Raw genomic sequence first — 54,764 nt, 5'->3', positions numbered from 1 at the left:
AGCCAGCGGCTGCGGGCGTCCGACCAACGTTCCTGCGGCAGGAGGATGACTCCGACGGCGACCATGGCCGTCACGCTAGCGCCCGAGGTCAGGCGTGCGCGTGCACCTCGGGGCGGCCGTCGAACGACGGCGGTTCGAGCTGGAACGTGCAGTGGTCGACGTCGAAGTGCCCGGCCAGGCAGCGCCGCAGGTCGCCGAGCACCCGTCCGGCCTCGCCGTGCTCCAGCAGCGCGTCGGGCACCTCGACGTGGGCCGAGAGCACCGGGACGCCCGAGGTGATGGTCCACGCGTGCAGGTCGTGCACGCCGAGCACGCCGGGCACCCCGCAGATGTGCGAGCGCACGGCGTCCAGGTCGACGCCCCGCGGGGTGGCCTCGAGCAGGACGGCGACGACCTCGCGCAGCAGCTGGGCGGCGCGCGGCAGGACCATGAGCCCGATGATCACCGAGGCGATCGCGTCGGCCCGCAGGTACCCGGTGGTCATCACCACCACCGCGGCAGCCACCACGGCGACGGAGCCGAGCAGGTCGCCGAGCACCTCCAGGTACGCACCGCGCACGTTGAGCGACTGCGCCTGGCCGCGGTGCAGCAGCGCGAGCCCGATCCCGTTGGCGACCAGGCCGACGAGCGCGACCGTGAGCATGAGCCCGGCCTCGACCTCGGCCGGGTCGAGCAGCCTCCGCACACCCCCGACGAGCACCGCGAGCCCGACTCCGGCGACGACCAGGCCGTTGACCAGCGCGGCGAGGATCTCGGCCCGCTGCCAGCCGAAGGTGCGGCGCGCCGTGGCAGGTCGGGCCGCGAGCGCGGTGGCCGCCAGCGCCAGCCCCACGCCGAGCGCGTCGGTGAGCATGTGCCCCGCGTCGGCGAGCAGCGCGAACGAGCCGGACAGCAGGCCGCCGACCACCTCGGCCAGCAGCACCGCCACGGTCAGTGCCAGCACGGCGACGAGCCGACCCCGATGCGCCTGCGCGGCGGTCGTGTGGCCGTGCGTGTGGCCGTGCGCCTGCCCGCTCACGCGTGGTCCTGCCCGCGGGCGCCGGCGCGGGCCACGACCCGTTCGGCCGCCCCGAGCAGGTCGTCCAGCTCGGGGTCGGCCAGCGTGTAGCGGGTGGCACGCCCCTCGGGCTGCGCACCGACCAGCCCGGCCGAGCGCAGCGTCGCCAGGTGCGCCGAGACGGTGGACTGCGCCAGGCCCAGTGCCGCGGTGAGCTCCACGACGCGTCGGGGGGCTTGCGCGAGCAGATGCACGATCGAGAGCCGCGTGGGGTCGGCCAGTGCGTGCAGCACGCGGACCACGTCGCCGTGGGCGTGCTCGCCCGCGGGGACCCCGGGGTGGTCGTGCAGACCCTGATTCATCGTCACCCAGCGATGTTATAGCCAGAAACCGATGAAGAGAACCTCAGTCCCACCCGAGCTCGTGCAGCCGCTCGTCGTCGATGCCGAAGTGGTGCGCGATCTCGTGCACCACGGTGATCGCGACCTCTTCGACGACCTCCTCGCGCGTGTCGCAGATCGCCAGGGTCGGCCGACGGAACACGGTGATCCGGTCGGGCAGCGCACCCGTCGCCCAGAACTCCCCCCGCTCCGTCAGCGGCACGCCCTCGTACAGCCCCAGCAGCTCGGGCTCGTCGGCAGGCGCGTCGTCCTCGACGAGCACCACCAGGTTGTCGGTCATCGAGGCCAGCTCGTCCGGGATCTCGTCCAGGGCGTCCCGGACGGCGTCCTCGAAGTCCTCACGCGACATGTCCACCACCCGGCCATCCTGCCTGGTCGCGGACCGGGGCACCCCTCGCCGACGAGCCTCGGACGCCTCGCTTTGGAGATCCGGCCATCCACCACGTATGCTCATCACCGGTCTTCCGACGCCTCGACGTCAGGGGCGGAAACGCCCTCATCGTCTAGCGGCCTAGGACCCCGCCCTTTCACGGCGGTAGCACGGGTTCGAATCCCGTTGGGGGTACGAGCAGTACAGCAGGTCTTGTTCCACAACAAGGCCCCGTAGCGCAGTTGGTTAGCGCGCCGCCCTGTCACGGCGGAGGTCGCGGGTTCAAGTCCCGTCGGGGTCGCTCGAGGTGAGATGCCCGGTCGAAAGACCGGGCTTTCGCACTCAGGGCTCTGTAGCTCAGTTGGTAGAGCGTTCGACTGAAAATCGAAAGGTCACCGGATCGACGCCGGTCGGAGCCACCTTCCACGAAACCCCCCGGGATCCCCGGGGGGTTTCGTCGTTCCCACCCTCCGCCGCGCCTCCGCTGGAACCGCGGGGCACCCGCCGTAGGCTGAGTGCACCGCAGGGGACATGCAGGCCGAGAGGACACGACCGTGACCAGCCCGTCCGGGGCCGACCGCCCACGCACGAGGTTCTTCGAGCGCTTCACCGAGCCCTTCGCCGACCGGGCCCGGGAGCGGATCGAGCACGCCGAGGACAAGGTCCGCGACGCCATCCAGGCCGAGATCGACGCCGTCAGCGCCAGCGTGCGGGCCCGGGCCGTGCGCATCCGGCCCAGCGCCATCGCGTTCGGCGTGGCAGCCCTGCTCACCGTCTTCGGGCTGGCGCTGATCATCACCGCCGCGGTGCTCGGCCTCAACGAGGTGCTCGAGCCGTGGCTGTCGGCGCTCCTCGTCGGCGTGGTGCTGATCGGCCTCGCCGCCGGCGCCGCGGCCTGGGGCCGCAACCACCTGCCGAGCGGTCCCCCCGTGTCGATCATGCACGCGCCGCAGATCCAGCACCCCGCCGAGGAGCAGGTCCACCCCTGGGCCGACTGACCCGGCGCTGCTCGTGCACCCAGGACCGCAGGTCGGCGCCCTGTCGCGTCCGACCTGCACGACCAGCACACTGGGACCGCGAGTCGTCGGCTCACCGGCGCGCTCGCACGACCGCAGGGAGGCACCATGACAGGCCCATCGGCCGCACCCGACCCCTCGTCGGCGACCGAACGCACCATCGGTGGACTGCTGAGCGACCTGAGCGAGCAGATCTCGCGGCTGGTGAAGGCCGAGATCGAGCTGGCGAAGGCCGAGATCGCCGGGCGGGCCAAGCACGCCGGGGTCGGCGCCGGGCTGCTCGTGGCCGCGGGCGTCTTGGCCCTCTACGTGCTCGCCGCGGTGATCGCCACGGCGATCCTGGGCCTGGCCACGGTGATGCCGGCATGGCTCGCCGCCCTGATCGTCACGCTGGTGCTGATCCTCGTCACGGCCGTGCTGGGCGGCGTGGGGGCCAAGCAGGTGCAGCGCGCGAACCCGCCGCAGCCCACACGCGCCGCGGAGCAGGCACGCACCACGGTGGAAGCCCTCAAGGGTGCGATCTCAGGAGGGGACCACTGATGGACCGGTCGCAGGCTCACGGGACGGACGAGGCCACGTCCGGGGCGTCGGCGGGTCAGCCGTTCTCGACACCGCAGATGGTCGAGCTGGAGGCGGAGATCGCACGGACACGTGCGCAGCTGGTCGCGACGGTCGAAGAGCTGCAGGGTCGCCTGGACCCACGGGTCCAGGCCGGCCGGGCGGCGGACAAGGGTCGCAAGATCGTGCAGGACGCCTTCTCGGCCCAGGCCTCGCACGCCGATCGTCGGCGTGCGCTCACCGTGCTCGGCTCGGTCGCCGCGGTGGTCGGGCTCGTCGTCCTCACGGCGGTCCGACGCCGGCACTGACACGTCATCCGGGCCCTCTCGACACCGACACCGTCGGGGTCGGAGGGGTTGGGTCGGGGGTCGGGTCAGACGTCGGCGTCGCGCTGCTGCGGGACACCGTTGAGCAGGTCACGCACCTCGGCCTCGCGGTACCGGCGGTGTCCGCCGAGCGTGCGGATCGAGGTGAGCTTGCCGGACTTGGCCCAGCGGGTGACGGTCTTGGGGTCGACCCGGAACAGCGTCGCGACCTCCGAGGGGGTCAGGAGCGTCTCAGGCTCGGGGTGCTGTGCGGTCATGCTGTCTCCTGGCGAGGTCTGGCGGGGGTGCCGAGGTACGGGGTGAGCCGCGTGCCACGACGAGGTCTGGTGCGGGCGGAGCGAGCCGAGGTGACTCGCGAGGGAACGACCGCCACTCAGAGACACTCTGTCTCGAAACCGCGAACCGTCCGTGTCCTCTAGCATGACCGAAGCCGACACATGGCGCATTCCAGGACACGTTTCTGTTACGGAACTCACGCGAACCGCCGCAAGACGGTCAGAGCCACCCGCGGGTATCACCCCAGCGCAGGCGGCCACACCCGGGCAGACGACACCGCCGGAACCGCCGGGACAGCCATCGACGAGCGCGCGATACTGGGACCGGGGACGGCGAGCGCTCACACGGCGTGTCGCTCCCGCACCGGCGTGTCGGTCCCGATCCGGTCGACGTCGCGGAGGTCACGTGGACGCAAGTGGTCGGAATAGATGCCGACCATGTACCGTTGCCCCACGAAGAGACGAAACAGCACCCCGGGGCCGCACGTGTGACACGGAGCCGCCCCGCTTCCACGTTAGAGGGGGTCGATGCCATGGGGCGCGGCCGTCAGAAGGCTAAGCAGACGAAGGTGGCCCGGGAGCTGAAGTACTTCAGCCCGGACACCAACTACAGGGCTCTCGAGCAGGAGCTCTCGTCGCACGGCCACAACGATCTCGTGACAGACACCCGGCGTACCCCGGTGGTCGACACGAACGACGACGACGTGGACGACTGGGGGCGCTGGTCCGACGACGACCGCTAGGTCGCCGGGGCACCTGCGCACGCACCGCGGTCATCAGCCCGGCCGCGGGTCCGCACGTCACGCACTCCGCAGAAGCCTGGTCGAGCCATCCCGGTCCGACCAGGCTTCTGCGCTGCCCCGGGCAGGACGACGACGAGACGGCGGGTGCAGGGTCCTCGCCGCGACCCCGCACCCCACGCCGACTCAGACCCGGTAGGAACCCGTCAGCCGCACGGCACCGCCGTCGACACCCTTGGTGCCGGCCACGAACCCCGCCGTGCCGAGCACGTCGGTCGCCGGGTCCAGGTCACGCACGCGACCCAGCTCCCAGGCAGGCAGACCCAGCTCGGCCGCATGCGCCAGCACCCCGTCGAGCGCCTCGGGCGCCACGATCGCGACCATGCCGACACCCAGGTTCAACGTGCCCTCCAGGTCCGTCCACGGCACCTGACCGAGGCCCTGGACCAGCGAGAACACCGGCGGCAGCTGCCACCCCGACCGGTCGACGTCGGCCACCAGCCCACGCGGCAGCACCCGCGCGACGTTGGCCGCCAGGCCACCGCCGGTCACGTGGCTGAACGCGTGCACACCGGCGACCCCGGCCCGCTCCACGAGCGCGAGGCAGTCGCCCGCGTAGACACGCGTCGGCTCGAGCAGCTCCTCGCCGAGCGTGCGACCCAGCTCGTCCACGTGCCGGTCCAGCGACCAGCCGGCCACCTGCACCACCCGGCGCACCAGCGAGTACCCGTTGGAGTGCAGCCCGCTCGAGGCGAGCGCCACCAGCACGTCACCGGCACGGACCCGGTCCGGTCCGAGCAGCTCGTCCGCCTCGACGACACCCGTCGCCGCGCCGGCCACGTCGTACTCGTCGGGGCCCAGCAGGCCCGGGTGCTCGGCAGTCTCGCCGCCGACCAGCGCGGTCCCCGCCACCGAGCAAGCGGCCGCGATGCCACGCACCACGTCGGCGATCCGCTCCGGCACGACCTTGCCGCACGCGATGTAGTCCGTCATGAACAGAGGCTTGGCACCGACCACGACGATGTCGTCGACGACCATGCCGACCAGGTCGAACCCGATCGTGTCGTGCACGTCCATCGCCTGGGCGATCGCGACCTTCGTGCCGACACCGTCCGTCGAGCTCGCCAGCAGGGGCCGGCGGTACCGGGTCAGGGCGCTCGCGTCGAACAGACCCGCGAACCCACCGACGCCACCGAGCACCTGCGGGCCGTGCGTCGCGCGCACCGCGTCCTTCATCAGCTCGACGGCCTTGTCACCGGCCTCCGTGTCCACCCCGGCAGCCGCGTACGTCACGCCCTGCGGCGTCGGGGCGCTCACGGGTGGTCCAGCGCGGACGCGCCACCGGTCGAGGGGACGATCGACAGCAGGCCGTCCTCCGGGGCACCGAGCGGCAGCTCGCTCTGCTCCAGCAGGTGCTTGCCGAGACGGTCGGCGGGCGGAAGCTCGATGGGGTACCTCCCGGTGAAGCAGGCGGCGCACAGCTGGGCAGCGGGCTGCTCGGTGGCCTCGATCATGCCCTCGGTCGAGATGTAGCCGAGGGAGTCGGCGCCCAGCGACGCCGCGATCTCGTCCGGGCTGAGCCCGTTCGCGATCAGCTCGGCGCGCGAGGCGAAGTCGATGCCGTAGAAGCACGGCCACTTCACCGGGGGCGAGCTGATCCGCACGTGCACCTCGGCCGCACCGGCCTCCCGGAGCATCCGGATCAGCGCACGCTGGGTGTTGCCACGCACGATCGAGTCGTCGACGACCACGAGCCGCTTGCCGCGGATCACGTCGCGCAGCGGGTTCAGCTTGAGCCGGATGCCGAGCTGGCGCAGGGTCTGCGACGGCTGGATGAACGTGCGGCCCACGTAGGCGTTCTTGGTCAGGCCCTGCCCGAACGGGATGCCCGACTCGGTCGCGTACCCCACGGCCGCCGGGGTGCCCGACTCGGGCACGGGGATGACCAGGTCCGCCTCGACGGGGTGCTCGACGGCCAGCCGACGGCCCATGGCCACGCGCGCGGCATGCACCGAACGTCCGGCGATCGTCGTGTCGGGGCGCGCCAGGTACACGTACTCGAACACGCAGCCGGCGCGGTCGGCGGGGGCGAACCGGGTGCTGCGCAGACCGTCCGCGTCGATCGCGATGAACTCCCCCGGCTCGACCTCGCGGACGAACGAGGCCCCCACGATGTCCAGCGCGGGCGTCTCCGAGGCCACGACCCAGCCGCGTTCGAGCCGACCCAGCACCAGCGGGCGCACGCCCTGCGGGTCGCGAGCGGCATACAGCGTGTGCTCGTCCATGAACACCAGGCTGAAGGCCCCGCGCAGCCGCGGCAGCACCTCGAGGGCGGTCGCCTCCAGCGTGTGGTCCGGGTCGCCGGCCAGCAGCGCCGTGACCACCGCGGTGTCGGTGGTGTTGCCGCGCGCGAGCTCGCCGCGCCGCTGGCTGCCGTACCGCTCGGCGACCAGGTCGACGAGCTCGGCGGTGTTGGTCAGGTTCCCGTTGTGGCCCAGTGCGACCGTGCCCGAGGCCGTCGCGCCGAGCGTGGGCTGGGCGTTCTCCCAGGTGGAGCCGCCGGTCGTCGAGTAGCGCGCGTGCCCGATGGCGATGTGCCCCTGCAGGGCGTTGAGCGCGGTCTCGTCGAAGACCTGGGAGACCAGCCCCATGTCCTTGTACACCAGCAGCTGCTGACCGTTGGAGGTCGCGATGCCCGCGGACTCCTGGCCGCGGTGCTGCAGCGCGTAGAGCCCGAAGTAGGCCAGCTTGGCGACCTCTTCGCCCGGAGCCCAGACACCGAAGACGCCGCACGCGTCCTGGGGGCCCTTCTCACCGGGGAGGAGCTCGTGGTTCAGTCGTCCGTCTGCGCGGGGGGCCACACGACAATGGTTGCACACGGACCCCGGTCGACGGGGTCGCCGGTCAACCCCGGGACGCCCTCCGGACGCTGCGCCGGTCGGCCAGGACCGCCAGCAGGCCACCGACCATCACACCGACCACGGCCCCCGCGACACCGAGCACGGTGCGCACCGCACCCTGGCCGTCGAGGAACGGGAGAAAGCCCCCGCCGGTCGACACGATGGGGCTGTCGGCGCTCGTCGCCAGCGCCGCGAGCACACCGACGACCAGGCCGACCAGGCCGCCCGTGACGAGGAACGCACCGAACCTGGGGGCCCGACGCACCGTGGCCGGCTCGGCGACCTGTGCCAGCTCGTCCTCGGTCAGCGGCTCGGGCTCCGCGGCGGCCAGCGGCGCCGCGGTCGGCGCGACGGACTCCTCGGTCGGCGGCACAGGCGCAGCGGGCTCGTGCGGCGCAGGCGCGTCAGGCGTCGGAGCTGGGGTCTCGGGCACGCGCCGATCGTAGGTCAGGGGGCTGCCCGTCGCGTCCGCCGCTCCTGACGCGGTCAACCCCGGCGGCGTGCGGCCTGCAGCGGGAGCCAGTCGCTCAGGTCCGCGCGCGAGCCCGAGGCGTGCACCCGGCCCGCCTCCACCGCGTCCGCCCACGCCAGGTCGCCCGTGGTCAGCGCCAGCCACGTGGACGGGTCCATCTCGACCACGTTCGGCGGGGTGCCGCGTGTGTGTCGCGGGCCCTCGACCGCCTGCACCGCACCGTCCGGGGGCACCCTGACCTCGACGGCGTTGCCGGGGGCCACGTCCGCCAGCTCCTCGAGCGTGAACCGGACCGCGGCGCGTCGGGCGGCGACGGGCGCCCCCGCCGGGTCGGCCTGCCAGGTGGCGAGGGCTGCCCGGCCCTCCGCCGGGTCCGTGCGTCGACGTGCCATGCGCCCATCCTCCCCCAGGGCCCGGCCCGCACCGGTCGCCCCGGGGTCGGGGCGGCCGGGTCACCAGTGCGCGTTGCGCGCCAGCTCGAGGGCGATGTCCTGCCACCAGGCGCCGGCCGACGGGCCGCCGTTGCACGTGCCGTCGGACTCGCCGGGGGCCTTGACCCAGAGCAGTGCGTCCAGGTGGGTGGCGTCGTCGACGAGCACCGGTCGGTCGCCGAGCGCGCGTCCACGCGGGTTGCACCACTCGCCGTTCGACCCGTTGCCGTTGCGCGAGGTGTCGACCACGAACCCCTTGCCGCCGACGAGTGCGGAGACCTGCTCGCCGTACGCGCGGGTGTCGGCCGTCGTCTGGTAGTTCGACGTGTTCAGCGCGAAGCCGGCCGCGTACTCGAAGCCGATCTGGTTGAGCCGGGCGGCAGCCGTCGAGGCGGACAGCCAGCCGGAGTGCCCGGCATCGATGTAGACCCGTCCACCGGCCTGCGTGAGCACCCGGGCGGCGTACTGCAGGTAGCCGACCCGGTCGCCCTGGCCGTCGCAGTCACCCAGCTGGGCCAGGGCGTCCGGCTCCAGCACGACGATCGGCGACCCCTCGATCGCAGCAGCCACCTGGTCGACCCAGTGCGCGTACTCGCTGGTGGCGACCCCTCCGCCGGAGTAGTTGCCGCAGTCACGCCCGGGGATCGCGTAGATCACCAGCGTGCCGGTGGCCCCGGCTGCGACCGCCGCGGTCGTGTAGTCGTGCACTCCCTCGGCGGCCTCGGCCGTCGGCGCCCAGTCGCCGACCCAGCGGGCCTGCGGGGTCTGGGCGATCTTCGCGAGCAGCGTCTTGTCCTGCCCGGAGGCGGCCTGCCAGGCGGTGAACGCCTGCGAGGCGGGGTCGACGTACAGCGCTGCGGCCGGGGTGGGCGTCGGGGTCGGGGTGGCCGTGGGTGTCGGGGTGGGCGTCGGGGTGGGCGTGGGCGTCGCGGAAGGCGTCGGGGTCGGGGTCGTCGTCGCCCCGGTGCACGCGGTGCCGTTGAGGCGGAACGAGGTCGGCACCGAGTTGGCACCCGTCCACGTGCCCGTGAACCCGACCGACGTGCGGGCACCCGTGGCCAGCGAGCCGTTCCAGCCGAGGCTGGCGACCGAGACGTCGGCGCCGCTGGTGGTCGCGGTGCCGTTCCACAGCTGCTGGACCTTCTGGCCGTCGGCGAACGTCCACTGCAGCGTCCACGACGTCACCGGGTCGCCGAGGTTCGTCACCGCGACGTCGGCGCCGAACCCGCCCGGCCACTGGCTCGTCACGGTGTACGCCACCGAGCAGCCCGCAGCGGCCTGGGCACCGGAGGCCAGGCCGGTGAGCCCGGCGCCGAGCACGGCAGCGGTCGCCACCGCGGTGGCCAGAAGTCGGGACCTGCGCATCAGCTGTTCTCCTCCACCTGTGACGACGACGTCCTCAGGGAGGGAACCCGATGGTGGCTGCACATGTCGAGAGTAGGGGCGGGGCTGAAGCGTTTCGTCGGGTCGACGCACCCGAGCTCGCGCCCGTCCCGCGCGTTACTCGCCGACCTGACCGTCGACGTGCTCGCGCAGCAGGTCGGCGTGGCCGTTGTGCCGCGCGTACTCCTCGATCATGTGCGTGAGGATCCAGCGCAGGCTCGGCCCGGTGCCGTCCTCGAAACGCCGGCGGGCGATCTGGTCGAGCCCACCGGTGCGCAGCGCATCGGCGACGAGCGCGCGGGAACGATCCACCTCACGCTGCCAGAGCGCCCGCAGCTGGTCCGGGGTGTCCGCCGCGGCCGAGTGCCAGTCCCAGTCCGGGTCGGCCGCCCAGTCGACCGCGTCCCACGGCGCCTGCCGGGGCCGGTCGTGCAGCGCCCGCGAGAACCAGTCGGACTCGACGTAGGCCAGGTGCTTGAGCAGGCCGCCGAGCGTCATGCTGGTCGGCGCGAGCCTGGCGCCGAGCCCGGCGGCGTCCAGCCCCGCGGTCTTCCACGCCAGCGTCGCGCGCTGGTAGTCCAGGAAGCCGAGCAGCGTGGCCGTCTCGTCCCCGGTCAGCGGGGGTTCCGGCCGGCCATGCTCGTCGATCTCCACGGGTGCGCTCGTGGGGGTGCTGTCGTCCATCGCTGCGGGCAGCCTCTCGTCGGTCATGGTCGGTTCCTTCCTGCGTCCCGGAAGTCGCGGTGGAAGCCACGGGTGCGGCTGCGCACCGCGGCGCGATCCTGCGCCGCCAGCCGTGCGTCGGCGCGCCGGGCCTGGTGCGCGGCCTCGCGGGCCAGCCGGTGCCAGCTCTCGAGCCGACGGGCCGAGAGCTCACCGCTCTCGACGGCCTCCGCCACGGCGCAGCCGGGCTCCCCCGCGTGCCGGCAGTCGGCGAACCGGCACCCCCGCGCCAGGTCGGCCACGTCGGCGAACGCCTCGTCGAGCGCGTCCGGGTCGGCCACCAGGCCGACGCCCCGCACCCCGGGCGTGTCGATCAGCAGCGCCCCGCCCTGCAGTGGCACCAGCTCACGGTGCGTGGTGGTGTGCCGCCCGCGGCCATCGGCGCGGCGTTCACCGGTGCCCATCACCTCGCGGCCCGCGAGCGCGTTGACGAGCGTCGACTTGCCGGCGCCGGACGGCCCGACCACGACGAAGGTGCGCCCGGGCTCCAGCAGCGCACGCACCCCGTCGAGCCCCGTCCCGTCCGTCGCGGACACCGTGTGCACGTCGACGCCCGGTGCGGAACCGGCGACATCGGCGGCCATGCCCGCCGGGTCGGGCACCAGGTCGGCCTTGGTGAGCACCACCACGGGCAGCGCACCCGAGCGCCAGGCGAGGGTCAGCAGCCGCTCGACCCGACCGAGCGCGGGCTCCGGGTCGAGGTGCTCCACGACGAGCACCACGTCGATGTTCGCGGCGAGCACCTGCACGGCCGAGGTGCTCCCGGCGCTGTCCCGCACGAGCGCGCTGCGGCGCGGCAACAGCTCGCGGACACGCAACGTACCGCTCGACGCGGACGCGGGGTCGGCGGTGGCGTCGGCGTCCTCCTCGACCAGCAGGAGATCCCCGACCGTGGGCACCAGTCGATCCCCGTCGGCGTCGGCGACGAGCCCGTCCCGGTCCAGCACCGCCCGTCTGGCGACGGCCTCCAGGTCGTGCTCGGGCAGCACGAGGAGCGCGCCCCTCTCGGCACGCGCCACGCGCACGACCTGCCCGGTCGACCCCGTCCTCGTCATGGCATCGACGGTAGGTCGCCGTACGGTGCGCGTTCCACGGGAATTCCTGCTGCGGGGCGACGGGCTGCGGTCAGGCGACCCGCGGGTTAGCCTCCCGCATGACCTCCAGCCCCATGCCGCGCGTCGTCCGTCACCGCCGGATCGAGGCGTCCGCACCGGACGTCTGGGCCGTGCTGGGCACCTTGACCAGGCACGATGCGCTCGTCCCGTGGACGCGCGTCGACGCCCCCGACCGTGAGCTGCAGGTCGGGGACCGGGTCACCGCCGTGACCGCCGAGGTGGTCGTGGACCGCATGGTGGTCACCGCCGTCCGCCGCCGCGGCGAGGACCCGGACGCCGACGACTGGGCCCGGTGGGCCACGCTGCACAAGGAGGGCCCGGTGCTCGTCGGCGACGCGCACCTCGTGGTCCGTGCCCGCGGCCGGCACGCCTGCGAGGTGCTGTGGGCCGAGGACGTGCACACCACGGTGGCGGGCGCGGCACTCGAACCGGTCGTCGACGTCGCCCTGGCCGTGATGAGCGACGTCGCGCTCGCCCGGCTGGACGCGGTGGTCACCGGGCCCTGAGCACGCCCGTCAGCCGAAGTAGCGCGGCAGCGTGGCGGTCCACGCCGCGCGGGCCTCGTCGAGACCGAGCGTGAACAGGCCACGCACCTCGACCGCGGGGCCGTGCACGTGGTCGACGTCCGCCACGGGTGCACCGGCACCGGGGCTGCACGACTCGGCCGTCTGGCCCAGGCGCACCACCGGCACGCCGCGAGCGGTGCACAGGTCGGCGAACCGGACCTCCTCCGACCGCGGGACAGCCACCAGCACACGGCCCGTCGACTCCGAGAACAGCGCCTCGAACGGGGTCACGTCGTCGCGCGCGCAGATCGGCTCGAGGTCCACCTGCACGCCGACGCCGAACCGCAGCGAGGACTCGACGAGCGCCTGCGCCAGACCACCCTCGGACAGGTCGTGCGCGGCGTCGACCAGGTCGTCACGTGAGGCGTGCGCCAGCACGGCGGCCAGGCGGCGCTCGGCTGCCAGGTCGACGACCGGGGCGGTCCCGCCCAGGTGGTCGTGCACCACGTCGGCCCACGCGGAGCCGTCGAGCTCGCCGCGCGTGGTGCCGAGCAGGTAGACGGCCTGGCCCGGGGTGGTCCAGCCGGACGGGGTGGCGTCGGCGACGTCGTCGAGCACGCCGAGCACACCCACGACGGGCGTGGGGTGGATGGCCGAGTCGATCTTGCCGGGCTCACCGGTGCCGTTGTAGAGCGAGACGTTGCCGCCGGTGACGGGCACCTCGAGCACCTGGCACGCGTCGGCCAGGCCACGGATGGCCTCGACGAGCTGCCACATCGAGTCGGGGTGCTCGGGGCTGCCGAAGTTCAGGCAGTCGGTCACGGCGAGCGGGCGCGCGCCGGTGGTCGCCACGTTGCGGTACGCCTCGGCCAGCGCCAGCTGGGCACCCGTGTACGGGTCGAGCTTGCTGTAGCGGCCGTTCGCGTCCGTGGCGAGGGCGACGCCCAGGCCGGTCTCCTCGTCGACGCGGACCACACCGGAGTCGTCCGGCTGCGCGAGGGCGGTGTTGCCCTGCACGAACCGGTCGTACTGGTCGACGACCCACGACTTGTCGGCCAGGTTCGGGCTCGCCAGCAGCCGCAGCACCGTGGCGCGCAGCTCCTCGGGGGTCGACGGGCGGGCGAACCGCGCCGCACCCTCAGGGCCGCTGATCGTGTCGGCGTTGAGCGCGTCCTGCCACGCCGGGCGCGCGTACGGGCGGTCGTACACCGGGCCGTCGTGCGCGACCGAGCGCGGCTCGACGTCCACGATGCGCTCACCGTGGTGGTCGATGGTCAGGCGGCCCGTGCCGGTGACCTCGCCGATCACCGCCGTCTCGACGTCCCACTTGCCGGTGATGGCAAGGAACGCCTCGAGCTTGTCGGGCGTGACGACCGCCATCATGCGCTCCTGCGACTCCGACATGAGGATCTCGCCGGCGGTCAGGGTGGGGTCGCGCAGCAGCACGTTCTCCAGGTCGACGTGCATGCCGCCGTCACCGTTGGAGGCGAGCTCGCTCGTCGCGCACGAGATGCCGGCGGCGCCCAGGTCCTGGATGCCCTCGACGACCTGGGCCGCGTACAGCTCCAGGCAGCACTCGATGAGCACCTTCTCCATGAACGGGTCGCCGACCTGCACCGACGGGCGCTTGGACGGCTTGGTGTCGTCGAAGGTCTCCGAGGCGAGGATCGAGGCCCCGCCGATGCCGTCGCCACCGGTGCGAGCACCGAACAGGACGATCTTGTTGCCGGTGCCCGAGGCGTTGGCCAGGTGGATGTCCTCGTGCCGCAGCACGCCGAGGCACAGCGCGTTGACCAGCGGGTTGCCCTGGTAGGAGGCGTCGAAGACCAGCTCGCCGCCGATGTTCGGCAGGCCGAGGGAGTTGCCGTAACCGCCGACACCGGCGACCACGCCGTGGACCACGCGGGCCGTGTCGGGGTGGTCGACCGCACCGAAGCGCAGCTGGTCCATCACGGCGACCGGGCGGGCACCCATCGAGATGATGTCGCGGACGATGCCGCCGACGCCGGTCGCGGCGCCCTGGTACGGCTCGACGTACGACGGGTGGTTGTGCGACTCGACCTTGAAGGTCACCGCCCAGCCGTCACCGATGTCGACGACACCCGCGTTCTCGCCGATGCCGACGAGCAGGTGCTCCTTCATGGCCGGCGTGGTCTTGTCGCCGAACTGACGCAGGTGGTTCTTGCTCGACTTGTACGAGCAGTGCTCGGACCACATGACCGAGTACATGGCCAGCTCGGCGGCCGTGGGGCGCCGCCCCAGCAGGTCACGGATGCGCTGGTACTCGTCCGGCTTGAGCCCGAGCTCGGCGAACGGCTGCTCGAGGTCGGGCGTCGCGGCGGCGTGCTCGACGGTGTCGGCGGTGTGGGCGGGGCGCGGGGCTGCGGTGGTCATCGGTTCCCTCGGTGGTGGCCCGGACGGCGGCGACCTGCGGTCGGCGGCACGTCCGCACCTGGCGTCGACAGACGGGGATCAGGTTACCGGCGCCGCGGGGCACCCGTGGCAGGTGACCGACCTGCGGCCCGTCGCCGCCGCTCGGCTACCGTCAGCACATGCGGCGGCACGAAGCAGGTCCGGGCCTGATCGGTGAGCCCGCGGGTCGGCGCGCACGCCGCGCCGGGGCACCTCGCGTCGCGCTCCTCACGGTCGCACTGCTGTCGAGCCTTGCCGCCTGCACCGCCACCGAGGCACCTCCTTCGCCGACCGTGGCGGCCCCGAGCACCTCGACGGCGACACCGGCAGCCGACGTCACCCTCGTCTCCGGCGATCTCACCCTGACCATGCAGCTGCACACAGGGACGGCCGTGGGGACGACCCCCGGCGAGGACGGCTCGGCGCAGGCCACGCTGGAACGCGTCGTCCCCGCCGCCGAGGACACTGCGGCCAGCAAGGCCACCGAGCCCCAGGAGGACAGCCCCCTGGTGACGCTCCAGCCCCCGCAGGGCACCACGGCCACGGTGCTCTCCGACCGCTCGGCGACGTTCACCGACGCCTCCGGCGCGCTCGTCGGGGCACTGGGCGCTCCGACCGGTCCGTACGGCGCAGCACTCGTGGCACGGAAGGACGGCGCGATCGACGTCGTCGCGCCGTCCGACCTGGACGAGCCCGTCGGTCTGTGGCTGGCGTCCGCGGCCCTGCTCGACGCGCAGTGGGGTGAGCAGGAGGGCGGCCGGTCGCTGTCGGTGACCCCGACCGCCTGGACCCGCGCCGGCAGCCTCGCCGCCCAGGAGCTCACCTGGGCCCAGCTGGTCGCGCGGGAACCCGAGGCGGACTCCCCCACGATGCACGACCAGCTCCTGTGCCACATGCTCGGCGCCCCCACCAAGGACACCTGGAACCTCGAGCCGTGGCGCCCGGAGGTCGACCTGGTGACGCTGGTGGCCACCAAGTGCAACCCGACGGAGACCGACGCCGGCTGATCGCGTCCACGGCGCCTCACCTGCACCACGACTCGATGAGAACGCACACATCTTCGGTCCGTTTTGGGCCGTTCTGACCGTTTCTTGGCCTAGGCTGCCCCCGACCTCGCCGCCGCTGCGACAGGTCGTCCCCCGCGTCGCCGTCGCCGAGAAGAGGTCCCATGAGCCGCCGTGCTCTCGCCGCCGCCACCCTCACCGCAGCCGTCGTGCTGACGGGCGCGACGAGCGCCAGCGCCGGGGGCTCCGACGACCCGACGCCGTACACGGTCGGGACCACCGCCCTCGAGCTGCCCGCGGGCGACACGTTCGGCGAGCACGACCACGTGAACGTCACCTACACGACCGCGCTCGGCACGGGATCCGCGCACCTGCACACGGGGATCGCCGGGTCGCCCGGGTCCGACGTCATCGGCGAGGCCCAGGTCAGCTGGTCGCGCGTGGGCGTACCCGCCGGGGCGTGCATCACCTGGGTGCAGGTCAGCGACTTCAACGAGCACTTCGGCGAGGGCGGCCAGGCGCCGGTGTGCACGAGCACCCCGACCCGACCGGTCACGCCGCCGACGCCCGTGACACCGCCGACCAGCCCGGCCGTCCCCGCACCGTCCGCCACCCCGACTCCGTCGTCGAGCCCCACGAGCCACCCGAGCGAGGCGCCCACCGCCTCTCCCTCGGCGACGCCGGTGACCGAGGTCCTGCCCTCGCCCGGGGCGACGACCGCACCCACCGCGTCACCGTCCGCCTCCAGCAGCCCGTCTGCGGTGGCGGCCACCCCGACGGCCACACCCGTCACGGAGGTGCTCGCGGCGCCCACCGGGCAGCAGGAGGTCGTCACGGAGGTCCTCGCCGCACCCGGTGGGAGCAACCTGGCCTCGACCGGGGCCGACGGTGCAGCCCGTGTGACGGCGCTCGCCGTGCTGCTGCTGGGGGCCGGCGCGGGGGCCCTGCTGCTGCGCCGCCGCGCACGGGCCGCGCGCCGGGGCTGACCCGGCGCGCACCGGCCACCGACCATCGCCTCACCGACGGGGCCCACCGGCCTGTCGGGTGCGACTCCCCACCGCGGGCGATGGTCACACGCCGGTGCCCCGCCTGCCGGGCTGACCGGCCGACAGGCGGGGGGCTGGGGCGCCTCGGCTCAGCGGCGCACGTGCTTCTCGGGGACCGGGGCGTCACCGGAGGCACGCTGGGCCTTGAACCAGGCGCGCGCCTCGTCCTGACGGACGGCCTCGGCACCTGAGGCGATGGGTGCCCGCAGGTGCGCCTGCTCGTACCCGAACGCGTCGACCAGCTCCTGCGCGTGGGGGCGCAGCCGGGCCAGCAGACGGTCGATGTACGAGGTCACGGTGCGCGCCCGCCCCGCGGACAGCCGCCCGTTGACCAGGTACCAGGACAGGTGCCGCTCGATGACGGTCAACCCGAACAGGTCACGCAGCCAGGTGACGACCTGCCGCGTGCCGGGGTCGTCGATCCGGGTGAGCGCCGCGGTGAACGACTCCCACTGCACGAGCTCGGCGTGCGCCTGCGCGGCCTCGACGAGCTGGTGCTGGTACTGGTTGAACAGCGCCGCGGCCTGCGTGGGCGAGGCCTTCTGCGCGGGCCGCAGACCCCCGGCGATCTCGGCGATCATCGTCTCGACACGGTCGGCGAGCAGCTCGCGCTGGGTGGCCGTGTCGCGCAGGTGCCCGACCGACCGACGGGGGTCACCCACGTCGGTGATGGTCTGCAGCGCCCGGACCAGCGGGGTGCGGTACCGGGCGGCGTCGGCGGCCCGCTCGGCGACGAGCCGGGCGACCTTCACGGCGTCCAGGTGCCGCATGTCCTTGGCGTAGTCGGCGAGCAGGCGCTTGCCGACCAGCTGCAGCAGCACGGTGTTGTCGCCCTCGAACGTGACGAACACGTCGAGGTCGGCACGCAGGCCGGTGAGCCGGTTCTCGGCCAGGAACCCTGCCCCGCCGCACGCCTCGCGGGCGGTCTGCAGGGTGCGCAGCGCCTGCCAGGTCGAGGATGCCTTGAGCGCGGCCGCCATCGTCTCGAGGTCCTCGCGCGTCTCCTCGGTGTCGTTGCGGCCGGAGAACACGTCGTCGAACAGGGCCAGCAGGTCCTCGTGCGCGAACCCGGAGGCGTACGCCTCGGCGACCAGCGGCAGCAGACGACGCTGGTGCTCGGCGTAGTCGAGCAGCACGGTCTCCTCGCCGGTGGCGCCCTGGAACTGGCGGCGCTGGTTGGCGTACGTGACGGCGATGGTCAGACCGATGCGTGCCGCGCCGACGGCCGCACCGTCGAGCGAGACCCGTCCCTGCACCAGCGTGCCGAGCATGGTGAAGAACCGGCGGCCGGGGCTGGCGATGGGCGAGGTGTACGTGCCGTCGGCGGCGACGTCGCCGTACCGGTTGAGCAGGTTCGTGCGGGGCACGCGCACACCGGTGAAGTGCAGGCGGCCGTTGTCGATGCCGTTGAGGCCACCCTTGAGCCCGTCGTCCTCGCCGCCGATGCCGGGCAGGAACGCGCCGTCGGCGTCCTTGAGCGGCACGTAGAGCGCGTGCACGCCGTGGTTGACCGGGCTCTCGCCGGGCGCGGCGGTGATGAGCTGGGCGAACACGACGGCGGCGGTGCCGTGCAGCGCGGCGTTGCCGAGGTAGTCCTTCCACGCGGCACGGAAGGGGGTGTCGATGACGAACTCCTGCGTGGCGGGGTCGTACGTGGCGGTGGTGCCGATCGCGGCGACGTCGGAGCCGTGGCCGGTCTCGGTCATCGCGAAGGCACCGGGGACCTCGAGCGAGAGAGCGCCGGCGAGGAACTCGTCGTGGTTGCGCTCGGTGCCCAGGTGCAGGATCGCCGAGGCGAACAGGCCCCACTGCACGCCGGACTTGATCTGCACGGACGGGTCGGCGGAGACGAGCTCCTCGAACCGGGACAGCGAGCCGCCGTGGTCGTCCTCACCGCCGAACCGAGCCGGGAACGCGCGGTTCATGCTGCCGGTCGCCGCCAGGGCGCGCAGCTGCGTGAGCACGCGCTCACGGTGCTCGGTCATCGACAGGCCGTTGACCTGGTGGAACTGCGGGTCGGCCATGAGCGCCCGGGCGGAGCGACGCAGCTCGGGGTAGTGGCCGAGCAGCACCTCCTGCAGGTGGGCGACGTCGACGCGGGCGGCGGCGTCGAGGCGGGGGTCGCCGGGCTCGACGGCGGTGCCGTGCGACCTGGTGGTGCGGTCGGGGCGGGGTGTGGTGGTGGTCATCGGATCTCCTCGTTGAGCGTGACCGTGGGGTGGGGGTGTGCGGTGCTGCTACGGGTCGGGCAGTGCAAGGGGTGCCGGGGTCGGGTCGGCGGCGGGCGTGCGGCCGCGGGCGAGCAGGCCGACCGGGCCGGCCCACAGCCAGGCGGCGACCTGCGCGGTCAAGGTCTGGCGGTCGGGCACGCCGGGCTCGTCACGGTGCGCCATCCACCACTCGCCCGAGCCGCGCACGAACCCGACGGCCCCGGCGGCCCACGGCTCGGCGAGCTGCAGGGCGAGGCGCTCGTCGGGGGTGCCGTCGTCGGAGGCGCCGTGCTCCTCGGCCATGGCGCGGGCGAACGGCGCGGCCACGAGTGCGGTGACCGAGTCGAGGAAGTGCCCGAGCGGTCCGCCGGACTCCACGGACCCGTCGCGGGTGACGAACGCGTACACGTGGGGGGACGACTCGATCATCTCCAGGTACACGGCGACCATGGCCCGCAGCCCGTCGCGCGGCGTGGGTGCGACGCGGAGCACGCCTTCGAGGGCGCCCTGGATCTGCAGCACGACGGCTTCGGCGACGGCGATCTGCAGCCCGGTCTTGTCGGCGAAGTACCGGTAGACGATCGACTTGGAGGTGCCGGCGGCGGCGGCGATCTCCTCCATGGAGACGTCGGGGCCGCGGTGGTGGACGGTCTTGCGGGCGATGCGGACGAGCTCGGCGCGGCGGGCCTCGCGGTGGTCGACCCAGCGGGTCGAGCGGCCGTCGGGCAGCTCGGGGTGCGCGGGCGTGGGGGTGCCCGTCGGCGTCCGGCTCGTCATCATCGACGAGCCCGGTGTGATGTGGCTCACGGAACCGAAGGTATCAGGTACTGTGGGTTTCGGACACCAAGCCGGGACTTTCGGCCCTCGACACCAGCGGGTGACAGGCCGCACGATCGCCCGGCGCGCGACATCACGACGACGTGAGAGGAACGCACCATGGCCAGCTCGACCGAGGGCCCCGCCTCCGGCACGAACCGGAGCACGACCCAGGGCACGACCCCGGCACCGTCCGGGACCACACGCCACGCGTACGTGCTCGGCGGCAACCGCATCCCGTTCGCCCGCGCCGGCGGCCCCTACGCGCACGCCTCCAACCAGGACATGCTCACCGCCGCGCTCGACGGCCTCGTCGCCCGGTACGGCCTGCAGGGCGAGCTGATCGGCGAGGTCGCCGCGGGTGCCGTGCTCAAGCACAGCCGCGACTTCAACCTCACCCGCGAGGCCGTGCTCGGCTCGGCGCTGTCCGCCGCGACCCCCGCCTACGACGTGCAGCAGGCCTGCGCGACCGGGCTCGAGACCGTCGTGTCGTTGAGCAACAAGATCCGCCTCGGACAGCTCGACTCGGCGATCGCCGGCGGCGTGGACACCACCTCCGACGCCCCCATCGCCGTCAGCGACCGCCTGCGCCGCGCGCTGCTCGACCTGTCCCGCGCCAAGACCGCCGGGCAGAAGCTCGCCGCCGCCGCGAAGATCCGCCCCAAGGACCTCGCCCCGTCCACCCCGCGCACCTCCGAACCGCGCACCGGGCTGTCGATGGGTGAGCACCAGGCGATCACCACCGCCCAGTGGGGCATCACGCGTGAGGCGCAGGACCAGCTCGCACTGGCCAGCCACCTCAAGCTCGCCGCCGCGTGGGACGCCGGGTTCTTCGACGAGCTCGTCACCCCGTACCGCGGCCTGACCCGCGACCAGAACCTGCGCGCCGACTCCTCCCTGGAGAAGCTGGCCGCCCTCAAGCCCACGTTCGGGCTCACGCTGGGCGCCCCCGCCACCATGACGGCCGGCAACTCCACGCCACTGACCGACGGCGCCTCCACCGTGCTGCTCGGCTCGCAGGAATGGGCCGACGCGCACGACCTGACACCGCTGGCTGCCGTGCTCGACGCCGAGGCCGCCGCCGTCGACTTCGTGCACGGCGACGACGGGCTGCTCATGGCGCCCGTGTTCGCCGTCCCGCGGCTGCTCGCGCGGAACGGGCTGACGCTCGACGACCTCGAGCTCATCGAGATCCACGAGGCGTTCGCCTCGACCGTGCTGTGCGCCCTGGCCGCGTGGGAGTCCGACGACTTCGGCCGCGAGCGCCTCGGCCTGGACGGCGCGTTCGGGAAGGTCGACCAGGACCGGCTCAACGTGCACGGCTCGTCGCTGGCCGCCGGGCACCCGTTCGCCGCGACCGGCGGGCGCATCATCGCGACGGTCTCCGCCGAGCTGCACCGCCGCCGGGTGGTCCGGCTGGCTGCCGGGGACGACCGACCGCTGCGGGCGCTGGTGTCCATCTGCGCCGCCGGCGGCCTGGGCTTGACCGCGCTGCTGGAGGCGGCGTGAGCACCGCCGGACCTTCCCCGAGCACAGCCCGACGCGCGAGCGGAGCCGAGATGAGCGACACGTACCTGCGACTGGTGAACAGCGGCGTCACCGCGAAGATCGCCAAGCAGCTCGGGCTGCCCCGACCCGCACCCCTGCGCCGGTACTCCGCAGGGAGCCCACTGGTCGACGGCCCAGTGCTGGTGCTCGGCACCGGCAAGGACACCGACGCGATCGCCGGTCTGCTGTCCGCACCGGCGGCCGACTTCGGCTGGGACCTCGACGTGCACCGCCACGCCACGCCCGACACCCGCTGGGCGGCCGTGGTGCTGGTGCTCAGCGAGGTCGTGCACCCCGACGACCTCACCGCCCCCGTGCTCGAGGCCGCCTCCGTGCTGCGCGGCCTGCGCAGCGGCGCGCGTGTCGTGACGATCTCCCGGCCCGCCGGTGACGACGACGCCCCCGCGATGTCCGCCGCCCGGCAGGGCGTCGACGGGTTCCTGCGGTCGTTGGCCAAGGAGCTGCGCGGCGGGGCGACCGGCAACGGCGTGGTCGTCGCCGACGGCGTACCGGTCACCGCCCCCGCGGCCGTCGGTGCGTTGCGGTTCTTCCTCTCGACGCGCTCGGCGTTCGTCGACGGGCAGCTGCTGACGGTCGACTCCGAGGCGGGGTCGCTGCCGGACGACTGGGAGCGACCGCTAGCCGGACGCGTCGCCGTCGTCACGGGTGCCGCGCGCGGCATCGGCGCGGCGATCGCCGACGTGCTCGCGCGCGACGGCGCCACCGTCGTGGCCGTCGACGTCCCCGCCGCCGGGGAGCAGCTGGCCGCCGTGGCCAACCGGGTGCGCGGCACCGCGCTGCAGGTCGACGTCACCGCCGAGGACGCCGGCCGACGCATCCTCGACCACGCCCTGGCCCGGCACGGACGGCTCGACATCGTGGTGCACAACGCCGGGATCACCCGCGACAAGCTGCTGGCCAACATGAAGCCCGACCAGTGGGGCTCGGTGCTGGCCGTCAACATCGCCGCCCAGCTGCGCATCAACGAGACGCTGCTGACCTCGGGCGACTTCACCGACGCCCCGCGGATCGTCTCGCTCGCCTCGACGTCCGGCATCGCCGGCAACCGCGGGCAGACCAACTACGCCACGTCCAAGGGCGGGGTCATCGGTATGGTGCGCGCCACGGCGCCGCTGCTCGCCCCGTTCGGCGGCACCGCCAACGCCGTCGCCCCCGGGTTCATCGAGACGGAGATGACCGCCCGGATCCCCGCGCTCACCCGGCAGGTCGCCCGGCGGCTCAACTCGCTGCAGCAGGGCGGGCAGCCGGTGGACGTCGCCGAGACAGTCGCGTTCCTCGCCTCACCGCAGGCCGGCGGGATCGTCGGGCGGGTGCTGCGGGTGTGCGGGCAGAACATGGTCGGTCAGTGACCGCCGACCTCGACCTGCCCGTCGGGACGCCCGGTCACGCACCGGTCGTCGTCGAGCTGCCCGGCGTCCCGGGCCTCGGCGGCACCTACGCGCGCGGGCTCGCGACGGGCGGTCGGTTGGCCCTCGCCCGACGGACCGGCTCCGCGCCCACCACGCTGGCGGACGTGCGGTACGTCGCCCGCGGGGTGCGCGCCGACGCCGACCACCTCACCGCGTACCAGCACCTGCTCGGCGAGTCGGGCAGCGACGCCCTGCCCGCCGGGTTCGTGCACGTGCTCGCGTTCCCCGTCGCCATCGCCCTCATGGCCCGCACCGACTTCCCGCTGCCGCTGCTCGGCGTGGTGCACCTGAGCAACCGCATCGAGCAGCACCGCCCGCTGCTGCTCGGCGAGACGTTCGACCTGCACGCCCACGCCGAAGGCCTCCGGCCGCACCGGGCGGGCACGCAGGTCGACCTGGTCACCGAGGCGCACGCCGACGGCGCCGTCGTCTGGCGGGGCGTGTCGACCTACCTGGCCAAGGGCGTCCGCCTCGCCGGGCGCGCCCCCGACGAGCCGCCCCGCGAGCCGTTCGAGCCACCCGTGCCGACCGGGCAGTGGCGGCTCGACGGCGACACCGGCCTGCGGTACGCCGCCGTGTCCGGGGACGTGAACCCGATCCACACCTCGACGCTCGGCGCCAAGGCCCTCGGGTTCCCGCGCCGGATCGCGCACGGCATGTACACCGCCGCCCGCGCCCTCGCCGACATCGGCGCCGCCCGCGGGGACGCGTTCGTGTGGACCGTCACCTTCGACAAGCCCGTGCTGCTGCCCGGCACCATCGCCGTACGGGTCGCCCGCGAGGGCGACGGGTTCACGTTCGTGGGGTGGCACCCCCGGAGCGGGAAGCCGCACTTGCGGGGGGCCGTGACGCCGCGCCGAGAGTAGCGCCGGTCGCCTGACTGGCGCCCGACCTCGTCTCCACGCGCCTGGTCAGGCCGCGCCCAGGCCCTGCTCGAGCCGCGCGAGCAACCCGTCGCGCACCGCCGGCCACTCCTCAGTCAGGATCGACAGGTACACCGAGTCGCTGCGGGTGCCGTCGGGCCGCAGCCGGTGGCTGCGCAGCACTCCCTCGCGCACAGCCCCGAGCCGTTCGATCGCGGCGACGGAGCGGGTGTTGAGCACGTCAGCGCGGAACGCGACGCGCACCAGGCCGAGGTCCTCGAACGCGTGCCGCAGCAGCAGGTACTTGCAGGCGGGGTTGTTCGTGGTGCCCCACCACACGGGTGCGTAGAACGTGTTGCCGATCTCGACGCGACCGATGTGCTCGTCGAGGTCGTAGTAGGAGGTGCTGCCGCGCAGCGCGCCGGTTTCCACGTCGAGCACCGCGAAGCTCAGGCGTCCGGGCTGGGCCACGGCGGCCGTGATCCAGTCGCGCATCGCGTCGACGCCGTGCGGGGTCGGGGTGGTCATCCCGGCCCAGATCCGGTCGTCGACGAAGGCGGCCAGGTCGGCGGCGTGCAACTCGTCAAGCGGGACCAGCCGGGTCCCGTACCCCTCGAGCGTCAGGTCGTGCAGCATGCGGTCGATCCTGTCAGGCGTCCGACCTGCGGTTTCGTGTGCGTCCGACGACAATGCGACCGAGCAGCCCGACGGCCACGACGCCCACACCGGCCAGGACCACGGCCGGCGGCAAGGATGCGACGAGCCCCAGGCAGCCGACCAGCCCGAGCACCTGCAGCGCGCGCGGGGTGGTGCGGTCGGTGCCGGTCTGGGTGAGGGCGGCGGCGTTCGCGACGGCGTAGTAGACGAGCACCCCGAACGAGGAGAAGCCGAGCACGCCGGTCAGGTCGACGGTGAGCACGAGCGCCACGACGACCAGCCCGAGGGCGACCTCCGCGCGCGCGGGGACCGAGTGCCGGGCGTCGACCGCCGTCAGCGCGGCGGGCAGGTCGCCGCCGCGGGCCATCGCCAGGGCGGTGCGCCCGAGGCCGGCGAGCAGCGCGAGCAACGCCCCGAGTGAAGCGGCGACGGCCGCGACCCGCACGAACGGCACGAGGGCGGGTGCGGTCTGCTCGGCGACGTCGACCAAAGGCACCACGGACGCGGCGAGCCCGTCGGGACCCAGGACGGCGAGCGCGGTCACGGCCACCAGCGCGTAGATGACGACGGCCCCGGCCAGGCTGGCGGCCACGGCGCGCGGGATCGTGCGGCGCGGGTCGCGGACCTCCTCACCGAGCGAGGCGACGCGGGCGTACCCGGCGAACGCGAAGAACAGCAGCGCGGCGGCCTGGGCGATGCCGATGAGGCCGGCGTCGGTGGACGTGCCGAGTTCGAGCCGTCCGGCGTCCGCCCCCCGCCCCCCGGCGACGACCAGCGCGCCCAGCACCAGGAGCACCCCGACGAGCAGCACCCGGGCGACCGCGACCGTGCGGGTCACGCCGCGCAGGTTCACCGCGACGAGCAGCACGACGACCGCTGCGGCGACCGGGCGCTGCCACGCTGCCGGCACCAGTACGAGGGAGACGGTCGTGGCCATCACCGCGCACGAGGCGACCTTGCCGGTGACGAAACCCCAGCCGGCCACGAAGCCCCACACCGGTCCGAGCCGCTCGCGGCCGAACGTGTACGCGCCGCCGGACGTCGGGTACGCGGCGGCGAGCTGCGCGGTGGACATGGCGTTGGCGTACGCGACGACCGCGGTGAGGACGAGCGCGAGCAGCAGTCCGGTGCCCGCCGCGCGGGCGGCAGGCGCGAACACCACGAACACGCCCGCGCCGAGCATCGAGGACAGACCGATGACGATCGCGTCGGCTAGGCCGAGGCGCCGGACGAGGGCACCCCCCGGCGGCGTGGCTGGGGCGTCAGGCGGTGGGGCTGAGCCGCCCGGCCGGGAGGCCGAGCCGTCCGGCGGTGCAGCGCTCATCACTGGATCCAAGCACCGGTGGGGCCGCCGCGGGCGACCGGCGGAGGTCGGCTCGGTGACCATCCGGTGTTCGCCGACGCGTGACCCGCGCCGACGTCGGCCGCGGCCGACGCGCTCAGTCGTCGAGCGCGGGCCCGCACACCGCCGCGGCCGTGGCGGCCAGGTGGTCCAGCCCGCGGACCTCGACCAGCGGCCGGGTGTCGTCGACGACCGTCCAGCAGCCGTCCACGACCTCGTAGTCCGCGCGGGTGCCGTGCGCCAGGTACGAGGTCAGCGCGGCGATGAGCCGGTCCACGTACTCGCTGGTGCTGCCGACGCCGACGGACGCCCGGATGGCGCCCTCGGACGCGCCGAGCCGAGCCAGCAGCGGGTGCGCGCAGAACCGTCCGTCGCGCACCCCGATGCCGTGCTCGGCCGACAGGTACGCCGCAACCAGGCCCGGGTTGTGGCCCGCGACCGTGAACGTCACGACGCCGACCGGGTCGGTGGAGTCCGTCCAGATCCGCACGACGTCGACGCCGTCGATCGCGTCCAGGCCCTCGACGAGCCGGGTGCGCAATGCCTGCTCGTGCTCCTCGAGTGCACCTGCGGGCAACGACGCGAGCGTCTCGCAGGCCTGCGCCAGGGCGATCGCGCCGAGCACGTTGGGTGACCCGGCCTCATGGCGGGCGGGTGCCGGCTGCCACACGGTCCGGTCAGTGCGCACGTCCCGCACGGCACCGCCGCCGGCCAGGTACGGCACCCCCGTGTCGAGCCAGTCGCGGCGACCGACGAGCGCCCCCGCACCGAACGGCGCGTACGTCTTGTGCCCGGAGAACGCCACGTAGTCGGCACCCGTCGCCGCCAGCGAGAACCCGCGGTGCGGCACCAGCTGCGCACCGTCGACGACCACGCGGGCCCCGGCGGCGTGCGCCAGCTCGACGACCTGCTCGACGGGCAGGGCCTCCCCTGTCACGTTCGAGGCGCCCGTGACGGCGACCAGCGCGTACGGCAGTCGCGCCAGCTCGTCGCGCAGCGCGGCCAGTGTGCCGGCGACGGTCGGCTCGATCGGCAAGATCGTCACGGTCCGACCCGTGGCCGACCCGGCGGCACCGCCCGGCGAGACCCAGGGCAGCAGGTTCGCGTGGTGCTCGATGTCCAGCACCAGCACCCGCCCGCCGGTCGGCACCACGCCTGCGAGCAGGTTCAGCGAGTCGGTGGTGTTGCGCGTGATGACGGCGACGTCGTCCTCGCGGGCCCCCACGAACGCGGCGATGGCCTGCCGGGACGACTCGTACAGCGCCGTCGACACCTGCGAGAGGTACCCGGCGCCGCGGTGCACCGACGCGTACAGCGGCAGCACCTCGGCCACCCGGGCCGTCACCGACTCCAGCGAGGGCGCGCTGGCCGCGTAGTCGAGGTTGGCGTACACGCGGCTGGTGCCGTCGACGAGCGGCACGGTGGTGCTGCCGCCTGTGACGGGCAGCAACGGGAACCGCACATCACCGGCGGGTGCGGGAGCCAGAGCGACGCCCGTGGCCTCGTCGGCACAGGTGAACAGGTCGGTGAGCGTGGTCATGGCAAGCCTCCGGGACGGACCGGGGACCACAGGGGTGCCCCGCGCTTGCCGTCCACCGGGCGGAGGACGGCCAGGTCGTCACCCGGGGCACCCCACCGCGGAAGGAGGGTTGCCGGCCAGCAAGCCGGGGCTACGCGCTGGCACTCGTGACCTGCGTCGAGGATCAGGGCCACCGCGGGACCGTGTCAACGCGTGGCGGTATGCGGTCTCACGATCTGGGCCCGGCACCGCCGGCCGATCCGGGCACAGCGCGACGGAACACCGCAGCACGGACAGTGGTTGAATGTTGCACCACAGACAGGAGCAGCCATGACCCTCGAGCTCGGCATCGACACGTTCGGCGACGTCACCAACGACCCCGACGGGCGCCCCCTCAGCCAGGCGCAGGTGCTGCGGAACGTCGTCGAGCAGGGTGTGCTCGCCGACCGCGTCGGCTTGGACGCCATCGGCCTGGGCGAGCACCACCGGGACGACTTCGCGATCTCCAGCCCCGAGGTGCTGCTCGGCGCGATCGCCGCCCGCACCGACCGCATCCGCCTCGGCTCGGCGGTCACCGTGCTGTCGTCCGACGACCCCATCCGGGTCTTCCAGCGCTACTCCACGCTCGACGCGATCTCGCAGGGCCGCGCCGAGATCACGGTCGGCCGAGGGTCGTTCACCGAGTCGTTCGGCCTGTTCGGGCTGCCCCTGACCGCGTACGAGCAGCTGTTCGAGGAGAAGCTCGACCTGTTCGCGCACCTGCTGCGCGGCGGTCCGGTGACGTGGTCGGGCGAGACCCGACCGCCCCTGACCGAGCAGTCGGTGTACCCGCCGCTCGAGCACGCGCCGCTGCGCACCTGGGTCGGCGTCGGCGGCAGCCCGGAGTCCGTCATCCGCACGGCCCGGCACGGCCTGCACCTCATGCTCGCGATCATCGGCGGCGACCCGGCGCGGTTCCGCCCGTACGTCGAGCTGTACCAGCGGGCGCAGACCGAGCTCGGCACCGGCCCGGGCCTGGTCGGGCAGCACTCCCCCGGGCACATCGCCGAGACCGACGAGCTCGCGCTCGAGCAGGTGTGGCCGCACTACCAGCAGTACGTCGGACGCATCGGCCGCGAGCGCGGCTGGCCGCCGCCCACCCGTGCGTCGTTCGAGGACGCCGCCGGGCCGGAAGGTGCGCTGTTCATCGGGTCCCCGCAGACCGTCGCGGCCAAGATCGTCCGCTCGGTGCGGATCCTCGGACTGGACCGGTTCGACCTGAAGATCTCCCAGGGCGCGCTCGCGCACGAGCTCACGATGCGGGCGATCGAGCTGTACGGCACCGAGGTCGCCCCGCTCGTGCGGGCCGCGCTCACCGAGGACGGTGCCGTCGCAGAGGGCTGAGGCGCCCGTCGTGAGATGACGCGTTGACACCATCGCGCACAGGCGTAGCATCCCCGGCAACCATCCAGAGCGGCTGAGAGATCTGGCTCGACGACGCCGCAGCAACCCGCAGGTCCCGGTCCGCCGGGCACTGGCCGAGGGTGCTACCGCCAGGACCGATGGAGGAACGCATGAGCGCGCACCCTGACGCCCGACCCGCGCCCGGCTACGCCGGAGACCTCACCCCGCAGCAGGCGTGGGACCTGCTCGCCGCCGACCCGGACGCGATCCTGGTCGACGTGCGCACCGACGCCGAGTGGCGCTACGTCGGGGTGCCCGACCTGCGCAGGCTCGACCGGCAGGCCGCGCTCGTCGAGTGGGTGTCGTACCCCTCGGGTCAGCCCAACCCGCAGTTCCTCACCCAGGTCGCCGCGACCGGCGCCGCCCCGGGCGACGGGCGTGCGCTGGTGTTCCTCTGCCGCTCCGGGCAGCGATCGGTCGGCGCCGCGCAGGCCGCGACCGCCGCCGGGTTCGGCCCGGCGTACAACGTGCTCGAGGGCTTCGAGGGCGCCACGGGCGACGACGGTCACCGCGGCCACGAGGGCTGGCGCGCCGCAGGGCTGCCCTGGGTCCAGCCGTGACAGCGCCCGACCCGGAGACCCGCCGGACACCCGGCCCGGGCGACTGGGACACGCGTCGCGTCGACCGCAGCACCCTGCGCCCGGACACGTTGGCCGTCCGCGGCGGTCTCGTGCGCAGCGAGTTCCACGAGATGTCCGAGGGCCTGTTCCTCACGCAGGGCTACGTGTACGGCTCGGCCGCCGAGGCCGAGGCCGCGTTCGGCGGGGACGTCGACCGGTTCCTGTACTCCCGGTACGGCAACCCGACGGTGTCCACGTTCGAGGAGCGTCTGCGCCTCATCGAGGGCGCCGAGGCCGCGTACGCCACCGCCTCGGGTATGTCGGCGGTGTTCACCGCCCTCGCCGCACTGGTCCGCTCCGGCTCGCGCATCGTCGCAGCCCGCGCCTTGTTCGGCTCGTCCGTGGTGATCTTCGACGAGATCCTCGCCGGGTGGGGGGTCCGCACCGACTACGTCGACGGGCACGAGCTCGCGCAGTGGGAGGCCGCGCTGGCCACACCCGCCGACGTCGTGTTCTTCGAGACGCCGTCCAACCCCATGCAGGACCTGGTCGACATCGCTGCCGTGTCCCGCCTCGCGCACGCCGCCGGGGCCACGGTCGTCGTCGACAACGTGTTCGCCACCCCGGTGCTGTCCCGGCCGCTGCCGCTCGGCGCGGACGTCGTCGTCTACTCCGCCACCAAGCACATCGACGGGCAGGGGCGCGTGCTCGGCGGTGCGATCCTCGGCACGGACGAGTTCGTGCACGGGCCGGTGCAGACGCTCATCCGCAACACCGGGCCGTCGCTGTCGCCGTTCAACGCCTGGGTGTTGCTCAAGGGCCTGGAGACGATGTCGCTGCGTGTGCGCCACCAGACGGCCTCGGCCCTGACCTTGGCCGGCTGGTTGGAGCAGCATCCCGCGGTCGAGTCGGTGCGTTACCCGTACCTGCCCTCACACCCGCAGCACCAACTGGCGCTGACCCAGCAGGACGGTGGCGGCACGGTCGTCACGTTCACGCTGCGCACGCCCGACGGCGCGGACGACGAGGTCGCGAAGGCCTCGACGTTCGCCGTGCTCGACGCGCTGCGGCTCGTGGACATCTCGAACAACCTCGGCGACGCCAAGTCGATCGTCACGCACCCGGCCACGACCACGCACCGCAAGCTCGGCCCCGACGGGCGCGCGAAGGTCGGTATCGGCGAGGCGACCGTGCGGTTCTCCGTCGGCCTCGAGGACCCGGCCGACCTGCAGGACGACCTGGCGCAGGCCCTCGACCGGCTGGTCTGACGCTCCTAGCACCGCCCGCCGGTGCGTACGTCAGCGCGTGCTGACGAGGTAGAGGACGCCGAACACGATCGCGGCCACCCCGGCGACGATCGCGAAGACGGCCCGCCCGCGGCCGTGGCCACCCGACCGCGCACGGACCATCGCCCACCAGCCCAGGCCGATGGCCACCGGCCCGAGCACCCAGATGAACAACGCGAAGATCCCGACGTAGCCGGCGACGACCGACTGCCACGACCGGCCCACCGGGACCATCCAGTGGAGCGCGTCACCCGGCCCGACGTCCGAGGCGGGAGCCACCACCTGGGCATGCCCGGGCCAGGGCACCGCGCCGGGCCCCGGGGCCGGCAAGGGCGCCAGGTGTGCCGTCCAGCCCGACCCGTCGAACCACCGCAGGGCCCCGGGGGTGACGCCGTCCGGGTACCACCCGGGTGCAGGCATGCTCATGGGGGTGAGTTCGGCACTCACCCGGGTGAACTTGATGCCCCGTGAGAGGCATCTGCCCCGCTAGGCACCCCGCGAGCACAGCCGCCGCCACGACCCCGAGCCGTGCGGCTCAGTCGCGCACGAGCCCGCCGTGGTACCGCAGCTCGTACAGCAGCACGCCGTCGCGGCTGATCTGCTCCAGACCCGTGAAGTGGGTGACGTCACCCTCGCTGGCGTCCTGGTAGACGTGGTCCTGCACGGTGTGCGTGAACCCGCCCAGGAACCGACCCTCGGCGTACATCGCGGTCAGGGCCGCGCGGATCACGAACCCCGTGTGCGCGGCGTCGATGAGGTCGGGTCGGACCAGGTAGCCGTAGTAGTTCATCGCCCAGACCGGCTCACCCTCGAACGAGACCAGCTCCTGCCCGAGGAAGTCCGAGCCACCGACGTAGCTGTCCAGGTACGCGAACGCTCCGTCGGTGAACGCCAGGTCGTGCGAACCGGTGCGCGACGACTCGACCGGCTCGCCGCCCCCGACGTACGTGCGCGACTTGGCGCGCACGACGAAGGCCTCCAGCGCGGCGACGTCCAGCACCCCTGCGACCTGCTCGGACATGTGCACCTCTCCGCGTCCGCACCCTGCGCCCGCGGCAGGACCCTACGACCGACCGCCCACAACCGCAGCCGCCGCAGCGCCCGGCTCAGCCGACGCGCCGGCGGCGCAGCACCAGCAGCCCGGCGCCGAGCAGCACCCACGCGGCAGCCATGACCCCGACCGCCCCGACGCCGTCGGCACCGGTGGCCGCCAGGGCCAGCGTCCGCTCCTCGATGCGCAGGATCGTGCCGTCCTCGGCGAGCTGGAACGGCAGGACGAACTGCGCGGGCGCGCCGTCGAGCGCCGTGCCGACCGCGATCAGCCGGTGTGCGCCGCCCTCGAGGCCGGCGGGGAGCACCCCGGTGACGACCGCCGTGCCGTCCGCACCGACGATCGCGGTGCCGATGACCTGCGGGGTCGAGTGCACCTCGAGGGTGAGGACGGTCCCGGGGAGCAGCCCGGTGCCACGCGCGCTGACGGGGGCCCCCTCGGCGAGCTCGCCGAGCTGACGGTCCAGGGTCGCCTCGACCTCGCTGTCCGGCCCGATGGCCGTGATCGAGGCCGTGGCCTCAGCCGGCAGGGTCACCTCGTCGCCCGCGGCCGAGGCCGTCACGACGCACAGCCCCGTGCCGACCGCGGTCAGCCTGCCCGTGTCATCGACGAGGCACGCCCCGGCGACCGAGAACGTGACCGGCAGGCCGAACTCAGAGCGTGCATCGACCGTGGACGCCTCCCCGCCGAAGACCGGCACGGCGAGCGGCGCGATCGTCACCGTCTGCGAGCGCTTGGCGATCGCACCGGTCCGCACCACGGACGACGCCGGCCCGGTGAGCTCGTCGCCCGCCTGCGTGGCGGTCACCGTGCACGGGCCGACACCGGTGACGGCCAACAGCCCGTCGGTGACGGTGCACGACCCCTCGGCGGAGAACGTCACGGGCAGCCCGACGCTGGACGAGCCGACCAAGGCCACCGGGGACTGCCCGTAGACGAGCGCCGGCAGCGCGCCGAACGTGACGGCCTGACCGCGGCGGGCCACGTCGACGGTCTGCGTGGCCTGCGCGGACTCGGTCTGCGAGTCACCGACCTGCGTGGCCGTGACCTCGCAGGGCCCGACACCCGTCAGGTGCAGCGACCCGTCGGAGACGGCGCAGGCACCAGAGGCGGCGAACGTGACGGGCAGCTCGGAGGACGCCGAGGCGTGCAGCACCGTGGGGGTCCCCGCGTAGGCGAGGCCGGTCGGCAGTGCGTCGAACGTGACGGTCTGCGGGCGCTTGGCGATGCTCACGCTGCCCGATGCCGACGACCCGTCGATCACGTTCGTGCCGCCGTAGGAGGCCGCGAGGCTCACGGTGCCCACGGGATCGGTCCGGTCCTCGACCGTCGCGACGCCGTCGACCAGGGCAAGACCCGCGTGCACGACGCCACCGACGGTCACGTCGACCGTGCCCGTGGCGGCCGCGCCGCCCGCGCCGACCGTGACACGCACGTCGTACGGCTGGCCGCTGACGGGCGTGACCGGGTCGGTGGTGATGACCGTGGTCGAGACCGCCTTCGGCACGATGGACGTGACGGGGGCGGACGGGTCGGACGCGCCGATGACGTTGCTGGCCGTGACGCGGAACGTGTAGCTGACCCCGTTGGTCAGCCCGGTCACGTGCCTCGACTGCTGCGGGGGCGTGCCGCTGGTGGAGCCGCACACGGTCTCCTCGCCGCCCTCGGGGGTGCAGAGCACCGTGTACGAGGTGACGCCTCCGGCCACGTCGGCGGGTGCCGACCAGGACACGTCGGCGCTCGCGTCACCGAACGTGGCCTGCACGTCCAGCGGCGGCGTCGGCACCCGGGTGGCGAACGTCAGCGTCGCGCTGCCGCGGGAGGTCGACCGGTAGCCGCCCATGCCGATCTGGTAGGTCGTCCCGGCCTGGAGGTTCACCGTCAGCGATGCGTCCAGCCCGTAGAAGTCGTCGTTGTGCGCGACGAGCGAGCCGCCGGTCCACACCTCGAGCGTGTTGTCCCACCCTGCCGGGCTGATCGAGGTCGCGCGGATGAAGACGCGCACCGCCTGCGCCGGGGTGTACGAGAACCAGGTGACGTTGTTCCAGGTGCCCGTCGTGCCCGCCGCGGCGGTGACGCCCTCGTTGGTCGCCACGAACGAGGAGTCCAGGTCGGCCACGGGCAACGGGACCACCTCACCGCGGGTCGCACCACCGGCCGTCGCCGCCGTCGCGCTCGCAGGGACCGGTGAGCCCATCACCAGGGCGAGCACCGTCACCGCGAGCGCACCGACGGCACGCCAGAGGTGGGCCACCCGTCGCGTCGAGGTCGCGCCGCCCAGGCCCGGTGCGGGCGCGGACGAGATGGGCTTGCCAGGGGTTCCGGATGCGGTCATGCCAGGGGCTCCAACGGCGTCGGGTGTCTCGATGTCGAGGCACCTATCGAGCGCCAGCACCTGCCGATGAGGAGAACCCCGAGCGACAACGAGGACGAACGTCCCTGGGTAGGTGCCTCCACCTGCCTGAGCAGCAGGTCAGGGCGCCTCAGCCACGCGGGAACGCCCCGGGAGCCCCGTCGGGTCAGCCGACGAGCGCGTGCAGCACCGAGGTGAAGAACCGCAGCCCGTCCGTGCCGGTGCGCGGACCCTTCGGCCCGTCCGGGCCGAACCCCGCCTCGACCGCGTGCTCCGGGTGCGGCATCAGCCCGACGACGTTGCCCGCCGCGTTCGTGATGCCCGCGATGCCGCGGCGCGACCCGTTCGGGTTCCAGCCCTCGTAGCGGAACACCACGCGGCCCTCACCCTCGAGCTCGTCGAGCGTGCGCTCGTCGGCCACGTACTGGCCGTCCTGGTTCTTCAGCGGGATGGTGATCGTCTCGCCGAGCGTGTAGTCGCGCGTCCAGGCCGTGTCGACGTTCTGCACCGAGAGCACCTGCTCACGGCAGATGAAGTGCAGGTGGTCGTTCTTGATCATCGACCCGGGCAGCAGGTGCGCCTCGGTGAGCACCTGGAACCCGTTGCAGATGCCCAGCACCGGCAGGCCCTTGCCCGCCGCGTCGACGATCTCGCCCATGACGGGCGCGAACCGGCTGATGGCGCCCGCGCGCAGGTAGTCGCCGTAGGAGAAGCCGCCGGGCAGCACCACGGCGTCCACGCCGTGCAGGTCGGCGTCGGCGTGCCACAGCGGCACCGCCTCCGCGCCTGCGAGCCGCACCGCACGTGCCGCGTCCCGGTCGTCCAGCGTCCCGGGGAAGGTGACGACGCCGATGCGGGTCATCAGGCCGTGACCTCGTCCTCGTAGACCGCGACGACGTCCTCGATCACGGGGTTGGACAGCACCTGCTCACCGGCGGCGCGGGCCGCGGCCAGCACCTCGTCGGTCACCGGCCCCTCGACCTCGAGCTCGAACCGCTTGCCCTGACGCACCGACGTGAACTGGGCGAACCCCAGCCGCGGCAGCGCGCCGGCGACGGCCTTGCCCTGCGGGTCGAGGATCTCGGGCTTCGGCATGACGTCGACGACGACTCGTCCCACGAGGTGGCTCCTGTGTGTGTTCGCGCGGTGGTGGGGGTCGCGGCGAGTCTACCGACCACCCGGACCCAGTCAGCCCGGTGTCCGGCGGATGGTTACGGACCTGCCACCGACGACCCGACCGGATCAGGCGGGTCCGGGGGAACCCGGTGCGAGCTCGGCGGAGGTCACCACGACGGCCGGCACCAGACCAGGGACCCACCCGTCCACCTGGGGTGACCGGGACCGGACCGAGGCGCGCCATACGTCCGCACCGGCGACGTCCCGAAGCTCGGGTCGCCCACGCACCAGGAGCGACGCGGCGATCGCGCCAGGCGCGAGAAGGCAGCACGCGGCGGTGGCGGGCGTCGACACGAGCACGAGGTGCCCGGAAGCCTCCGCGATCGCCCACCCACCGGCGAAGGCGGCGATGATGGCCGCCCCCGTGCGGTGCCGCCACCCCGCGTACACCAGCCAGCGGCTCGGCTGGTCCGGTCCGGGGAGGTGGCGCAGCAGCCGTCGTCGGACGAGGGGCACCAGCGCGAGCCCGAGGAGAAGCGCGGCCACGACGACGAGCAGTTCGGTCCGCATGCCGTCGACGGGCCCACCCTCGACGTTCACACAGGCTGCACCGCAACCGGTGGCCACGAGCCGGCGGTGCGCACGGCCGGCCGCAACCGCACCGGCGACCGCGCCGAGACCCAGCACCCCGGCGACCAGCGGGAGGATGCCCACGGCCTGAACGCGCGTGCGGTACACCCAGCCGGTGATCAGCGACTGCGCGTCCGGCGCCTCACCGGGTTGCAGCGACAGGTGCCGACGGACGGACTCCCGGCGCCGGTGACCACCGAGGAGCACCCAGGACACCACCACGATCCCGGTGGTCATCATCACGAGACCTGTGAGGCCGTCGTCCCTGAACGCCAGGTACCCCATGAACGCGAAGTACGGCGACAGGGCGCGCACGTGCAGGAGTCCGCCGGCGAGGTCGTCGCGCACCCACGCGCGGTGCTGCGCGGGCAGCCGCTGGTCGAGCAGCCGATAGCCCAGCCACGGCAGCGGCGGCGGGTGCTCACGCCACCGGGTGGCCCAGCCGGACCGCACCAGCCCGAGCCCCGAGCGCAGGTCGAGCCTCCGCGCGCCGGGCTCGGCCAGGTCGGCGAGGACCGCCGTCACCTCGGCCGCGCGCGCTGCGCGCCACCGCCGCGGGTAGGCCCGCAACCACCGGCTGACGGACCGCTCGAACCGCGGGTCGACGCCCTGTGCGCCGTTGCCGGTCGTCGTGCACGGCGACGTGTCCGTCGCCCCTTCGCTCGTCGCGCCGGTCATCCTGCGGATCCGAGCACCCAGCCGGGTCCGGCGGGTTCGTCCTGCGTTGCGGTCCACAGGTCTGCCTCGGTCGAAGCCGCCCGGTACGCCCCGACGAGGCCTTCGGTGAGCGAGTCGAGCGCGGGGGTGCGACCGGTGAGCGCGACACGCCGGACGTCGACGACCGTCACGTCGTGCGCCCCGCGCACCACCCACGCGGCAGCCGCCACGGGCACGAGCAGGAGCAAGCACAGGGGCCCGGCGTACGGTGCCAGCACCATCGGCCACTCCCCCACCGCTTCCAGGCACGCCTCGCCCACGACGAGGGCGACCACCGCAGCTGCCCCGGCGGTGTTCGCGGTGCTGGGGCGCACGAGGCGTCGGGACGGCTGGGCCGGGGCGTGCGGCAGCTCGCGCAGCAGCCGGCGGACGACCACGAGCGCAAGCACCGCACCGACGACCAGGGCCGCCGTCACCGCAACGGCCAGGTCGGTGGACGCCGCACGGATGCTCGCGGCGGCGCCCCAGCCGAGTGCGCCGATCGCGAGCGCCCCGGCCGAGCAGACGAGCACCGGTGCGGCGACCCAGCGGTCGCGCAACGTGCTCACGCGGATCAGACCCCACTGCCCGGGGGCGTCGTACGGGCTCGCCTGCAGGGCCCGTTTCGCTGCGGTGCGCCGCGCCCGGGTGTCCCTCAGCCCGACGACCGCCCCGACCAGCAGGAGGTAGCCGATGACGATCCCCGGGTGGTAGACACCGAAGGCCACCAGGTAGCCGAGCATGGCGATGAAGAACCAGATGCGCCACAGGTTGTCCCGCAGCGGGAACAGCGTGCCCTCGATGTCGTCGCGCACCCACGGGCGGTAGCGCGGTGCCGGGACGGACACCTGCCACCGGTACCCGACCTGCACCCAGATCGGCGGCCGTTCACGCCACCGGGTCGCCCATCCGCTGCGCAGCAGCCCCAGGGCGGAGCGCAGGTCGAGCCGCGTCGCCCCAGGTGCGGCCAGATCCGCCAGTACCGCGGTGAGCTCGGCGGCCCGCGCGACCCGCCACCGCCGCGGGTAGGCCCGCAGCCACCGGCCGACGGACCGCTCGAACCGGGGGTCTACCTCGGCGGCGGTCGGCGACGCCTCGGTGCCGGTCACCGGGCCGGTCATCGTGCCGCTCCCAGCACCCACCCGGGGCCGGCCGGTCGGCCCTGCTGGGCGGCCAGCAGCTCGGCGTCGGACGACCCGGCCCGGTAGGCGCCCACCAGTCCCTCGGTGAGCGCGTCGACGGCGGGCGGGCGGCCGGTGAGGGCGACCCGCCGGACGTCGACGAGCGTGACGTCAGGCTCCATGGCGCGCACGACCCACGCGGCCGCGGCGACGGGCACCAGGAGCAGCAGGCACAGGGGACCTGCGAGCGGGGCGAGCGCCATGGGCCACCGACCGACGGCCTCGAGCCAGGCCTCACCGGCGACCAGGGCACCGAGCGCCGCAGCTCCGACCGCCATGCCGGTGGTCGGGCGGACCACGTACCGGGAGGGCTGCGCCGGGCGGTCCGGCAGCTCACGACGCAGGCGCCCGAGGGTCAGGAGCCCGAGCGGCACAGCGACGGCCAGCACACCCAGCATCACGACGAGGAGGGTGAACGTCGACATCCCCCAGACCGACACCGCGCACCGGTCCGCTGCCGTGGCCGCGGTACCCGTCACGCACGCGGTCGTCCGCAGGGACCGCGCCAGCGCCGCCGCGTTCCAGCCGAGCGCGCCGACCGCGAGCAGACCGGTCGTCCAGCGCAGGACCGGCCGGGCGGTCCAACGGTCGCGCAGCGTGCTCACGCTGATCAGGCCCCACTGCCCCGGCGGGTCGTCCGGGCTCGCCCGCAGCACCCGCTTTGCCGTGGTCCGTCGGCTCCGGGCATCGCCCAGGCCGAGGATCGCGGCGAAGAGCAGGACGTATCCGACGAGGATCTCCGGGCCGTAGTTCCCGAGGTACACCTGCTGGCCCATCATCACGAAGATGAACCAGAGGCGCCACGCCACCTCGCGCACGTGGAAGAGCGGTCCTTCGACGTCGTCCCGCACCCACGCGCGGTAGCGCGCAGCGGGCACGGACAGCTGCCAGCGGTACCCGAAGACGACCCAGATCGGCGGCCGTTCGCGCCACCGGGTTGCCCATCCGCTGCGCAGCAGCCCCAGGGCGGAGCGCAGGTCGAGCCGTCGGGCGCCGGGTGCGGCCAGGTCGGCGAGCACGGCAGTGAGCTCGGCGGCCCGCGCGACGCGCCACCGCCGCGGGTAGGCCCGCAGCCAGAAGCCGACCGACTGTTCGAACCGTGCGTCGATCTCGGGGACCCCGCCGTTCATCAGGCACCTCCGAGCGCGGGTCGCGGGCCGCCGATCGCACCGGGCAGCGCGGGGCGGGCGGGGCGTGCCGCGAGCACCTGCTGCGCGCGGCGTGCGAGCTCGGCGACACGGTCGGTCTCGGCGGCGAGCGCAGCCAGGCCTTCGTCGGTGAGCCGGTAGTACCGGCGCAGGCGGCCGTCGACCACGACCTCACCCGACGCCTCGGCGTACCGGGCCTCGACGAGGCGGTCGAGGATGCCGTAGAGCGTCCCGGCACCCAGGCGGACCCGGTCGGCGGACAGCGACCGGACCTCCTGCACGATGCCGTAGCCGTGCCGCGGCTGGTCAGCGAGCGCGAGCAGCACCAGGTACGTCTGCTCGGTCATCCGGAAGGCCATATCCGATATATATCGTCGAACGACCTATCCGTCCAGCCGCGGCACCCGAGGTCAGGCGCCGGCGGCGACCTTCTCGACGGCCTGCGTGGCCGCCCGCTCCAGGAGCGCCGTGTCGGCGTCGGTCAGACCGGAGGTCATCACCGTGACGACCACATCGCCCACCTGGCTCAGGAGCATCGCCGTCGACCCGGCCGGCTGACCGTCCAGCGACGTCGCGATGACCACGGCCTGCGACCGATCGCCGAGGGTGGCGGTGTCCAGCGCCGTCATCGAGTAGGAGGCGCTGAACATCTCGGGGATCGTCACGGTGTACGTGGCGCACTCCGTCTGGGCCGTGGCCAGCGCGTCGAACGCGGTCGCGTTGTAGTCCTCGCCCGTCGACAGCGTGACGCCGACGAACGTGCCGTCCTCCTGCGTGTACGCGGCGATGGACTGCGCATCCGGCTCGGCTGCGGTGCCCTCCTGGAGCGCCAGGACCTGCTCGCCGCAGGCAGCCGGCTCGTACACGGCACCGTCGGGCAGGAGGGAGGCGGCATCCGTGTCCTCGGCCCCGCTCATGTCGAGCGCGGTCCAGCCCTCACCGAGCTCGGCGGCCGTGAGCTGCAGGGCCGCCAGGCCGGTCTCGTCCAGGGCGACAGCCTCGGACTCCTCGTCCGGAGCGGCGTCGCCGGCCGCCGTCGTCACGAGATCGGTGACGTCAGCGGTCGCGTCCGCACCCCCGGAGCAGGCGGTCAGCAGCGCGAGCACGGCGAGAGGGGCGGTGAGGACGAGGGCACGGCGCATGACGGATCCATCCGATCGGAAGCAGAAGACCCCGCATCCTGTCAGATTTGTCCGATTCGCCCCGCTCTCGTCACCTGTTCGGGGGCCCCTGGCTCACAACGCTCGATGCGTCCACCGCCCGGCGACGAGCGTCCCCGCAACGGGCAGGCCGCGCACCGAACCTGTCGCCGCCAGGCGCTCGGCAGGGGTCTCGTCCAGCACCGCCAGGTCCGCCGGCGCCCCGACCTCCAACCCCAGGGGGAGTCCGTCGACGCTGGAGGCCAGCGCCACGTCGAGCTCGATGGCCTGCTCGGGATGCCACGGTTCGCGCCCCTCGCGTGTGCGGGTCACGGCGGCGTCGATCGCGTCCCACGGGTCCAACGGCGCGACCGGCGCGTCGGAACCGAGCGCGAGCCGCACGCCTGCGCGGTGCAGCGCACCGTAGGCGAACGCTCGGTCGGTGCGCCCCGGCCAGTAGCGGTCGGCCACGTCACGGTCGTCCATCGCATGCTCGGGCTGGATGCCGGCAGCCACGCCGAGCGCCGCGAACCGCTCGACGTCCGCCCAGGTCAGCAGCTGCGCGTGCTCGATCGAGCCCCGCGCGCCGGTCGCCTCGAACGCATCGAGCGCGAGCGTGTTGGCCGCGTCCCCGATCGCGTGGATCGCGCAGGTGATCCCGCGCCGGGTGACCGCGGCCATCAGTCGAACCAGGTGGTCCGTCGGTACGGAGAGCACCCCGTGGGCCGAGCGGCCCAGCAGACCGGGGTACGGCTCGTGGCAGTAGGCCGTCCGGGTGTTGAGAGAGCCGTCGGTGATCACCTTCAGCGGCCCCTGCGTGACGAGCCCACCCGGCGCCACCGGGTCACCGGTCCGCAGCCCCTCGCCGACGACCGTGCCCAGGTACTGCTCCCACACGCCCGCCCGGACACGCACCGCGGGGTCACCCGCCGCGGCCCGCCGGCGCCAGGCCACCACGTTGTCGGCGATCTCCAGGTCGACGACACCGACCACGCCCAGGCTCGCCGCGTGCCGAGCCGCCTCGGCCACCAGGGAGTCGGCGACGTCGTCCTCGACGCGGTCGATCCCGCCCATGATCGGCAGCCACTCGGCCTCGCGCAGCACCCCCGTCGGGTGGGCGCCGGCACCGAGGAAACGCAGGCCCGCGGTCGACGCCCACGCCGCGTGCAGGTCGCCGGAGACCAGCACGACGGGTGTCGCGCCGGCGACGGCGTCCAGCAGCGCGGCCGAGGGCGCGTCGGGCCACAGCCCGTCCCGGAAGCCCTGACCGATCAGCGCCGTCCCGGCGGGCGGCGGGTCTTGTGCGAGCCGGTCGGCGACGAGCCGCACGGCCTGCGCAGCGGATGTGACCCCGGCCAGGTCGAGCCGGTGCCGGGCGAGCGCCCACTGCGTCAGGTGCGTGTGCTGGTCCCACAGGCCCGGCATGACGACACGTCCGTCGAGGTCCACACGCTCGACCCCAGGCGCGTCGAGGTGCCCTGTCGGTGCGATCGCCGCGACGAGGCCGTCGGCCAGCAGGACGTCGACGAGGTCCGGGTCGGTCAGTCGCCGGGCGCGAGCCAGGACCAGGCCGCTCACGCGCCCGCCTCCCGCGTCGGCGCAGGTGCGGCAAGGCAGTCGCTCATGGCGCCATCGAAGCAGCGTCGTGTCACCGGAGTGAGGCGGGCATGTCACCGGCAGATGAGCGATCGGCCGGTGACGGCCCGTGACACGGTTCAGGACAGCTGGTTGATGCGCACCTGGTTGCCCGCCGGGTCGCGGAACGCGCAGTCGCGCAGGCCGTAGGGCTGGTCGGTGGGTTCCTGGACGACCTCGGCGCCGGTGGCCTGGATCTTCTCGAACGCGCCGTCCACGTCGGTGGAGCCGAGCACGATCGTGGCGTAGGTGCCCTTGGCCATCATCTCGGCGATGGTGCGGCGCTCGTCCTCGGTGACGCCGGGGTCGGCGGTCGGCGGGTACAGGACGACGGAGGTCTGCGGCTGGTCCGCCGGTCCGACGGTGATCCAACGCATGTCCCCGTAGCCCACGTCGAGACGCACCTCGAAGCCCAGCGCGTCACGGTAGAAGGCCAGCGACTTCTCGGGGTCGGGGGCCGGCAGGAAGCTGGAGTGGATGGTGAGGTTCATGCCGTTCACGCTAACCACGGCGGACGCGGGCGGCTTCTCGATTCCTGACCGGTCGGGTGGCCTGCTTGACCACGCACGTGGGCAGCCCGGCGACGTCCCCGGCGGCCAGACGGCGGTAGACACTCGGCGAGATCCCGACGAGCTCGGAGAACCGGGTGCTGAACGTGCCCAACGACGAGCAGCCCACCGCGAAGCACACCTCGGTGACGGACAGGTCGCCGCGACGCAGCAGCGTCATGGCCCGTTCGATCCGCCGGGTCATCAGGTAGCTGTACGGCGACTCGCCGTAGGCGGCCTTGAACTCCCGGCTCAGGTGCCCGGCCGACAGGTGGACCCCGCGGGCGAGCGCCTCGACGTCGAGGGGCTGGGCGTACTCGCGGTCGATCCGGTCACGGACGCGCCGCAGCAGCACGAGCTCGCGCAGCCGTGCCTCGTCCTTGCCGCTCATGCGACACAGCCTGCCTCGAACCGCATCAGAGCGACAGGTGACGGCCCGTCAGCCGCTCGTACGCCTCGAGGTACCGGTCGCGCGTGCGCTCGACGACATCGGCCGGCAGTGCCGGTGGCGGGGTGTCGGCCGCACGGTCCCAGCCGGAGGCGGTCGAGGTCAGCCAGTCGCGCACGAACTGCTTGTCGAAGCTGGGCTGCGCCCGGCCGGGCTGCCAGGCGTCGGCCGGCCAGAACCGCGAGGAGTCGGGGGTGAGCACCTCGTCGCCGAGGGTCACCGCACCGGTCGTCGGGTCGGTGCCGAACTCGAGCTTGGTGTCCGCCAGGATCACGCCGCGCTCCCGCGCGATCTGCTCGGCACGGCCGTAGACGGCGAGCGTGAGCTGTCGCAGCGTGCTGGCGGCCGCCTGGCCGATCTGCGCCGCGACCGTCTCGAACGGCACGTTCTCGTCGTGCTCGCCCAGCTCGGCCTTGGTGGCCGGCGTGAAGATCGGCTCGGGCAGCCGCGAGCCGTCGACGAGACCGGCGGGCAGCGCGATGCCGGTGACCTGACCGTTCGTCTGGTACTCGGCCAGACCGGAGCCGGTCAGGTAGCCGCGCACCACGCACTCGACGGGGAACATCTCCAGCCGGCGGCACACCATGGCGCGCCCGGCCACGGCGTCCGGCACGTCGGTCGAGACGACGTGGTTGGGCACCAGGTCCGCGAGCTGCTCGAACCACCACAGGCTCAGCTGCGTGAGCACCACGCCCTTGCCGGGGATGCCCGGGCTCAGCACGTGGTCGTAGGCGGACACGCGGTCGCTGGCGACGACGAGGACCACGTCGCCGTGCGCCTGGACCAGCGCGCGTCCGGCGTCGGAGCCGTCGGGGACGTACAGGTCGCGGACCTTCCCCGAGTAGGTGTGCGCCCAGCCCGGCAGGTCCACCGCATGCGTCATGCGGACATCCTCGCGCACGCGGGCGACCGGCGGCACGGACCGTCAGCTCATGAGCAGGTCGCCCATGGTGATCGGGCCGGGCAGCGGCGCCACGCCGAGCGGGCGCTTGTAGTACGTCCAGGGGAACCAGCCCGCACCGATGCGCTGCCAGCCGTCGCCGGGCCGCAGCGGGTACCAGCCGAGCGCCCGGTGGTGCTCCCACTGCTGGTCGGACTCCTCGACCACGTGGAACAGCGGGCCGTGTGACACGCAGTGCCAGCCGTACCGGCCGGCGCGCTCGAGCACGCGCATCTCGTTGAACGCGCTGAGCGGCGCGAGGGTCATGGTGCAGTGCGGACCGCTCGCGGGGGCCGGCTCCTCGTCGCGGCGACCGTAGCGCTGCTGGGCGGCCTGCCGGGTCATGCCGAGGACCGCGCCGACCTGCTCCCAGGTGCAGCCGGCGGAGCGGGCCGAGCCGATCGCGGCACGCAGCAGCACGTCGGTCTCGGCGTGGGCGGCCAGCGCGAGGCGCACCAGGTCGAGGTGCGCGGCTGGGTCGTCCTCGAGCCGGGCGGCGAGCGTCGGCTCGGCCGCGTCGAGCGCGGCGGCGAGGTGGTCACGCAGGGTGAGCGGCGTCCCCGGTTCGGTCATGCGTCAACTGTGGCTTGACAGCGTCCGAACTGTCAAGCATTCGTTGACGCGGCGGCGTGCACCTCAGAGCATGTCGTCCGTGTCGAGACCCTCCGGCACAGGGAGACCGACGAGTCGCACCAGCCGTTCCACGGTCTCCTCGACGAACGTGTCCTGCGGTTCCTCCACGTGCTCCTCGGCCAGCAGCCGCCGCACGTGCTTGGCCTCGACGTCCACCGCCCCCACCAGCAGCGCCCACTCGGCGAACGCCTCCGCCTCGGCGGCCAGGTCCACCGGCGCGCTCTCGGCCGGGTCGTCGAAGTAGTCGCGCGGCTGGAAGCCCAGGTAGAACCGCCCCAGGCCGTCCGGCGCAGGGCTGTAGTCGACCGTCGCGATGTCGCTGTCACGCAACGTCACGCTCAGGCTCGGGACGTCGTCGGCCTTCCCGCCCCACGCGCCGCCGCCGTACACGAACGTCTCGATGCTGCCCATGACGTCACTCCCCGTCGGCCGCGAGCGCGGCGATGTCCGTGCGGTGGTGCGAACCGGGCAGAGCGATGCGCGCCACCCCGGCGTACGCGGCGGAGCGTGCGGCCGTCAGGTCCGCACCGGTGCCCACCACGGAGAGCACCCGCCCCCCGGCGGCCACCAGCTGCGGCGTGCCCGCCGCGTCGACGGCCAGGGCGGTCCCCGCGTGCAGTACGTGCACGTCCGGGAGCTGCTCGGCGTCCTCGATGCCGGTGATCGGGTCACCCGAGCGCACGTCGGCCGGGTACCCGTGCGCGGCGACGACGACCGTCACGGCCGCGTCCTCGCGCCACTGCAAGGGCGGCAGCGCCGCCAGCGTGCCCGTCGCGGAGGCCATCAGCACCCCGGCCAGCGGCGTCGCGAGCCGGGCCAGCACCACCTGCGTCTCCGGGTCGCCGAACCGCGCGTTGAACTCCACGACGCGCATGCCCTTCGAGGTCATCGCGAGGCCGCAGTACAGGACGCCCGAGAACGGTGTGCCCCGCCGGGCCATCTCGGCGACGGTCGGCCGCGCGACGGTCTCGACGACCTCCTCGACCAGCCCGGCGGGCGCCCACGGCAGCGGCGAGTACGCGCCCATGCCACCCGTGTTGGGGCCGGCGTCGCCGTCGTACGCGCGCTTGAAGTCCTGCGCGGGGACCAACGGCACCACGTCCGTGCCGTCGCACAGCACGAACAGCGACACCTCGGGGCCGTCCAGGTAGTCCTCGATGACGATCCGGCCACCGGGCTTGTCCAGGCATGCGGCCGCGTGCGCCAGGGCCTCGGCGCGGTCGGACGTCACCACGACGCCCTTGCCGGCCGCCAGCCCGTCGTCCTTGACCACGTACGGCGCACCGAACGCGTCCAGGCCGGCCTCCGCCTCGGCGAGGGTCGTCGCGACACGCGGCTCGGCGGTCGGAACGCCCGCGGCGGCCATGACCTCCTTGGCGAACGCCTTCGACCCCTCCAGGCGCGCCCCGGCGGCCGACGGGCCGAACACCGGGATGCCCGCCGCACGCACCGCGTCCCCGACACCGGCGACCAGCGGCGCCTCGGGGCCGACGACCACCAGGTCGACGCCGAGCGACGTGGCCAACGTGGCGACCGCCCCACCGTCGAGCTGGTCGACCTCGTGCAGCGTGGCCAGCGCGCCGATGCCCGGGTTGCCCGGGGCGGCGTGCAGGGCGGTGACCGCCGAGTCGAGGGACAGCGCACGCACCAGCGCGTGCTCACGGGCACCGGTGCCGACGACGAGGATCTTCACGGCCGCGAGCCTACCGAGCGCCCCGGGCGCGGGCGCGGACGTCCGCGCCCGCGCACCGACCCGTCAGGCCGCGCCCAGCCGTGCCCGCAGGTCGGCCAGCTGGGCCGCCAGCTGCTCGGGCAGCCGGTCGCCGAACCGCGCGAAGAACTCCTCCGTCAGGTCGCACTCCTGCGCCCAGGCCGTCGCGTCGACCGCGAACAGCTCGGCCACGTCCTGCTCGCTCAGACCCAGGCCGTCGAGCTCGAGCGCCCCCGGGGCCGGCAGCAGGCCCAGCGGCGACTCCACCGCGCGCACATCGGGGTCCGCAGCGGCCACCTGGGTCAGCGCCCAGGCCAGCACGCGCGAGTTCTCGCCGAACCCGGGCCACAGGTACCGGCCGTCCGCGCCCTTGCGGAACCAGTTGACGCCGAACACCGCGGGCAGCGACACACCCCGCGCACGCAACGACTCGCCCAGTGCCAGCCAGTGCGCCCAGTGGTCGGCCATGTTGTAGCCGCAGAACGGCAGCATGGCGAACGGGTCACGCCGCAGCACCCCGACCGGCCCTTCGGCGGCGGCCGTCTGCTCGGAGGCAACCGTGGCCCCCAGGAACACCCCGTGCGCCCAGTCGCGGGCCTGCAGCACCAGCGGCACGTTGGTGGCGCGGCGCCCGCCGAACAGGATCGCGTCGACCGGGACGCCCTCGGGCGAGTCCCACGAGTCGGCGATGCTCGGGCACTGCTCGGCGGCAACCGTGAACCGGCTGTTGGGGTGCGCGGCGGGCCGGCCGCAGCCCGGCGTCCACGACTCTCCCCGCCAGTCGGTCAGGTGCGCGGGCGGCTCGTCAGTCAGCCCCTCCCACCACACGTCGCCGTCGTCGGTCAGGGCGACGTTCGTGAAGATCACGTCGTGCGTGAGGGTGGCGATCGCGGCCGGGTTGGTCGTCGGCCCGGTGCCCGGCGCGACACCGAAGAACCCGGCCTCCGGGTTGATGGCCCGCAACCGCCGGTCGGTGCCCGGTCCGCCCGGGCGCAGCCAGGCGATGTCGTCGCCGATGGTCTCGACCGTCCAGCCCGGGATCGTCGGGCGCAGCATCGCCAGGTTCGTCTTGCCGCACGCCGACGGGAACGCCGCGACCACGTGCTGCACCCGACCCTGCGGGCTGGTCACCTTCAGCACCAGCATGTGCTCGGCGAGCCATCCCTCGTCGCGGGCCATCACCGAGGCGATGCGCAGCGCAAAGCACTTCTTGCCCAGCAGCGCATTCCCGCCGTACCCGGAGCCGAACGACCAGATCTCGCGGCTCTCCGGGAAGTGCGCGATGTACTTCGTGGGGTGGCACGGCCACGGCACGTCGGCACGCCGCTCCCCGGCGGCGTCGACCAACGGCATGCCGACCGAGTGCACCGCGGGCACGAACCGACCGTCGGTGCCGAGCTCGTCGAGCACCCCGGTGCCCGCCCGGGTCATGGTCAGCATCGAGACGACCACGTACGGCGAGTCGGTGACCTCCACCCCGATCTGCGAGATCGGCCCGCCCAACGGACCCATCGAGAACGGGACGACGTACATGGTGCGACCCCGCATGGACCCGGCGAACACACCCTCCAGCTCGGCACGCATCACCGACGGGTCACGCCAGTTGTTCGTCGGACCGGCGTCCTGCGGGTCGACCGAGCAGATGAACGTGCGGTCCTCGACGCGCGCCACGTCGTCAGGGTGCGAACGCGCCAGGTACGAGCCAGGCCGCAGCACGGGGTCGAGCGCGATGAGGGTGCCGGTCTGCACCATCTGGTCGAGCAGCTCCTGCCGCTGCGTGCCCGAACCGTCGACCCACACCACCTCGTCGGGCTCGGTGAGCGTGGCGATCGTGCGCACCCACGCCATGAGCCGCGCGTGCCGCGCTCCCCCGGGCGGCGCCGGGACCGCGGCCCGGCGGGCGGACCAGCCCCGGGTCGCGGGGGCGAGGAACGGGTCGACGAGCGTCATGGTGGCCTCCGGTCTCACGCCGTACGGCGAGCGGTGCGGGCGGGCAGTGCGGCGAACGCTGCGGCAGACGCGCCTGCCGCGCCGCCACCCCCACCGTGGACCGCAGACGCGCTCCCACACCCGAGGGAGACCCGGCAAGAACCGCGGTTCTTCCGCCCAGCCCAAGAACGCGGCCACGCACCGCGCCGCATCGCACGCACAGGAGCCCCGGACGCTCGTCGGCATCCGGGGCTCCTGACAGCTGCTACCTCCGCGGCAGCATGCGCTCAGCTGAGCAGGTCGTGCCGCACGATCGTGGCCTCACGGCCCGGGCCGACACCGATCGACGAGATGCGCACGCCCGAGATCTCCTCGAGCCGCAGCACGTACCGCTGCGCGGCGTCGGGCAGGTCGGAGAACTCGCGCGCCCCGGAGATGTCCTCGGTCCAGCCGTCCAGGTACTCGAAGATCGGCGTGGCGTGGTGGAAGTCGGACTGGTCGAGCGGCATCTCGTCGATGCGCCGCCCGTCGACCTCGTACGCCACGGCGACGGGGATCTTCTCCTTGCCGGTCAGCACGTCCATCTTGGTGAGCACCAGGTCGGTGAGGCCGTTCACGCGGGCCGCGTAGCGGACCACGACGGCGTCGTACCAGCCGCAGCGGCGCGGGCGGCCCGTGGTGGTGCCGAACTCGCCACCGGTCTGCCGCAGCCACTCGCCGTCGTCGTCGAACAGCTCGGTGGGGAACGGGCCCTCGCCGACGCGCGTCGTGTACGCCTTGGCGACGGCGACCACGCGGTCGATGCGGGTCGGGCCGACGCCCGAACCGGTGCACGCGCCGCCGGCAGTGGCCGAGGACGACGTCACGAACGGGTAGGTGCCGTGGTCGACGTCGAGCATGGTGGCCTGACCGGCCTCGAACACGACGGTCTTGCCGGCGTCGAGCGCGTCGTTGAGCACCAGGGGCGTGTCGGCCACGTGCGGGCGCAGCCGTTCGGCGTAGCGCAGCAGCTCCTCGAGGGTCTCCTCGACCGTGATCGCCCGGCGGTTGTAGACCTTCACCAGCAGGTGGTTCTTCTGGTCGAGGGCGCCCTCGATCTTCTGCCGCAGGATCTTCTCGTCGAACAGGTCCTGGATGCGGATGCCGATGCGGTTGATCTTGTCGGCGTAGGTCGGGCCGATGCCGCGACCGGTGGTGCCGATGCGGCGCTTGCCCAGGAACCGCTCGGTGACCTTGTCGACCGTCCGGTTGTACGGGGCGATGACGTGCGCCGCGGAGCTGACCAGCAGCTTCGAGGTGTCCACGCCGCGGGCCTCGAGCGCGTCGATCTCCTGGAACAGGACCTCGAGGTCGATGACCACGCCGTTGCCGATCACCGGGACGACGCCCGGCGAGAGGATGCCCGACGGCAGCAGGTGCAGCGCGTACTTGTCACCGTTGATGACGACCGTGTGGCCGGCGTTGTTGCCGCCGTTGAACTTCACCACGTAGTCGGTACGCGCGCCGAGCTGGTCGGTCGCCTTGCCCTTGCCCTCGTCGCCCCACTGGGCACCGAGCACCACGACGGCCGGCATGTGATCACCACTCCTCGCCTGCCTGCGGACGGGTCCGCGGCAGGTGGCCCGGCGCGCGTCGGCGCCGGGAGGCAGGGACCCGGGCACACGGGCGGCAGGAGGCCCGGTACCTCCGAGAGCCTACCGGAGGGGTAAAGACCGGGTCAGCGAAGGTCCGCGACCTCGACCGCGGACGTGCCCGAGTCGGTGAGGAACTGCGCGCAGCGCTCCGCCTCGTCGCCCTCGCCGATGGCCTCCGCGGCCTCCGCGAGCGCCAGCAGCGCACGCAGGAACCCCTGGTTCGGCTCGTGGTCCGCGGGGATCGGTCCGCGGCCGCGCCACCCGGCACGCCGCAGAGCGTCCAGCCCCCGGTGGTAGCCGGTGCGGGCGAACGCGTACGCGGCCACCGGGTCGCCGTCGTCCCCCAGGGCGTGCTCGGCGAGCAGGGCCCAGACCAGCGACGACGCGGGTTCGGCGGCCGCCGCCTCCCGCAGCGTGGAGCCGTGCCGCAGCGCCGCGCGGGCCCCGGCGTCCGGACCGTCGGCGGGCAGCAACGTCGGCGCCGGGCCGTCCAGCAGGTTCTCGTGGCTCATGCGCCCAGTGTCCACCCGGCAGCCGTCGTCCACAGGTGCACGGGGCAGCGCGTGCACGTGCGCGGGCCTCGGGCTACAGTCGAACGAACGACCAGTTCACCTGCGTGAACCGGTTCGTGTCGGAACCCGACCCGCTCCGCCCGGCCCCCACCGGGCGACCTGCGGGTCTCGTGCCGTCGAGCACCGAGCGCATGAAACCCCCGGCCGGACCCCCCGCGAAGCGGTGACCCATGATCGAGATCTCGACCTCGCCGACCACGACCACCGTCGTGCTCACCGGCGACCTCGACCTGGCGGAACGCGAGCAGTTCCCCGGTGTCGCCGCACGGATCGTCGGGCTGCGCCGACAGCTCCTCGTGCTCGACATGTGTCGCGTGACCTTCATGGACTCCACCGGGGCCGCGTTCCTCATCTCGCTGGCCGACGCCGGGCGCAAGCGCGGAGGTGCCACGGTGCTGCGCGGCGCCGACCCGCGCGACCTGTTCGTGCTCGAGGTGTGCGGGGCCATGGACCTGTTCCGCATCGACGAGTCGCACCACTGCCGCCCCGACACGCCGGGGCGCGGGTTCCGCCGCCCCAACCTGGCGCCCGCACCCGTCTGACCGGGTCGCGCGGCCGCGCCCTCCGGACCCGGCAGGGGCTCGCAGGTCGGCGCAGCTCAGCCCTGCTCGTGCGAGGGCAACGACCCGGGCCGGATCTTCGCCCACACGAGCTTGCCGCCCCGCGACTGCCGCCACCCCCAGTCGGACAGGCGCGCGACGATCTGCATGCCGAACCCGCCCACCCGGCCGGGGTGCCCGTCGGTGGTCACCGGCGGCGCCGGGTTCGCGTCCTCGACCTCGATGCGCAGGCCGTCACCCGTGTCGTACAGCTGCAGCGTGACGTGACCCCAGCCGTGCAGCACGGCGTTGGCGACCAGCTCGGAGACGACCAGCTCGGCGTTCGCGGCATCCCCGATCCCCCACGCCTCGCAGGTGCGCACCACGGCGTGCCGGGCACGCGCGATCGAGGCCGCCTCGCTCGGCAACGACCACCGCCGCCGCCGCGGGCTGCGCACCCGGGCCAGCACGTCGCTCGGGTCGGGGATCCGCACCACGACCACGGCGACGTCGTCCTCGGTGTGGTCGGCGAGCCGGGACAGCAGCTCCTCGCCGATCCCTGCCGCGTCGCGCGCGGTCACGGCGGCGGCCACGCGACCGAGCGCGTCCAACCCGTCGCGCAGGCCGCGGTCACGCCGTTCGATCAGGCCGTCCGTGTAGTAGATGAGCACGTCACCGAGCTGCAGCCGCACCTCGCTGGTCGGCCGGGCCTCACGCCCGAAGCCGATCAGGCCACCACCGGCACCATCGAGCTCGCTCACGGCACCGTCGCGCACCAGCAGCGCGGGCAGGTGACCCGCCCGGGAGTACGCCAGCGACCACCCGTCCGCGGACCGGGTCAGCGTCGACAGCACCAGGCTCGCCGACCGCGGCACGCGCATGCCCAGGAGCAGCTGGTCGACCCGGTCGAGCACCGGGCCGGGCACCGCCGTGTCGAACAGGTACGAGCGGACCACCGAGCGCAGCTGACCCATCGCCGCGGCGGCCTCCACGTCGTGCCCGACCACGTCACCGATGACGACCCCGACGACGTCCGGCGACATCTGCAGCACGTCGTACCAGTCGCCGCCGACCTGCGCGTTCGCGGAGTTCGGCGCGTAGTACGTCCACACGTCGAGCCCGTCGACCTCCGCCTGCTCGGGCAGCATCGCGCGCTGCAGCGCCTCGGCCAGCCGGTGCTCGCGCTCGTACAGCCGCACGTTGTCGAGCACCGTGCCGACCCGCCGGGCGACCAGCTCGAGGACGGTCATCTGCCCGTCCTCCAGCGCGGGCCGTCCCCCGCCGCCGTGCGGTTGCACCACCAGCAGCCCGCTGACCTGACGGCGGCCCGTGATGGGCAGCACCACGACGCGGCGGTCCACCGGGCGGGCCAGCGGCACGCCGTCGGCACCCACGGCGGGGTCGCCGGGGTGCGGACCGGCGTGCGCGGCCAACCACGCCGACGGGCTACCCGGCAGGTGCTCGGCGTCCAGGTCGATCTCGACGGGACGGTCGTGCTGCCCGTCGAGCATCCGCTGCACGGGGTCCTTCTCCGCGCCGTCCGGGACCACGGCGGTGTGGCGGGTGGTGCGCAGGTGCGCGTGCGGGTGGGGGTCCGCGCCCTCCACGGGGCGCAGGCCCCCGTCGGCCAGGTAGAAGCCGGCCCAGCCGACCAGCGACTGGCGCAGCAGCGAGGCGATCTCGCGCAGCGCGCGCGGGTCGTCCAGGTCCATCAGCAGGTCGGACACCTGGGCGACGAGCGCCAGGCTGCGCCGTTCGCGGCGCTCCTCGGCGACGGCGGCCTCCTGCGCGGCCTCGTGCGTGCGCTGCTCGGTGAGGTCCTGCAGCACGGCCACCCAGTGGGTGACGGGCCCGCCGTCGGTGCTGCTCACCGGGCTGACGATGACGCGGCACCACAGCAGCGAGCCGTCGGCACGGCGCACGGGCAGCACCCGACCGCACGGGGTTCCCGGCCGCAGGGCCAGGTCGAGCTCGGCGGGGCGGGAGGCGGGCGTCACGTCCGGCATGGCCAGACCGTCGGCGACGGGCAGCAGCAGACCGTAGCCGTGCACGTCCGCGGCGGTGCGACCGGTGACCCGTGTGAACGCCTCGTTCACCCAGATCGCGGCGAGCAACGGGTCGGCACCGTCCAGCAGGGCCACGGGCGCGTCGGTCGCCTGCAGTGCTCGGTCACGGACCTGTGAGATGGTCTGCACGGAGGAGTCGTGGCGTGGGGAGTTGACCTCCACCACCTCCGATCGTCTAGCGTGCCCAGCAGGCGATACGTGCAGGTTGCGTACTTCTCCCCGCGTGACTCGTCCGGAAGGAGCACCGTGCGCGACGGTAACAGCCCGACGTCGGACCAGCCCGCCGTCGACACGGCCACCGAGCCTGGCACGGTTCAGGTGCTCGTCAGCCCTGACCGCACCCGCATCGTGCTGTCCGGTGAGGTCGACGCCGACCTGGGTGCCGAGCTGCAGGACGCGACCGCCGTCGCGGAGCAGCGGGGCCTGCCGATCGAGGTGGACGCGCACCACGTGACGTTCATGGACTCCTCGGGCGTGGCGTTCCTGGCCCGCCTGTCCATCCGCAGCCAGCACCGGGTGCGGTTGCTGCGGGTGCCGCCGACCGTGCACTTCCTGCTCGAGGTCACCCGCATCGGCGAGCTGCTGGACGTGGTGCCCGACGAGCCGGCGCCGCAGCCCGAGCCGCAGTCCTAGATCCCCCGCCAGGCATCCCGCCGCGCGACGCGCGGCCGCGCACGGCGGCACCGCCCCGCCGGTCGTCCGGTGTCGCCGCGCACCCGCACACGCCGACGGGGCCCGGTCCGTGGACCGGGCCCCGTCGGGCCGTGCACCAGACGACGTCAGCTGACGTCAGGAGTCTGGATCAGAGCTTGTGACCGGCCGAGCGCAGCTGCTGGCAGGCCTCGACGATGCGGGCGGCCATGCCGGCCTCGGCCAGCTTGCCCCAGGCGCGCGGGTCGTACGCCTTCTTGTTGCCGACCTCGCCGTCGATCTTCAGCACGCCGTCGTAGTTGGTGAACATGTGGCCCACGACCGGACGCGTGAACGCGTACTGGGTGTCGGTGTCGATGTTCATCTTGATGACGCCGTTGTCGACCGCCTCGGAGATCTCCGCGGCCGTCGAGCCCGAGCCGCCGTGGAAGACCAGGTCGAACGGGTCGACCTTGCCGATCGCGTCGCCGACGGTCTTCTGGATCTCGGCGAGGATCGCCGGGCGCAGCTTGACGGCACCGGGCTTGTACACGCCGTGCACGTTGCCGAAGGTCAGGGCCGTCAGGTAGCGGCCCTTCTCGCCGGCGCCGAGGGCCTTGACCGTGGCCAGGCCGTCCTCGGAGGTGGTGTAGAGCTTCTCGTTGATCTCGGCCTCGTGGCCGTCCTCCTCGCCACCGACGACACCGACCTCGATCTCGAGGATGGTGCGCGCGGCCTGCGAGAGCTCGAGCAGCTCGGCGGCGACGACCAGGTTCTCGGCCAGCGGGATGTCCGAGCCGTCGAACATGTGCGACTGGAACGTCGGGTTCTCGCCGCGCTTGACCTGCTCGGCCTCGAGCTCGAGCAGCGGGCGGACCCACGAGTCGAGGTTCTTCTTGACGCAGTGGTCGGTGTGCAGCGCGATCGTCACGCCGTAGTGCTTGGCGACCTCGGTCGCATAGGCGGCCAGGGCGAGCGAGCCGGCGACGCGGTTCTTGATGGTCGAGCCGGACGCGTACTCGGCGCCACCGACGGAGACCTGGATGATGCCGTCCGACTCGGCCTCCGCGAAGCCCTGGATGGCGGCGGTGACGGTCTGGGACGACGTGATGTTCACGGCGGGGTAGGCGAACTTGCCGGCCTTCGCCCGGTCGATCATCTCGGCGTAGACCTCGGGGGTTGCGATGGGCATCGCGGCATCTCCTACGTGTCTCGTACGGGGTGGACGGTGCGTCCGGCCGGTCCGACGATCATCGGGGGCCCGGCGTGTGACGTGTACCGCACCTGAGTTTGTCACGTCTGGCCCCGAACCTCTCCGGGACGTCCTACCCACGGACGGACCTCGGGTGCCGAGCGGCGGCCCGACCTGCCCGATCGCCGAGAGGCGGCACTAGGTTGCCTGACGATCTAGTTAGCCGTACTTTCTAGCCATGCCCACCGACACGCCCTGGCCCGCCGAGTGGCTGCGCGGCGTGCTCGAGCTCTGCGTGCTGCGCGTCCTGGCCGAGGGGCCGACCTACGGCTACGCGATCACCACGCGGCTCGCCGACGCCGGGCTGGGGTCCGTCAAGGGCGGGACCCTCTACCCCCTGCTGACCCGCTTCGAAACCGCCGGGCACGTCACCGTGCAGTGGCGCGCCGGCGAGGGCGGACCCGGCCGCAAGTACTACCTGCTCACCCCCGCCGGTCACGCGCACCTGCACGACCAGGCCGCACGCTGGTCCACGTTCGCGGAGCTCACCCGCACGTTCGTCACCCACACCGCCCCGGAGGCACCGTGAGAACCGCCGACACCCCGCATGTCGACCCGGCCTGG

At 73.6% G+C, this 54,764-nt stretch carries 57 protein-coding genes, 3 tRNA genes and 2 riboswitches (2 of these 62 cut by a window edge); of the genes, 20 read left to right on the top strand and 40 right to left on the bottom strand.

Annotated elements, in window-relative coordinates; translation table 11 throughout:
• The 4 genes in view from ACTHAM_RS03295 to ACTHAM_RS03280 are tightly spaced (at most 43 nt apart) and all read right to left on the bottom strand, a layout consistent with a single transcriptional unit that may run on beyond the window.
• Window positions 1-65, bottom strand: the 5' end (the start) of a protein-coding gene (locus tag ACTHAM_RS03295) for an LLM class flavin-dependent oxidoreductase (protein WP_440684338.1). It extends 865 nt beyond the left edge of the window; the window shows 65 of its 930 coding nt (coding positions 1-65); the start codon lies at window positions 63-65; its stop codon lies off the left edge, out of view.
• A 23-nt stretch (window positions 66-88) separates the two neighbouring features.
• Window positions 89-1,018, bottom strand: a complete 930-nt coding sequence (locus ACTHAM_RS03290) for a cation diffusion facilitator family transporter (RefSeq protein ID WP_440684337.1) — start codon at window positions 1,016-1,018, stop codon at window positions 89-91.
• Window positions 1,015-1,359 carry an ArsR/SmtB family transcription factor gene (locus tag ACTHAM_RS03285; RefSeq protein WP_440684569.1) on the bottom strand — a complete coding sequence of 115 codons (345 nt, stop codon included), beginning with the start codon at window positions 1,357-1,359 and terminating at the stop codon, window positions 1,015-1,017. Before ACTHAM_RS03285 ends, ACTHAM_RS03290 begins: the two co-directional genes overlap by 4 nt.
• A gap of 43 nt (window positions 1,360-1,402) precedes the next feature.
• A complete protein-coding gene (locus ACTHAM_RS03280) occupies window positions 1,403-1,747 on the bottom strand; it encodes a metallopeptidase family protein (protein WP_440684336.1) in 345 nt (114 codons plus the stop codon).
• 143 nt (window positions 1,748-1,890) lie between these two features.
• On the opposite strand from ACTHAM_RS03280, the gene ACTHAM_RS03275 reads away from it, so the two are divergent.
• From ACTHAM_RS03275 to ACTHAM_RS03250, 6 genes are all read left to right on the top strand, one after another.
• Window positions 1,891-1,963, top strand: a tRNA-Glu gene (locus tag ACTHAM_RS03275).
• A gap of 32 nt (window positions 1,964-1,995) precedes the next feature.
• Window positions 1,996-2,069: transfer RNA gene (locus tag ACTHAM_RS03270), tRNA-Asp, on the top strand.
• A gap of 45 nt (window positions 2,070-2,114) precedes the next feature.
• Window positions 2,115-2,187 (top strand) — tRNA-Phe (locus tag ACTHAM_RS03265).
• A 135-nt stretch (window positions 2,188-2,322) separates the two neighbouring features.
• Complete coding sequence (locus tag ACTHAM_RS03260; RefSeq protein ID WP_440684335.1) at window positions 2,323-2,766, top strand: phage holin family protein; 444 nt, start codon at window positions 2,323-2,325, stop codon at window positions 2,764-2,766.
• Window positions 2,767-2,892: 126 nt separating this feature from the next.
• Entirely contained in the window at window positions 2,893-3,324 is a 432-nt protein-coding gene (locus tag ACTHAM_RS03255) for a phage holin family protein (protein WP_440684334.1), read from the top strand.
• A complete protein-coding gene (locus ACTHAM_RS03250) occupies window positions 3,324-3,650 on the top strand; it encodes a DUF3618 domain-containing protein (RefSeq protein WP_440684333.1) in 327 nt (108 codons plus the stop codon). The genes ACTHAM_RS03255 and ACTHAM_RS03250 overlap by 1 nt, the downstream gene beginning before the upstream one ends.
• Window positions 3,651-3,715: 65 nt before the next feature.
• Here the strand turns inward: ACTHAM_RS03250 and ACTHAM_RS03245 are convergent, their stop codons facing one another.
• Complete coding sequence (locus tag ACTHAM_RS03245; protein WP_440684332.1) at window positions 3,716-3,925, bottom strand: BldC family transcriptional regulator; 210 nt, start codon at window positions 3,923-3,925, stop codon at window positions 3,716-3,718.
• A gap of 551 nt (window positions 3,926-4,476) precedes the next feature.
• Here ACTHAM_RS03245 and ACTHAM_RS03240 point away from each other — a divergent pair.
• Window positions 4,477-4,686, top strand: coding sequence for a DUF3073 domain-containing protein (locus ACTHAM_RS03240; RefSeq protein WP_440684331.1), 210 nt, complete (start codon window positions 4,477-4,479; stop codon window positions 4,684-4,686).
• A gap of 183 nt (window positions 4,687-4,869) precedes the next feature.
• Here the strand turns inward: ACTHAM_RS03240 and purM are convergent, their stop codons facing one another.
• From purM to rsgA, 7 genes are all read right to left on the bottom strand, one after another.
• Window positions 4,870-6,000, bottom strand: a complete 1,131-nt coding sequence (gene purM, locus ACTHAM_RS03235) for a phosphoribosylformylglycinamidine cyclo-ligase (protein WP_440684330.1) — start codon at window positions 5,998-6,000, stop codon at window positions 4,870-4,872.
• A complete protein-coding gene (purF, locus tag ACTHAM_RS03230; RefSeq protein WP_440684329.1) occupies window positions 5,997-7,544 on the bottom strand; it encodes an amidophosphoribosyltransferase in 1,548 nt (515 codons plus the stop codon). Before purF ends, purM begins: the two co-directional genes overlap by 4 nt.
• A gap of 43 nt (window positions 7,545-7,587) precedes the next feature.
• Window positions 7,588-8,016, bottom strand: a complete 429-nt coding sequence (locus ACTHAM_RS03225) for a histidine kinase (protein WP_440684328.1) — start codon at window positions 8,014-8,016, stop codon at window positions 7,588-7,590.
• 53 nt (window positions 8,017-8,069) lie between these two features.
• The gene (locus tag ACTHAM_RS03220) at window positions 8,070-8,447 is read right to left on the bottom strand and encodes a sterol carrier family protein (protein WP_440684327.1); all 378 of its coding nucleotides are present in this window, start codon (window positions 8,445-8,447) and stop codon (window positions 8,070-8,072) included.
• Between the two features lie 60 nt (window positions 8,448-8,507).
• A complete protein-coding gene (locus tag ACTHAM_RS03215; RefSeq protein ID WP_440684326.1) occupies window positions 8,508-9,851 on the bottom strand; it encodes a glycoside hydrolase family 6 protein in 1,344 nt (447 codons plus the stop codon).
• A 135-nt stretch (window positions 9,852-9,986) separates the two neighbouring features.
• Window positions 9,987-10,553, bottom strand: a complete 567-nt coding sequence (locus tag ACTHAM_RS03210) for a DinB family protein (RefSeq protein WP_440684567.1) — start codon at window positions 10,551-10,553, stop codon at window positions 9,987-9,989.
• 23 nt (window positions 10,554-10,576) lie between these two features.
• Window positions 10,577-11,647, bottom strand: a complete 1,071-nt coding sequence (gene rsgA, locus ACTHAM_RS03205) for a ribosome small subunit-dependent GTPase A (protein WP_440684325.1) — start codon at window positions 11,645-11,647, stop codon at window positions 10,577-10,579.
• A 98-nt stretch (window positions 11,648-11,745) separates the two neighbouring features.
• Between rsgA and ACTHAM_RS03200 the strand changes: the two genes are divergently transcribed.
• Window positions 11,746-12,213, top strand: a complete 468-nt coding sequence (locus ACTHAM_RS03200; RefSeq protein ID WP_440684324.1) for a hypothetical protein — start codon at window positions 11,746-11,748, stop codon at window positions 12,211-12,213.
• A 9-nt stretch (window positions 12,214-12,222) separates the two neighbouring features.
• Here ACTHAM_RS03200 and purL read toward each other — a convergent pair whose 3' ends face one another.
• Complete coding sequence (gene purL / locus ACTHAM_RS03195) at window positions 12,223-14,607, bottom strand: phosphoribosylformylglycinamidine synthase subunit PurL (protein WP_440684323.1); 2,385 nt, start codon at window positions 14,605-14,607, stop codon at window positions 12,223-12,225.
• 158 nt (window positions 14,608-14,765) lie between these two features.
• Here purL and ACTHAM_RS03190 point away from each other — a divergent pair, with 158 nt between their 5' ends.
• Both ACTHAM_RS03190 and ACTHAM_RS03185 read left to right on the top strand, forming a co-directional pair.
• Complete coding sequence (locus tag ACTHAM_RS03190; protein WP_440684322.1) at window positions 14,766-15,632, top strand: DUF2599 domain-containing protein; 867 nt, start codon at window positions 14,766-14,768, stop codon at window positions 15,630-15,632.
• A gap of 161 nt (window positions 15,633-15,793) precedes the next feature.
• Complete coding sequence (locus tag ACTHAM_RS03185; RefSeq protein ID WP_440684321.1) at window positions 15,794-16,615, top strand: hypothetical protein; 822 nt, start codon at window positions 15,794-15,796, stop codon at window positions 16,613-16,615.
• 149 nt (window positions 16,616-16,764) lie between these two features.
• On the opposite strand, the gene ACTHAM_RS03180 is transcribed toward ACTHAM_RS03185, so the two are convergent.
• Complete coding sequence (locus ACTHAM_RS03180) at window positions 16,765-18,864, bottom strand: acyl-CoA dehydrogenase family protein (protein ID WP_440684320.1); 2,100 nt, start codon at window positions 18,862-18,864, stop codon at window positions 16,765-16,767.
• 48 nt (window positions 18,865-18,912) lie between these two features.
• The gene (locus tag ACTHAM_RS03175; protein ID WP_440684319.1) at window positions 18,913-19,692 is read right to left on the bottom strand and encodes a TetR/AcrR family transcriptional regulator; all 780 of its coding nucleotides are present in this window, start codon (window positions 19,690-19,692) and stop codon (window positions 18,913-18,915) included.
• A 129-nt stretch (window positions 19,693-19,821) separates the two neighbouring features.
• Here ACTHAM_RS03175 and ACTHAM_RS03170 point away from each other — a divergent pair, with 129 nt between their 5' ends.
• The 3 genes from ACTHAM_RS03170 to ACTHAM_RS03160 are packed head-to-tail and all read left to right on the top strand — an operon-like array spanning window position 19,822 to window position 23,545.
• The gene (locus tag ACTHAM_RS03170; RefSeq protein WP_440684318.1) at window positions 19,822-21,210 is read left to right on the top strand and encodes an acetyl-CoA C-acetyltransferase; all 1,389 of its coding nucleotides are present in this window, start codon (window positions 19,822-19,824) and stop codon (window positions 21,208-21,210) included.
• 50 nt (window positions 21,211-21,260) lie between these two features.
• The gene (locus ACTHAM_RS03165) at window positions 21,261-22,619 is read left to right on the top strand and encodes a 3-oxoacyl-ACP reductase (RefSeq protein WP_440684317.1); all 1,359 of its coding nucleotides are present in this window, start codon (window positions 21,261-21,263) and stop codon (window positions 22,617-22,619) included.
• A complete protein-coding gene (locus ACTHAM_RS03160; protein ID WP_440684316.1) occupies window positions 22,616-23,545 on the top strand; it encodes a MaoC/PaaZ C-terminal domain-containing protein in 930 nt (309 codons plus the stop codon). The genes ACTHAM_RS03165 and ACTHAM_RS03160 overlap by 4 nt, the downstream gene beginning before the upstream one ends.
• A gap of 45 nt (window positions 23,546-23,590) precedes the next feature.
• Here the strand turns inward: ACTHAM_RS03160 and ACTHAM_RS03155 are convergent, their stop codons facing one another.
• The 3 genes from ACTHAM_RS03155 to ACTHAM_RS03145 all read right to left on the bottom strand — a co-directional run bounded on the left by ACTHAM_RS03155 (window position 23,591) and on the right by ACTHAM_RS03145 (window position 27,081).
• Window positions 23,591-24,178: a GNAT family N-acetyltransferase gene (locus tag ACTHAM_RS03155; RefSeq protein ID WP_440684315.1), complete on the bottom strand. Its 588-nt coding sequence runs from the start codon at window positions 24,176-24,178 to the stop codon at window positions 23,591-23,593.
• 13 nt (window positions 24,179-24,191) lie between these two features.
• Entirely contained in the window at window positions 24,192-25,523 is a 1,332-nt protein-coding gene (locus ACTHAM_RS03150; protein ID WP_440684314.1) for an APC family permease, read from the bottom strand.
• 115 nt (window positions 25,524-25,638) lie between these two features.
• Window positions 25,639-27,081 (bottom strand): aminotransferase class V-fold PLP-dependent enzyme, encoded by a 1,443-nt coding sequence (locus ACTHAM_RS03145; RefSeq protein ID WP_440684313.1) that lies wholly within the window; start codon window positions 27,079-27,081, stop codon window positions 25,639-25,641.
• Window positions 27,082-27,117: 36 nt separating this feature from the next.
• Window positions 27,118-27,233, bottom strand: a riboswitch (SAM riboswitch).
• Window positions 27,234-27,390: 157 nt separating this feature from the next.
• Between ACTHAM_RS03145 and ACTHAM_RS03140 the strand changes: the two genes are divergently transcribed.
• The 3 genes from ACTHAM_RS03140 to ACTHAM_RS03130 all read left to right on the top strand — a co-directional run bounded on the left by ACTHAM_RS03140 (window position 27,391) and on the right by ACTHAM_RS03130 (window position 30,331).
• Window positions 27,391-28,443, top strand: coding sequence for an LLM class flavin-dependent oxidoreductase (locus tag ACTHAM_RS03140; protein WP_440684312.1), 1,053 nt, complete (start codon window positions 27,391-27,393; stop codon window positions 28,441-28,443).
• Window positions 28,444-28,500: 57 nt separating this feature from the next.
• Window positions 28,501-28,608, top strand: a riboswitch (SAM riboswitch).
• 5 nt (window positions 28,609-28,613) lie between these two features.
• A complete protein-coding gene (locus ACTHAM_RS03135; protein ID WP_440684311.1) occupies window positions 28,614-29,063 on the top strand; it encodes a rhodanese-like domain-containing protein in 450 nt (149 codons plus the stop codon).
• On the top strand, window positions 29,060-30,331 hold the full coding sequence (locus ACTHAM_RS03130; RefSeq protein WP_440684310.1) for an O-succinylhomoserine sulfhydrylase: 1,272 nt from the start codon (window positions 29,060-29,062) through the stop codon (window positions 30,329-30,331). Before ACTHAM_RS03135 ends, ACTHAM_RS03130 begins: the two co-directional genes overlap by 4 nt.
• Window positions 30,332-30,361: 30 nt before the next feature.
• Here the strand turns inward: ACTHAM_RS03130 and ACTHAM_RS03125 are convergent, their stop codons facing one another.
• From ACTHAM_RS03125 to ACTHAM_RS03030, 20 genes are all read right to left on the bottom strand, one after another.
• Window positions 30,362-30,775, bottom strand: a complete 414-nt coding sequence (locus ACTHAM_RS03125) for a DUF2510 domain-containing protein (RefSeq protein ID WP_440684309.1) — start codon at window positions 30,773-30,775, stop codon at window positions 30,362-30,364.
• 109 nt (window positions 30,776-30,884) lie between these two features.
• A complete protein-coding gene (locus ACTHAM_RS03120; protein ID WP_440684308.1) occupies window positions 30,885-31,370 on the bottom strand; it encodes a DUF5680 domain-containing protein in 486 nt (161 codons plus the stop codon).
• Window positions 31,371-31,455: 85 nt separating this feature from the next.
• A complete protein-coding gene (locus tag ACTHAM_RS03115; protein WP_440684307.1) occupies window positions 31,456-33,735 on the bottom strand; it encodes a fibronectin type III domain-containing protein in 2,280 nt (759 codons plus the stop codon).
• 184 nt (window positions 33,736-33,919) lie between these two features.
• A complete protein-coding gene (gene purQ, locus ACTHAM_RS03110) occupies window positions 33,920-34,615 on the bottom strand; it encodes a phosphoribosylformylglycinamidine synthase subunit PurQ (protein WP_440684306.1) in 696 nt (231 codons plus the stop codon).
• Window positions 34,615-34,872 (bottom strand): phosphoribosylformylglycinamidine synthase subunit PurS, encoded by a 258-nt coding sequence (gene purS / locus ACTHAM_RS03105; RefSeq protein WP_440684305.1) that lies wholly within the window; start codon window positions 34,870-34,872, stop codon window positions 34,615-34,617. The genes purQ and purS overlap by 1 nt, the downstream gene beginning before the upstream one ends.
• Before the next feature lie 123 nt (window positions 34,873-34,995).
• Window positions 34,996-36,177 (bottom strand): hypothetical protein, encoded by a 1,182-nt coding sequence (locus tag ACTHAM_RS03100; RefSeq protein ID WP_440684304.1) that lies wholly within the window; start codon window positions 36,175-36,177, stop codon window positions 34,996-34,998.
• Window positions 36,174-37,316: a hypothetical protein gene (locus ACTHAM_RS03095; RefSeq protein ID WP_440684303.1), complete on the bottom strand. Its 1,143-nt coding sequence runs from the start codon at window positions 37,314-37,316 to the stop codon at window positions 36,174-36,176. The genes ACTHAM_RS03100 and ACTHAM_RS03095 overlap by 4 nt, the downstream gene beginning before the upstream one ends.
• A complete protein-coding gene (locus ACTHAM_RS03090; RefSeq protein WP_440684302.1) occupies window positions 37,313-38,506 on the bottom strand; it encodes a hypothetical protein in 1,194 nt (397 codons plus the stop codon). Before ACTHAM_RS03090 ends, ACTHAM_RS03095 begins: the two co-directional genes overlap by 4 nt.
• Entirely contained in the window at window positions 38,506-38,871 is a 366-nt protein-coding gene (locus ACTHAM_RS03085) for a PadR family transcriptional regulator (protein WP_440684301.1), read from the bottom strand. The genes ACTHAM_RS03090 and ACTHAM_RS03085 overlap by 1 nt, the downstream gene beginning before the upstream one ends.
• Before the next feature lie 63 nt (window positions 38,872-38,934).
• Complete coding sequence (locus ACTHAM_RS03080; protein ID WP_440684300.1) at window positions 38,935-39,666, bottom strand: hypothetical protein; 732 nt, start codon at window positions 39,664-39,666, stop codon at window positions 38,935-38,937.
• A 93-nt stretch (window positions 39,667-39,759) separates the two neighbouring features.
• Window positions 39,760-41,241, bottom strand: coding sequence for an amidohydrolase (locus tag ACTHAM_RS03075; protein WP_440684299.1), 1,482 nt, complete (start codon window positions 41,239-41,241; stop codon window positions 39,760-39,762).
• Between the two features lie 137 nt (window positions 41,242-41,378).
• Window positions 41,379-41,789 carry a VOC family protein gene (locus tag ACTHAM_RS03070; RefSeq protein ID WP_440684298.1) on the bottom strand — a complete coding sequence of 137 codons (411 nt, stop codon included), beginning with the start codon at window positions 41,787-41,789 and terminating at the stop codon, window positions 41,379-41,381.
• A 10-nt stretch (window positions 41,790-41,799) separates the two neighbouring features.
• On the bottom strand, window positions 41,800-42,237 hold the full coding sequence (locus ACTHAM_RS03065) for a helix-turn-helix transcriptional regulator (protein WP_440684297.1): 438 nt from the start codon (window positions 42,235-42,237) through the stop codon (window positions 41,800-41,802).
• A gap of 25 nt (window positions 42,238-42,262) precedes the next feature.
• A complete protein-coding gene (locus tag ACTHAM_RS03060) occupies window positions 42,263-43,177 on the bottom strand; it encodes a phosphoribosylaminoimidazolesuccinocarboxamide synthase (RefSeq protein WP_440684296.1) in 915 nt (304 codons plus the stop codon).
• Window positions 43,178-43,219: 42 nt separating this feature from the next.
• On the bottom strand, window positions 43,220-43,807 hold the full coding sequence (locus ACTHAM_RS03055; protein WP_440684295.1) for a hypothetical protein: 588 nt from the start codon (window positions 43,805-43,807) through the stop codon (window positions 43,220-43,222).
• 63 nt (window positions 43,808-43,870) lie between these two features.
• Window positions 43,871-44,278: a hypothetical protein gene (locus tag ACTHAM_RS03050; protein ID WP_440684294.1), complete on the bottom strand. Its 408-nt coding sequence runs from the start codon at window positions 44,276-44,278 to the stop codon at window positions 43,871-43,873.
• Between the two features lie 4 nt (window positions 44,279-44,282).
• Complete coding sequence (gene purD, locus ACTHAM_RS03045) at window positions 44,283-45,560, bottom strand: phosphoribosylamine--glycine ligase (RefSeq protein ID WP_440684293.1); 1,278 nt, start codon at window positions 45,558-45,560, stop codon at window positions 44,283-44,285.
• 63 nt (window positions 45,561-45,623) lie between these two features.
• On the bottom strand, window positions 45,624-47,528 hold the full coding sequence (locus ACTHAM_RS03040) for a phosphoenolpyruvate carboxykinase (GTP) (protein ID WP_440684292.1): 1,905 nt from the start codon (window positions 47,526-47,528) through the stop codon (window positions 45,624-45,626).
• A gap of 266 nt (window positions 47,529-47,794) precedes the next feature.
• Entirely contained in the window at window positions 47,795-49,081 is a 1,287-nt protein-coding gene (locus ACTHAM_RS03035) for an adenylosuccinate synthase (protein ID WP_440684291.1), read from the bottom strand.
• Window positions 49,082-49,224: 143 nt separating this feature from the next.
• A complete protein-coding gene (locus ACTHAM_RS03030) occupies window positions 49,225-49,653 on the bottom strand; it encodes a DUF3151 domain-containing protein (protein ID WP_440684290.1) in 429 nt (142 codons plus the stop codon).
• A gap of 230 nt (window positions 49,654-49,883) precedes the next feature.
• Between ACTHAM_RS03030 and ACTHAM_RS03025 the strand changes: the two genes are divergently transcribed.
• Window positions 49,884-50,255 (top strand): STAS domain-containing protein, encoded by a 372-nt coding sequence (locus ACTHAM_RS03025; RefSeq protein WP_440684289.1) that lies wholly within the window; start codon window positions 49,884-49,886, stop codon window positions 50,253-50,255.
• Between the two features lie 56 nt (window positions 50,256-50,311).
• Here the strand turns inward: ACTHAM_RS03025 and ACTHAM_RS03020 are convergent, their stop codons facing one another.
• On the bottom strand, window positions 50,312-52,447 hold the full coding sequence (locus ACTHAM_RS03020; RefSeq protein ID WP_440684288.1) for a SpoIIE family protein phosphatase: 2,136 nt from the start codon (window positions 52,445-52,447) through the stop codon (window positions 50,312-50,314).
• Between the two features lie 117 nt (window positions 52,448-52,564).
• Here ACTHAM_RS03020 and ACTHAM_RS03015 point away from each other — a divergent pair, with 117 nt between their 5' ends.
• Window positions 52,565-52,951, top strand: a complete 387-nt coding sequence (locus ACTHAM_RS03015) for an STAS domain-containing protein (protein ID WP_440684287.1) — start codon at window positions 52,565-52,567, stop codon at window positions 52,949-52,951.
• Window positions 52,952-53,120: 169 nt separating this feature from the next.
• On the opposite strand, the gene fbaA is transcribed toward ACTHAM_RS03015, so the two are convergent.
• Window positions 53,121-54,140, bottom strand: coding sequence for a class II fructose-bisphosphate aldolase (gene fbaA / locus ACTHAM_RS03010; RefSeq protein WP_440684286.1), 1,020 nt, complete (start codon window positions 54,138-54,140; stop codon window positions 53,121-53,123).
• Window positions 54,141-54,378: 238 nt separating this feature from the next.
• Between fbaA and ACTHAM_RS03005 the strand changes: the two genes are divergently transcribed.
• Entirely contained in the window at window positions 54,379-54,729 is a 351-nt protein-coding gene (locus ACTHAM_RS03005) for a PadR family transcriptional regulator (protein ID WP_440684285.1), read from the top strand.
• On the top strand, window positions 54,726-54,764 hold the beginning of the coding sequence (locus ACTHAM_RS03000; RefSeq protein ID WP_440684284.1) for a hypothetical protein. It continues 699 nt past the right edge of the window; 39 of the gene's 738 nt are visible here — the first part of the coding sequence; the start codon lies at window positions 54,726-54,728; its stop codon lies beyond the right edge, outside the window. Before ACTHAM_RS03005 ends, ACTHAM_RS03000 begins: the two co-directional genes overlap by 4 nt.

Source organism: Cellulomonas soli, from assembly GCF_052036975.1.
GTDB lineage: Bacteria > Actinomycetota > Actinomycetes > Actinomycetales > Cellulomonadaceae > Cellulomonas > Cellulomonas soli_A.
This window is presented reverse-complemented; position numbering and strand designations above follow the sequence as displayed.

Excerpts from the sequence above, each read along its gene's own strand:
- ACTHAM_RS03285 (WP_440684569.1), bottom strand. The coding sequence starts at position 1,359 with ATGAATCAGGGTCTGCACGACCACCCCGGGGTCCCCGCGGGCGAGCAC.
- ACTHAM_RS03280 (WP_440684336.1), bottom strand. The coding sequence starts at position 1,747 with ATGTCGCGTGAGGACTTCGAGGACGCCGTCCGGGACGCCCTGGACGAG.
- ACTHAM_RS03255 (WP_440684334.1), top strand. The coding sequence starts at position 2,893 with ATGACAGGCCCATCGGCCGCACCCGACCCCTCGTCGGCGACCGAACGC.
- ACTHAM_RS03250 (WP_440684333.1), top strand. The coding sequence starts at position 3,324 with ATGGACCGGTCGCAGGCTCACGGGACGGACGAGGCCACGTCCGGGGCG.
- ACTHAM_RS03245 (WP_440684332.1), bottom strand. The coding sequence starts at position 3,925 with ATGACCGCACAGCACCCCGAGCCTGAGACGCTCCTGACCCCCTCGGAG.
- ACTHAM_RS03240 (WP_440684331.1), top strand. The coding sequence starts at position 4,477 with ATGGGGCGCGGCCGTCAGAAGGCTAAGCAGACGAAGGTGGCCCGGGAG.
- ACTHAM_RS03220 (WP_440684327.1), bottom strand. The coding sequence starts at position 8,447 with ATGGCACGTCGACGCACGGACCCGGCGGAGGGCCGGGCAGCCCTCGCC.
- ACTHAM_RS03215 (WP_440684326.1), bottom strand. The coding sequence starts at position 9,851 with ATGCGCAGGTCCCGACTTCTGGCCACCGCGGTGGCGACCGCTGCCGTG.
- ACTHAM_RS03210 (WP_440684567.1), bottom strand. The coding sequence starts at position 10,553 with ATGGACGACAGCACCCCCACGAGCGCACCCGTGGAGATCGACGAGCAT.
- rsgA (WP_440684325.1), bottom strand. The coding sequence starts at position 11,647 with ATGACGAGGACGGGGTCGACCGGGCAGGTCGTGCGCGTGGCGCGTGCC.
- ACTHAM_RS03200 (WP_440684324.1), top strand. The coding sequence starts at position 11,746 with ATGACCTCCAGCCCCATGCCGCGCGTCGTCCGTCACCGCCGGATCGAG.
- purL (WP_440684323.1), bottom strand. The coding sequence starts at position 14,607 with ATGACCACCGCAGCCCCGCGCCCCGCCCACACCGCCGACACCGTCGAG.
- ACTHAM_RS03190 (WP_440684322.1), top strand. The coding sequence starts at position 14,766 with ATGCGGCGGCACGAAGCAGGTCCGGGCCTGATCGGTGAGCCCGCGGGT.
- ACTHAM_RS03185 (WP_440684321.1), top strand. The coding sequence starts at position 15,794 with ATGAGCCGCCGTGCTCTCGCCGCCGCCACCCTCACCGCAGCCGTCGTG.
- ACTHAM_RS03180 (WP_440684320.1), bottom strand. The coding sequence starts at position 18,864 with ATGACCACCACCACACCCCGCCCCGACCGCACCACCAGGTCGCACGGC.
- ACTHAM_RS03170 (WP_440684318.1), top strand. The coding sequence starts at position 19,822 with ATGGCCAGCTCGACCGAGGGCCCCGCCTCCGGCACGAACCGGAGCACG.
- ACTHAM_RS03165 (WP_440684317.1), top strand. The coding sequence starts at position 21,261 with ATGAGCGACACGTACCTGCGACTGGTGAACAGCGGCGTCACCGCGAAG.
- ACTHAM_RS03155 (WP_440684315.1), bottom strand. The coding sequence starts at position 24,178 with ATGCTGCACGACCTGACGCTCGAGGGGTACGGGACCCGGCTGGTCCCG.
- ACTHAM_RS03150 (WP_440684314.1), bottom strand. The coding sequence starts at position 25,523 with ATGAGCGCTGCACCGCCGGACGGCTCGGCCTCCCGGCCGGGCGGCTCA.
- ACTHAM_RS03145 (WP_440684313.1), bottom strand. The coding sequence starts at position 27,081 with ATGACCACGCTCACCGACCTGTTCACCTGTGCCGACGAGGCCACGGGC.
- ACTHAM_RS03140 (WP_440684312.1), top strand. The coding sequence starts at position 27,391 with ATGACCCTCGAGCTCGGCATCGACACGTTCGGCGACGTCACCAACGAC.
- ACTHAM_RS03135 (WP_440684311.1), top strand. The coding sequence starts at position 28,614 with ATGAGCGCGCACCCTGACGCCCGACCCGCGCCCGGCTACGCCGGAGAC.
- ACTHAM_RS03125 (WP_440684309.1), bottom strand. The coding sequence starts at position 30,775 with ATGAGCATGCCTGCACCCGGGTGGTACCCGGACGGCGTCACCCCCGGG.
- ACTHAM_RS03120 (WP_440684308.1), bottom strand. The coding sequence starts at position 31,370 with ATGTCCGAGCAGGTCGCAGGGGTGCTGGACGTCGCCGCGCTGGAGGCC.
- ACTHAM_RS03115 (WP_440684307.1), bottom strand. The coding sequence starts at position 33,735 with ATGACCGCATCCGGAACCCCTGGCAAGCCCATCTCGTCCGCGCCCGCA.
- purQ (WP_440684306.1), bottom strand. The coding sequence starts at position 34,615 with ATGACCCGCATCGGCGTCGTCACCTTCCCCGGGACGCTGGACGACCGG.
- ACTHAM_RS03100 (WP_440684304.1), bottom strand. The coding sequence starts at position 36,177 with ATGACCGGCGCGACGAGCGAAGGGGCGACGGACACGTCGCCGTGCACG.
- ACTHAM_RS03095 (WP_440684303.1), bottom strand. The coding sequence starts at position 37,316 with ATGACCGGCCCGGTGACCGGCACCGAGGCGTCGCCGACCGCCGCCGAG.
- ACTHAM_RS03090 (WP_440684302.1), bottom strand. The coding sequence starts at position 38,506 with ATGAACGGCGGGGTCCCCGAGATCGACGCACGGTTCGAACAGTCGGTC.
- ACTHAM_RS03085 (WP_440684301.1), bottom strand. The coding sequence starts at position 38,871 with ATGACCGAGCAGACGTACCTGGTGCTGCTCGCGCTCGCTGACCAGCCG.
- ACTHAM_RS03080 (WP_440684300.1), bottom strand. The coding sequence starts at position 39,666 with ATGCGCCGTGCCCTCGTCCTCACCGCCCCTCTCGCCGTGCTCGCGCTG.
- ACTHAM_RS03070 (WP_440684298.1), bottom strand. The coding sequence starts at position 41,789 with ATGAACCTCACCATCCACTCCAGCTTCCTGCCGGCCCCCGACCCCGAG.
- ACTHAM_RS03065 (WP_440684297.1), bottom strand. The coding sequence starts at position 42,237 with ATGAGCGGCAAGGACGAGGCACGGCTGCGCGAGCTCGTGCTGCTGCGG.
- ACTHAM_RS03060 (WP_440684296.1), bottom strand. The coding sequence starts at position 43,177 with ATGACGCATGCGGTGGACCTGCCGGGCTGGGCGCACACCTACTCGGGG.
- ACTHAM_RS03055 (WP_440684295.1), bottom strand. The coding sequence starts at position 43,807 with ATGACCGAACCGGGGACGCCGCTCACCCTGCGTGACCACCTCGCCGCC.
- ACTHAM_RS03050 (WP_440684294.1), bottom strand. The coding sequence starts at position 44,278 with ATGGGCAGCATCGAGACGTTCGTGTACGGCGGCGGCGCGTGGGGCGGG.
- ACTHAM_RS03040 (WP_440684292.1), bottom strand. The coding sequence starts at position 47,528 with ATGACGCTCGTCGACCCGTTCCTCGCCCCCGCGACCCGGGGCTGGTCC.
- ACTHAM_RS03035 (WP_440684291.1), bottom strand. The coding sequence starts at position 49,081 with ATGCCGGCCGTCGTGGTGCTCGGTGCCCAGTGGGGCGACGAGGGCAAG.
- ACTHAM_RS03030 (WP_440684290.1), bottom strand. The coding sequence starts at position 49,653 with ATGAGCCACGAGAACCTGCTGGACGGCCCGGCGCCGACGTTGCTGCCC.
- ACTHAM_RS03025 (WP_440684289.1), top strand. The coding sequence starts at position 49,884 with ATGATCGAGATCTCGACCTCGCCGACCACGACCACCGTCGTGCTCACC.
- fbaA (WP_440684286.1), bottom strand. The coding sequence starts at position 54,140 with ATGCCCATCGCAACCCCCGAGGTCTACGCCGAGATGATCGACCGGGCG.
- ACTHAM_RS03005 (WP_440684285.1), top strand. The coding sequence starts at position 54,379 with ATGCCCACCGACACGCCCTGGCCCGCCGAGTGGCTGCGCGGCGTGCTC.